45 protein-coding genes and 1 pseudogene (1 of these 46 cut by a window edge) are annotated in these 56,398 nt (G+C 72.0%); 24 read left to right on the top strand and 22 right to left on the bottom strand.

The features are described from left to right. Positions 1–87: 87 nt before the first annotated feature. The 12 genes from ACZ4VK_RS28595 to ACZ4VK_RS28540 all read right to left on the bottom strand — a co-directional run bounded on the left by ACZ4VK_RS28595 (position 88) and on the right by ACZ4VK_RS28540 (position 15,927). The gene (locus ACZ4VK_RS28595; protein ID WP_468358003.1) at positions 88–729 is read right to left on the bottom strand and encodes an NADH oxidase; all 642 of its coding nucleotides are present in this window, start codon (positions 727–729) and stop codon (positions 88–90) included. A 203-nt stretch (positions 730–932) separates the two neighbouring features. Next, positions 933–1,352 (bottom strand): hypothetical protein, encoded by a 420-nt coding sequence (locus tag ACZ4VK_RS28590; protein WP_468358000.1) that lies wholly within the window; start codon positions 1,350–1,352, stop codon positions 933–935. Beyond that, a complete protein-coding gene (locus ACZ4VK_RS28585) occupies positions 1,349–2,563 on the bottom strand; it encodes a cytochrome P450 (protein ID WP_468357997.1) in 1,215 nt (404 codons plus the stop codon). Before ACZ4VK_RS28585 ends, ACZ4VK_RS28590 begins: the two co-directional genes overlap by 4 nt. 39 nt (positions 2,564–2,602) lie before the next feature. Then, a complete protein-coding gene (locus ACZ4VK_RS28580; protein WP_468357994.1) occupies positions 2,603–3,568 on the bottom strand; it encodes a 3-oxoacyl-[acyl-carrier-protein] synthase III C-terminal domain-containing protein in 966 nt (321 codons plus the stop codon). Positions 3,569–3,570: 2 nt separating this feature from the next. Further along, a complete protein-coding gene (locus tag ACZ4VK_RS28575) occupies positions 3,571–4,506 on the bottom strand; it encodes a 3-oxoacyl-[acyl-carrier-protein] synthase III C-terminal domain-containing protein (RefSeq protein WP_468357991.1) in 936 nt (311 codons plus the stop codon). Continuing rightward, positions 4,503–6,197 carry an AMP-binding protein gene (locus tag ACZ4VK_RS28570; RefSeq protein WP_468357988.1) on the bottom strand — a complete coding sequence of 565 codons (1,695 nt, stop codon included), beginning with the start codon at positions 6,195–6,197 and terminating at the stop codon, positions 4,503–4,505. The genes ACZ4VK_RS28575 and ACZ4VK_RS28570 overlap by 4 nt, the downstream gene beginning before the upstream one ends. Beyond that, complete coding sequence (locus tag ACZ4VK_RS28565) at positions 6,194–7,402, bottom strand: OsmC family protein (protein ID WP_468357985.1); 1,209 nt, start codon at positions 7,400–7,402, stop codon at positions 6,194–6,196. Before ACZ4VK_RS28565 ends, ACZ4VK_RS28570 begins: the two co-directional genes overlap by 4 nt. Before the next feature lie 43 nt (positions 7,403–7,445). Beyond that, the gene (locus ACZ4VK_RS28560; protein WP_468357982.1) at positions 7,446–8,729 is read right to left on the bottom strand and encodes a trans-sulfuration enzyme family protein; all 1,284 of its coding nucleotides are present in this window, start codon (positions 8,727–8,729) and stop codon (positions 7,446–7,448) included. Further along, positions 8,714–9,961 (bottom strand): FAD/NAD(P)-binding protein, encoded by a 1,248-nt coding sequence (locus ACZ4VK_RS28555; protein ID WP_468357980.1) that lies wholly within the window; start codon positions 9,959–9,961, stop codon positions 8,714–8,716. Before ACZ4VK_RS28555 ends, ACZ4VK_RS28560 begins: the two co-directional genes overlap by 16 nt. After that, positions 9,958–14,478: a non-ribosomal peptide synthetase gene (locus ACZ4VK_RS28550; RefSeq protein ID WP_468357977.1), complete on the bottom strand. Its 4,521-nt coding sequence runs from the start codon at positions 14,476–14,478 to the stop codon at positions 9,958–9,960. The genes ACZ4VK_RS28555 and ACZ4VK_RS28550 overlap by 4 nt, the downstream gene beginning before the upstream one ends. Beyond that, a complete protein-coding gene (locus ACZ4VK_RS28545; protein ID WP_468357974.1) occupies positions 14,475–15,638 on the bottom strand; it encodes a cytochrome P450 in 1,164 nt (387 codons plus the stop codon). The genes ACZ4VK_RS28550 and ACZ4VK_RS28545 overlap by 4 nt, the downstream gene beginning before the upstream one ends. Positions 15,639–15,672: 34 nt before the next feature. Further along, positions 15,673–15,927, bottom strand: coding sequence for a hypothetical protein (locus tag ACZ4VK_RS28540; RefSeq protein ID WP_468357971.1), 255 nt, complete (start codon positions 15,925–15,927; stop codon positions 15,673–15,675). 623 nt (positions 15,928–16,550) lie between these two features. Here ACZ4VK_RS28540 and ACZ4VK_RS28535 point away from each other — a divergent pair. The 11 genes from ACZ4VK_RS28535 to ACZ4VK_RS28485 all read left to right on the top strand — a co-directional run bounded on the left by ACZ4VK_RS28535 (position 16,551) and on the right by ACZ4VK_RS28485 (position 26,708). Then, positions 16,551–17,270, top strand: a complete 720-nt coding sequence (locus ACZ4VK_RS28535; RefSeq protein ID WP_468357968.1) for a Phenylacetic acid catabolic protein — start codon at positions 16,551–16,553, stop codon at positions 17,268–17,270. Positions 17,271–17,308: 38 nt separating this feature from the next. Then, positions 17,309–18,430, top strand: a complete 1,122-nt coding sequence (locus tag ACZ4VK_RS28530; protein WP_468357965.1) for a radical SAM protein — start codon at positions 17,309–17,311, stop codon at positions 18,428–18,430. Positions 18,431–18,529: 99 nt separating this feature from the next. After that, the gene (locus ACZ4VK_RS28525) at positions 18,530–18,784 is read left to right on the top strand and encodes an acyl carrier protein (protein WP_468357962.1); all 255 of its coding nucleotides are present in this window, start codon (positions 18,530–18,532) and stop codon (positions 18,782–18,784) included. Next, positions 18,781–20,007 (top strand): beta-ketoacyl-[acyl-carrier-protein] synthase family protein, encoded by a 1,227-nt coding sequence (locus ACZ4VK_RS28520; RefSeq protein ID WP_468357959.1) that lies wholly within the window; start codon positions 18,781–18,783, stop codon positions 20,005–20,007. Before ACZ4VK_RS28525 ends, ACZ4VK_RS28520 begins: the two co-directional genes overlap by 4 nt. After that, positions 20,007–20,831: an enoyl-ACP reductase FabI gene (gene fabI, locus ACZ4VK_RS28515; protein WP_468357956.1), complete on the top strand. Its 825-nt coding sequence runs from the start codon at positions 20,007–20,009 to the stop codon at positions 20,829–20,831. The genes ACZ4VK_RS28520 and fabI overlap by 1 nt, the downstream gene beginning before the upstream one ends. Continuing rightward, the gene (locus tag ACZ4VK_RS28510) at positions 20,828–21,772 is read left to right on the top strand and encodes a beta-ketoacyl-ACP synthase III (protein WP_468357953.1); all 945 of its coding nucleotides are present in this window, start codon (positions 20,828–20,830) and stop codon (positions 21,770–21,772) included. The genes fabI and ACZ4VK_RS28510 overlap by 4 nt, the downstream gene beginning before the upstream one ends. Further along, positions 21,769–22,656, top strand: coding sequence for an alpha/beta hydrolase family protein (locus ACZ4VK_RS28505; protein ID WP_468357950.1), 888 nt, complete (start codon positions 21,769–21,771; stop codon positions 22,654–22,656). Before ACZ4VK_RS28510 ends, ACZ4VK_RS28505 begins: the two co-directional genes overlap by 4 nt. Beyond that, positions 22,614–24,014 carry an MFS transporter gene (locus tag ACZ4VK_RS28500; protein WP_468357947.1) on the top strand — a complete coding sequence of 467 codons (1,401 nt, stop codon included), beginning with the start codon at positions 22,614–22,616 and terminating at the stop codon, positions 24,012–24,014. Before ACZ4VK_RS28505 ends, ACZ4VK_RS28500 begins: the two co-directional genes overlap by 43 nt. Next, the gene (locus ACZ4VK_RS28495; protein WP_468357944.1) at positions 24,014–24,757 is read left to right on the top strand and encodes a 4'-phosphopantetheinyl transferase family protein; all 744 of its coding nucleotides are present in this window, start codon (positions 24,014–24,016) and stop codon (positions 24,755–24,757) included. The genes ACZ4VK_RS28500 and ACZ4VK_RS28495 overlap by 1 nt, the downstream gene beginning before the upstream one ends. After that, positions 24,754–25,143: a hotdog domain-containing protein gene (locus ACZ4VK_RS28490; protein WP_468357941.1), complete on the top strand. Its 390-nt coding sequence runs from the start codon at positions 24,754–24,756 to the stop codon at positions 25,141–25,143. The genes ACZ4VK_RS28495 and ACZ4VK_RS28490 overlap by 4 nt, the downstream gene beginning before the upstream one ends. 38 nt (positions 25,144–25,181) lie before the next feature. Beyond that, positions 25,182–26,708 carry a long-chain-fatty-acid--CoA ligase gene (locus ACZ4VK_RS28485; RefSeq protein ID WP_468357938.1) on the top strand — a complete coding sequence of 509 codons (1,527 nt, stop codon included), beginning with the start codon at positions 25,182–25,184 and terminating at the stop codon, positions 26,706–26,708. Positions 26,709–26,783: 75 nt separating this feature from the next. Here ACZ4VK_RS28485 and ACZ4VK_RS28480 read toward each other — a convergent pair whose 3' ends face one another. The 5 genes and pseudogenes from ACZ4VK_RS28480 to ACZ4VK_RS28460 all read right to left on the bottom strand — a co-directional run bounded on the left by ACZ4VK_RS28480 (position 26,784) and on the right by ACZ4VK_RS28460 (position 30,197). Further along, positions 26,784–27,095 (bottom strand): SCO5918 family protein, encoded by a 312-nt coding sequence (locus ACZ4VK_RS28480; RefSeq protein ID WP_468357935.1) that lies wholly within the window; start codon positions 27,093–27,095, stop codon positions 26,784–26,786. A gap of 82 nt (positions 27,096–27,177) precedes the next feature. Then, positions 27,178–27,468, bottom strand: a pseudogene (locus ACZ4VK_RS28475) (CBS domain-containing protein); the annotation flags it as partial. Positions 27,469–27,515: 47 nt separating this feature from the next. Next, positions 27,516–29,048 (bottom strand): DEAD/DEAH box helicase, encoded by a 1,533-nt coding sequence (locus tag ACZ4VK_RS28470; RefSeq protein ID WP_468357932.1) that lies wholly within the window; start codon positions 29,046–29,048, stop codon positions 27,516–27,518. A 236-nt stretch (positions 29,049–29,284) separates the two neighbouring features. Then, positions 29,285–29,488: a cold-shock protein gene (locus ACZ4VK_RS28465; protein ID WP_468357929.1), complete on the bottom strand. Its 204-nt coding sequence runs from the start codon at positions 29,486–29,488 to the stop codon at positions 29,285–29,287. A gap of 370 nt (positions 29,489–29,858) precedes the next feature. After that, entirely contained in the window at positions 29,859–30,197 is a 339-nt protein-coding gene (locus ACZ4VK_RS28460; RefSeq protein WP_468357926.1) for a MerR family transcriptional regulator, read from the bottom strand. Positions 30,198–30,919: 722 nt separating this feature from the next. Here ACZ4VK_RS28460 and ACZ4VK_RS28455 point away from each other — a divergent pair. Beyond that, positions 30,920–32,068 carry a diaminopropionate ammonia-lyase gene (locus tag ACZ4VK_RS28455; protein ID WP_468357923.1) on the top strand — a complete coding sequence of 383 codons (1,149 nt, stop codon included), beginning with the start codon at positions 30,920–30,922 and terminating at the stop codon, positions 32,066–32,068. Positions 32,069–32,258: 190 nt separating this feature from the next. Further along, the gene (locus tag ACZ4VK_RS28450; RefSeq protein ID WP_468357920.1) at positions 32,259–33,950 is read left to right on the top strand and encodes a hypothetical protein; all 1,692 of its coding nucleotides are present in this window, start codon (positions 32,259–32,261) and stop codon (positions 33,948–33,950) included. 1 nt (position 33,951) lies between these two features. Here the strand turns inward: ACZ4VK_RS28450 and ACZ4VK_RS28445 are convergent, their stop codons facing one another. After that, a complete protein-coding gene (locus ACZ4VK_RS28445; RefSeq protein WP_468357917.1) occupies positions 33,952–36,084 on the bottom strand; it encodes an ATP-binding protein in 2,133 nt (710 codons plus the stop codon). 217 nt (positions 36,085–36,301) lie between these two features. Between ACZ4VK_RS28445 and ACZ4VK_RS28440 the strand changes: the two genes are divergently transcribed. The 3 genes from ACZ4VK_RS28440 (at position 36,302) to ACZ4VK_RS28430 (ending at position 38,221) form a co-directional block, all read left to right on the top strand. Continuing rightward, positions 36,302–37,183, top strand: a complete 882-nt coding sequence (locus ACZ4VK_RS28440) for a sigma-70 family RNA polymerase sigma factor (protein ID WP_468357914.1) — start codon at positions 36,302–36,304, stop codon at positions 37,181–37,183. 83 nt (positions 37,184–37,266) lie between these two features. Next, positions 37,267–37,737 (top strand): carboxymuconolactone decarboxylase family protein, encoded by a 471-nt coding sequence (locus ACZ4VK_RS28435; RefSeq protein WP_468357911.1) that lies wholly within the window; start codon positions 37,267–37,269, stop codon positions 37,735–37,737. A gap of 97 nt (positions 37,738–37,834) precedes the next feature. Then, positions 37,835–38,221 carry a DoxX family protein gene (locus ACZ4VK_RS28430; protein ID WP_468357908.1) on the top strand — a complete coding sequence of 129 codons (387 nt, stop codon included), beginning with the start codon at positions 37,835–37,837 and terminating at the stop codon, positions 38,219–38,221. A 100-nt stretch (positions 38,222–38,321) separates the two neighbouring features. Here ACZ4VK_RS28430 and ACZ4VK_RS28425 read toward each other — a convergent pair whose 3' ends face one another. Both ACZ4VK_RS28425 and ACZ4VK_RS28420 read right to left on the bottom strand, forming a co-directional pair. Beyond that, positions 38,322–41,150, bottom strand: coding sequence for a S8 family serine peptidase (locus ACZ4VK_RS28425; RefSeq protein WP_468357905.1), 2,829 nt, complete (start codon positions 41,148–41,150; stop codon positions 38,322–38,324). Between the two features lie 185 nt (positions 41,151–41,335). Further along, positions 41,336–42,997, bottom strand: a complete 1,662-nt coding sequence (locus ACZ4VK_RS28420) for a phospholipase A2 (RefSeq protein ID WP_468357902.1) — start codon at positions 42,995–42,997, stop codon at positions 41,336–41,338. A 194-nt stretch (positions 42,998–43,191) separates the two neighbouring features. On the opposite strand from ACZ4VK_RS28420, the gene ACZ4VK_RS28415 reads away from it, so the two are divergent. The 7 genes from ACZ4VK_RS28415 (at position 43,192) to ACZ4VK_RS28385 (ending at position 50,910) form a co-directional block, all read left to right on the top strand. Continuing rightward, positions 43,192–43,863, top strand: a complete 672-nt coding sequence (locus ACZ4VK_RS28415) for a hypothetical protein (RefSeq protein ID WP_468357899.1) — start codon at positions 43,192–43,194, stop codon at positions 43,861–43,863. Positions 43,864–44,201: 338 nt separating this feature from the next. Next, positions 44,202–44,600, top strand: a complete 399-nt coding sequence (locus ACZ4VK_RS28410; protein ID WP_468357896.1) for a PIN domain-containing protein — start codon at positions 44,202–44,204, stop codon at positions 44,598–44,600. 167 nt (positions 44,601–44,767) lie between these two features. After that, positions 44,768–46,267, top strand: a complete 1,500-nt coding sequence (locus ACZ4VK_RS28405) for an MFS transporter (RefSeq protein WP_468357893.1) — start codon at positions 44,768–44,770, stop codon at positions 46,265–46,267. 164 nt (positions 46,268–46,431) lie between these two features. After that, positions 46,432–47,001, top strand: coding sequence for a TetR/AcrR family transcriptional regulator (locus ACZ4VK_RS28400; RefSeq protein WP_468357890.1), 570 nt, complete (start codon positions 46,432–46,434; stop codon positions 46,999–47,001). Between the two features lie 1,041 nt (positions 47,002–48,042). Further along, complete coding sequence (locus ACZ4VK_RS28395; RefSeq protein ID WP_468357887.1) at positions 48,043–48,420, top strand: alpha/beta fold hydrolase; 378 nt, start codon at positions 48,043–48,045, stop codon at positions 48,418–48,420. A gap of 118 nt (positions 48,421–48,538) precedes the next feature. After that, positions 48,539–49,888, top strand: a complete 1,350-nt coding sequence (locus tag ACZ4VK_RS28390; protein WP_468357884.1) for an SCP2 sterol-binding domain-containing protein — start codon at positions 48,539–48,541, stop codon at positions 49,886–49,888. A gap of 59 nt (positions 49,889–49,947) precedes the next feature. Continuing rightward, positions 49,948–50,910, top strand: a complete 963-nt coding sequence (locus ACZ4VK_RS28385) for a PDR/VanB family oxidoreductase (protein WP_468357881.1) — start codon at positions 49,948–49,950, stop codon at positions 50,908–50,910. A 150-nt stretch (positions 50,911–51,060) separates the two neighbouring features. On the opposite strand, the gene ACZ4VK_RS28380 is transcribed toward ACZ4VK_RS28385, so the two are convergent. After that, on the bottom strand, positions 51,061–52,026 hold the full coding sequence (locus ACZ4VK_RS28380) for an alpha/beta hydrolase (protein WP_468357878.1): 966 nt from the start codon (positions 52,024–52,026) through the stop codon (positions 51,061–51,063). Between the two features lie 47 nt (positions 52,027–52,073). After that, the gene (locus ACZ4VK_RS28375) at positions 52,074–54,839 is read right to left on the bottom strand and encodes a helix-turn-helix transcriptional regulator (RefSeq protein ID WP_468357875.1); all 2,766 of its coding nucleotides are present in this window, start codon (positions 54,837–54,839) and stop codon (positions 52,074–52,076) included. A gap of 162 nt (positions 54,840–55,001) precedes the next feature. On the opposite strand from ACZ4VK_RS28375, the gene ACZ4VK_RS28370 reads away from it, so the two are divergent. Next, positions 55,002–56,398, top strand: partial view of an AAA family ATPase gene (locus ACZ4VK_RS28370; RefSeq protein ID WP_468357872.1) — the 5' portion only. The gene runs 1,357 nt beyond the window's last position; 1,397 of the gene's 2,754 nt are visible here — the first part of the coding sequence; its start codon is at positions 55,002–55,004; its stop codon lies off the right edge, out of view.

The following is a 56,398-nucleotide window of genomic DNA, read 5'->3' as shown; positions in this document are numbered from 1 at the left end:
CGCTACGACAAACGAGCCCGGCACTACCAAGCCATGGTCACCCTCGCCTGCCTTCGCCTCTGGCTGCCATGACTTTCCGGACACCCCCTAGGGGGCGTCGGGCCCGCCGTTCCCGCTCCCCCGTACGAGCATGCCCGCCGCCGCCAGGTACTCCAGGATCTCCCTGGTCACCGTCCGCGGCAGCGGCAGGGCCCGCGCCACCGCCTCCGGTGTGACGGCGACGGCGAGCATCGCGACCACCCACATCGGCTCGGGGCGGTGCAGCAGCACCCGGTGCTGCGCGCCGCCCCGCTCCATACGGAAGCCCTTGGCCTCCAGGAGCAGGGTCACGCCCCGGTGGAGGCGGACCGGTTCCGTCTCCCCGAGCCGGGGCAGCACGAAGACGGCGGGCCTGGTGAGCGGGAGGACCGAGAGGAGCGGGCCGCGCAGGTCGGCGAGTCCCAGCGTGCGCACGGTCAGATGGGACAGGCGCCGGAGAGCGGGGAGGAGCACCAGATAGAGGCCGGCGCCGAGCAGCGGACCGCCGGGAGCGGGCTCGATGTTGCTCAGCAGGACGGGCCCGAGCTCCATCCGGTACAGGGCCTCGCGCAGCACCGGATGCGCGTCACCGATGCGCTCGTCGCCCCAGGGGCCGACGAGCAGGAGGCCGCCGTCCACCTCCCGCTCGATGGCGACGTCTTCTCGAAGGGACCACAGGTGCACGGTCCCGGGTTCGCCCACACTCCGCACGCCTAGTCCTCGACTTGACACCACGATCGCATCGAGTATCCGGCCGGAGGGGTGAGGCGCGGTAGCCAAGCATTCACGTATCCGTCATGAATTTCTCATACCCCCGCCCCCGGGGAATCAGCCCGGCCAAGGGATGGCGCCCGCGGCCTCGCACACACCGGCAAGCCTCGCGGAAGTGCCCCTGCTCACCGGCGATGTGACGCTCAGTCCGGTCCGTGGACGACGACCCGCGCGTGCGGGGTGTCCGGGCCGAGGACGGTGACGACGAGCGCGGTCCGGCGGGACTCCGCGACGAGCAGCGCCTCGGCCCAGCGGACGGGGGTGTCGGCGGGGGCGCCGGGGGCCAGGGTGAGGCCGATCGGCACGGCCCGTGTGAGGCCCGTCCGCTCGTCGAACTCCCGGATGACGGAGGCGTTGAAGACCCCGTCCAGGAGGACGTTCCCGCCGGACGGCTCCTCGTCGTACGCGGGAAAGGCGTCGGTGGCCACGAGCAGGAGATCGACGTCGGCCGGTGCCACCCCGGCGCGGGCGAGGGCCTCGGCCGCCGTCGAGGCGGCCCGTGCGAAGCGGCCGTCGTCCGGTGTGCCGGGGTCCGCCCGCGCGGTGGTGTCGGCGGCGCTCATCCGGGCTGTTCCTCGAAGCCCAGGTCCAGGGTGGCGAAGCCCCTCAGCATCGGGTTGGGGATGCGCTCGGGCTCCGGCCCCCGCAGCTGGAGGCCGGGGAGGCGGTCGAGGAGGGTCCGGAACGACACCTGGCCCTCGAGTTCGGCCAGGGCGGCGCCGACGCACACGTGCGGGCCCCAGCCGAAGGCCAGGTGCCCCGTCGGGTTACGGGTGAGGTCGAAGGTGTCGGGGTCGTCGAAGGCCTCGGGGTCGCGGTTCGCCGAGCCGAGCATCAGCACGAGCCCGTCCCCCTCCCGGACCTCGGCGCCGCCGAACTCGAAGTCCTCCCGGGCCACGCGCCGGATGAACTGGAGCGGGCTCTCGTAGCGCATGATCTCCCGCACCGCGCTGGGCATCAGCTCCGGCCGCGCGTCGAGGAGGGCTCGCTGCTCCGGGAAGCGGAGCAGCAGCTCGATGCCGTTGGCGACGAGGTTCCGGGTCGTCTCGTGCCCGGCGACGATGATCTGCGTGCAGTTCGCAAGGACCTGCTCGGCCGTCATCCACTCGCCCTCGCTCTCGGCGCTGAGCAGCAGGCTGACCAGGTCGTCGCCGGGGTTCGCCCGCCGCTCGGGGAGCAGCTCGGCGAAGTACTCCATCATCGACAGGAGTCCGTCCTGGGCGGCACGGAACATGTCGAGGGTGGGGCGCAGGGAGCCGGCGAAGTTGAGCAGGTCCTCCGACCAGCGGACGAAGGCCGGGTAGTCCTCGGGGTTCACGCCGAGCATCTCGGCGATCACCTTGGCGGGGAAGGGGTGAGCGTACTCGGTCATGAACTCGGTGCCGCCGCGCTTGACGAAGGCGTCGATCAGGTCGTCGCAGACCCGCTGGATCTTCGGCTCCATGGTGGTGATGAGCCGGCGGGTGAACCCCTGCTGCATCAGCTGGCGCAGCTGGCGGTGCTCGGGCTGGTCGTGCAGCACGATCCACCGGCTGATGGCGTCGTTGAACCGCGCGAACTCGGGCCGTACCTCGGCCGGGAACTGGTTGACGAATCCGCCGGCCTTGCGGGCGGCGGAGAACCTCTCGTCGCGCAGCGCGGTGCGGATGTCGGCGTGGTGCGGAAGGAACCAGGTGCGCCCGGTGTTGGCGGAACTCAGATGCATCCGGCCGGTCTCCCGCATCCGCTGGTACACGGGGTAGGGGTCACGGAGGAACTCCGGCGTGATCTCCATCAGGTGTGAACTCCTGTCGGTGCGGGGGGGGGAATCGGTTCAGCGGGCGTGCACGGTGGTCATGCCCCAGGTGGACGGGCCGGTGGTGAGCATCAAGAGGGACTCCCCCGGTGCGATCCGCCCGTCGCGGTGCAGATCGGAGAGGTCGATGAGGGTGTCGGCGGCGAAGCAGTGCCCGAGGCGGGCGATGTTGGCGGTGTAGAGGCGCTCCGCCGGTACGTCGGCCAGCGCGGCGAACTCCTGCAGGACCGGGGACGAGTAGTGGTTGGAGAGCATCCGGGCGAAGCCGTCCCGGGGTGTGTCGAGCGCGGCGCGGCAGACGCGGATCCCCTTGACGATCTCCAGGTGCTTGCGCAGCCCCTGCCCCTTGGCGAGGGCGCGCATGGGGGCGCTGGAGTGCTGGACGGTGGGGCCGAGGCGGAAGTCGCCGGGCACCTCCGTGGAGACCAGGCAGGAGGCGGCACCGTCGCCGTTGATCGTGACGGCGTTGGGCATCGCCCGGTACTCATCGGGGAGCGGCGGAACGGCGTCGGCGCTCACGCACAGCACCGTGCGGTGGACTCCGGCGGCGACCAGGGCCCGCGCGAGCCGCAGGACGGAGCCGGTGTTGCCGGACTCGGCGAGCCACACGAGGGAGAGCGCGGCGTGCCCGAGCCCATGGGGTTCGAGGACGACGCGGGCGATGGTGTCGGTCAGCTTCGCCGGGTCGCCCGGCGGGGGGTGTCCCTCGCCCCAGTAGCTGCACGTGCCGTAGAGCACGGCGTCGACGCTCCGGGGGTCGGTCCCGGCGACGGCGAGCGTCTCGGCGACGGACCGGGCGGCGAGCTCGGCGGGTGTCTCCCGGGCGACCGAGCAGTTGACGAAGCCATGGGCGCGCAGCCGGTCGAGGAGTTCGCCGGAGGTGTCGGGCGGCACGGCCCGCTCGATCGGGAGGGACGCGCCGACGGCGTACCCGAGCCCGCCGAGCCCGACGTCCGGCTCGGCGCGGTGGGGGGAGCTGGTCATCGTCAGGCCTCGCAGCGGATGAGGGAGGTGGCGCTGTAGAGGTAGTTGGCGCCCACGCCGATGGCGAGGAGGGCGTCGCCGGGCGCCGCTTCGCCGCGCTCGGCCAGCTCGCTCAGGGTGATCAGCTGGTCGTAGGCGAAGCAGTGCCCGAGGGTGCCGATGCCCTCGGTCGGCACCCGGTCGAACGGGATGCCGAGGGTCGCGGCGAAGTTGCGGAGCACCGGGCGCGCGTGGTTGGCGAGAACCAGCTTGGTGTACGTCTCGGGGGCGCGTCCTGTGGACTTGGTGAGCCCGCCGACCACGTCCCCGAGGGCGCCGGTGAAGCCGTCGATGTACCTCAGCAGGTCGCGCTGCGGGTGGAGGGCGTGCAGTTCGGGCCGGTAGCGGTGCTCGACGCGCTCGACCAGGTAGCCGTCGGTCCTGGGGCGGGACAGCAGACAGGTGACGACCGTGTCGCTGAAGACGGACACGTCGCCGGGCAGCACCCGTGCGGCGCGCCGGTCGTCGAGCGCGTCGACGCCGAGCAGCAGCACGTGGTCCAGGCCCTGGGTGGCGGCGAGGCCCTGCGCGACGGTGAGCGCCGACGAGAAGTTCGTGCACTGGCCGAGGAACATGCCGAGGGGGAAGGCGTCACGGATCCCGAACCGGGCGCAGAGCGCGGCGAGATCGGCGTGGTCGTCGTACGCGGAGAACGTGGAGGAGAAGAACAGCACCGCGTCGACGTCGGCGGCCCGAAGGCCGGTGCGGTCGAGCGTCTCGGCGAGGCAGTCGTCGTACTGGGCGCGGGGCGGCTCGTCGAAGACCGCGTACCGGGTCAGGCCTCCTCGGCGCAGGGCGGTGACGGACGCGGCGGACACCGCGCCGTCGCCGAGGAGGTCCTCCAGGTCGTGCCAGCGTCCGTGGCGGCGGCTGAGTCCGCTCAGATGGACGTCCGTCATCTGCCCTCCCAACGTCGTGCCATCTCGTGCCGGTCGGTCTTGCCGTTGCTGGTGAGGGGGATGTCGTCGACGACGCGGAACCGGCTGGGCACCATGTACCGGGGAAGGTGCCGGACGGCGTGCCGGCGCAGCTCGTCGGCCAGTGCGGCGGATACGGAATCCTCCCGACCGGAACCGCCGGAACCGGAACCACTGGAACCCGGACCGCCGGAACCCGAACCCCCGGGACCGGAACCCCCAGGACCGAAACCACCGGGACCGGAGTCGCCCGGAGCGGAGTCGCCGGCGCGGACGAAGGCCACGATCGCGCCGCCGCCGCTCACGATGGTCGCGGAGAGGTCCACGGCGGGGTGCGCGAGCAGGCAGGCGTCGATCTCCTCCAGCTCGACCCGGTTGCCGCGGATCTTGACCTGGCTGTCCCTGCGGGCGTGGAAGTAGAACTCCCCCTGCTCGTCCCTCGACGCGAGGTCCCCCGAGCGGAAGGCGCGTCGCCCCGTCCCCAGCGGGCTCGGCACCAGGGCCGCCGCGGTGGTCTCCGGGTCCTGCCAGTACCCGTCGAAGAGCGCGTCGCCCTCGACGTAGAGCTCGGCGACCTCACCGGGCCGGTCCGTCGGGGTGCCGTCCTCGCGCACCAGGTACATGTGCATGCCGTCGATGGCGCGGGTGCCGAACGGCACGCGGCCGTCGCGGTGGGGCACCTCGTCCCCGGGAAGCACCTTCCACGCGCAGGCGATCGACTCCGAGTGGCCGAAGCCGTTGATGAGCCGGGCGTGGGGCAGCGCGCGTCGCAGTTCCCTGAGGCCGCGCAGGGGAAAGCCCTCACCGGCGTACAGCACCGTGTCGAGCGCGGTCCCGGCGAGCAGGTCCGTCGCCCCCGCGTCCAGGACACCGCGCCAGATCGACGGCACCCCGTTCATCTGGGTCACCCCGTGGCGCTCCAGGTGGCGGACGAGTCCCTCCGGCTGCTGGAGGAGCAGGGCCGGTACCTGCACCAGACAGCCGCCGGCGCCGAGCGCCAGACCGAGGTCGAGGAGGGAGAAGTCGAACTGGAGCGGCGAGGTGCTGCCGAGCCGGACCCCCGGCCGTACGCCGAACCCGCTGAAGCCCTCGTAGAACGAGACGACGGCGCCGTGGCTCATCACGATGCCCTTGGGCTCGCCGGTGGAGCCCGAGGTGAAGATGACGTACAGCGGGTCGGAGGGTCGCGGCTCGTGGCGCTCCCCCGGTGTCCGCCGGGCGCCGGTCAGCTCCAGGTGCCCGTCCGGCGTGAGCGTGCCCGTGGCCGTCCCCGGGCGGTCCGCGGGGGTGCGGCCCGGCGGGGTGATGTGGGCGCGGGGCGCGGTCCTGCGCAGGATGTTGGCCTTGCGCTCCGCGGGCAGGTCGGGGCCGAGCGGGACGAAGACGAGCCCGAGGGAGGCCGCGGCGATCTCCAGGGCCACGGCCTCGGGGCAGGGCGCGAACTCCAGGGCGATCCGCTCCCCGGCGCGCAGCCCGTGGGCGTGGAGCGCGCCGGCCAGGGACTCCACCCGGTCGGCAAGGAGGCCGTGGCTCCACTCCTGGTCCCGGCAGATCAGCGCGGGCGCGTCCGGCGTGCGCCGGGCGGCACGCAGGACATAGGTGTGGAAGAGCCGGGGAGCGACGTCGCCCTCGCCTCCGTCGCCGGGCCCCTTGAGCAGGGAGCCGCCGCTCACGCCGCGCCGGAGGCCGCGGCCTCCGCCGCGCGGGCGGCCTCCTGCTGCTGGCGGGACAGTTCGTCGCGGAAGGCCTCGGCGGCGGTGGTGCTGCTGAGGTACTCGGTGTCCGGCGCGCCCGGGCGGCCCAGTTCGATCGCGATGGTCTGGGGGCGGGCGAGCGTGGCGAGGAGCACGGAGCGGCCGAGGGCCGCGGTGAGCACCGAGGAGAGCGCGTCGAGGTCGGCGTCGCTCGTGAGCACCAGGTCGAACGCGAGGTTGTGGAAGCGGCTCGGGACCTCGCGGAGCACGTTCTGCATGCCGCGGATGTCGAGCCGGCCGCCGCTGGCGACGTGCAGCCCGTCGACGGGTGTCCCCGTGCGGTCGGTCTCCTCACGGACCAGGCCGACGAGTTCGCCGCAGACGGCGGAGAGGAGCAGCTCCTGGGGGTTGGGGCCCTTGCCGATGCCGAGCATCTGCTTGGACTGGTCGACCACGAGGACGGAGGCGCCCTCACGGCGGGTGCCGCCGTGCTCCAGGGTGGTGCGGGCGTGGACCTCCGTGCCGTACTCCCAGCGCAGCCGCACCTCGAGCCGGGCCCGGTCCGCGCCGGTGTCCGGGGCGGCCGCCGGCACGTAGGGCAGGGTCAGCGTCTCCTGGCGGCCGTCGCCGCGGGTGACAAGCGCCCTGAGGGTGAGCTCGGCCTCGTCGAGGAAGACCCGGTGGTTGGGGCTGAACGCCGTGACGAGGCGGTTGACGCCCTGGACCACGTCGTCGGAGGCGCCGCACGCCACCGTGCAGCGCCAGGCGAGCCCCTGCAGGCCCGCGCCGGCCGCGGCGTGGCCCGAGGCGTCCACGGGCAGTTCGGCGCGCGCGGTGAGGTCGATCTCGTCGAGTGCCACGCCCCGCCCGGTGAAGCCGTTGACGTGGGTGATCAGCGCGCAGGCGCCGAGCGCGGCGAGGGCCGACTCGTACGGGCTGGTGAGCGGGTCGAGGCGGCCGGCGGCCGACACGGCGTCCTCGGACCGTGTGCGGTGGGACAGCTGGTCGACGCGGAAGCCACGGGCCATTCGGACGGTGCCGTGCCGGGCGGTCCGCACATGGGTGGCGACGCCGTCCCTGGCCGGGTGTCCGGTGACCCTGAAGTCGATGAGGGCCTCCTCGGGCTTCTCCCGGATCTCGTGGATCAGTTCCGAGACACCGCTGATGTTCAGTCCGTTGCGCATGCTGCTCTCCTGCTCGCTGTCTCTGCGGGGGTGGTGGGGGTGCTCACAGGCCGGTGAGCGCCTGGTCCAGGTCGGCGATCAGGTCCTCGGCGTCCTCGATGCCGACGGAGAACCGCACGAGTCCGGGCTCGATGCCGACCTCCCTACGCTGACGCTCGGTCAGGACGCTGTGGGAGGTGTTGAACGGCAGGCTGACCAGGGATTCCACTCCGCCGAGGCTGGTGGCCACCACGGGGACGCGCAGCCGGTCGAGGAGCCGCAGCGCGCCCTCGTCGCCGGACTCGACCTCGAAGCTCACCATGCCGCCCCAGGCGTCGGGGCTGTAGGCGAACAGGTCCTTGTAGGGGTAGTCGGGCAGCGAGGGGTGGTGGACGCGGCGCACCGCGGGGTGCTGGGCGAGGAAGGCGGCGACGGCGGCGGCGTTCTCCGCGTGCGCCCGCATCCTCGGGACCAGGGTCTTCAGGCCGCGCTCCAGGAGGAAGCACATCATCGCGTCGAGCGAGCCGCCGAACTTCAGCATCTGGCTCCACAGGCGGTCCACGTACTTGCGGGGGCCGGTGGCCACGCCGGCGGTCACGTCGCTGTGTCCGTTGAGGTACTTCGTACAGCTGTGGATGACGATGTGCGCGCCGTGCTCCAGGGGGCGCGCGTACAGCGGGGTGAGGAAGGTGTTGTCGATGACGAGCAGCAGGTCGAACTCCTCGGCGAGGCGGCCGAGTTCGACCAGCGGGATCGCCTTGAGCAGCGGGTTCGTCAGGGTCTCGAAGAAGAGGACCTGTGTCTCGTCCCGTACCGCCGCGCGGATCTCCTCGATGTCGGTGGGGTCGACGAAGGTCACGGTGCGGCCGAGCTGGTGCATGTCCTCGCGCAGCAGGTTGTAGGTGCCGCCGTACACGTCACGGGAGCTGACGATGTGCCCGCCGTGGTTGGTCAGGGCGAGGAGCGCGGTGGTGATGGCCGCCATGCCGGAGGAGAAGAGCAGGGAGCTCTCGCCGTTCTCCAGGGCCGCGATCTTCTCCTGGACCGCCCACTGGTTCGGGGAGCCGTACCGCCCGTAGATCGCCACGTCGCGGATGTGACCCTGGTCGAAGGCCTTGTACGTGTCCTCGGAGAAGACGAAGGTGCTGCTCTGGAAGATCGGGGTGCCGACGGCGCCGGTCACCGGGTCGACGTAGGTCCCGGCGTGGACGCTGCGGGTGCTCGGTCCCGTGCCGTCGACCACGGTCTGCTGGGGCAGCCGGGGGCCGGGGACGCGGCCGCGCTCCAGGCTGTTGGTCCACTGGTGCTCCTCGCTGGAGCCCGGAGTGTTGCCTATCGCCCTTGCCATGAGGGTGCCCTTTCGTTGCTCAGTGCTGAGGTCAGCGCCATGACGATCCGATCCGCGTCGGCGCCGTGGAAGAGGTTGATTCCGACCCGGCCGACGCCGTCGTCTCCGATGCGCGGGTAGCCCAGGCCCAGGGCGTGCACCCCGGGGACCGGTCCGCCGTGCCGCGTGAGGACGCGGCAGCCGTCGTCGACGGCCGTGGTGCCGCGCCGGGTGCGCACCGGGATCGGCTCGCCGGAGGCCGCGCGCAGCCGTACGTCGGACGTCCGGTAGCCGGAGGCGTGCACCAGGAGCCCGGAGTCGGCGGTGGCCCGTCGGGCCTCCGGACTGCCGGCGGCACAGAGCCGGACGCGTGGCTCGGTGCCGCTGATGACCCGCTCGCACACCTGCCGGCTGCGGCCGCGGAGCCCGCTGAACCGGTTGACCTTGCCGGTGTCGGGACAGACCGTCAGGGTCTGGCCGATGAGGGGTCCTTCGGCGCGGGCGCGCTTCATGCTGTCGTAGGACAGGGACAGGGTGCGGTGGACGACGGTGATGGCCCCGGCCGTGAGCCGGTGACCCAGCCGCTCCAGGAGCAGTTCCACCGTGGCGAATCCGCTGTGCGAAGCGCCGACGACGACGATCCGGCCACCGGCGCGCAGCACCGCGCCCGCGCGGTCGAGCGCGGCGCCGGTGAGGACGTCGGCGGAGGCGACCACCCGCTCGGCCGGTACGCCGAGATCGCTCGCCGTACGGGCGGTGTCCTCCCAGCCTCCGGTGGCCAGGACGACCCGGGCCGAGGTCGTCAGCTCCGCGCCGTCCCCGTCGAGGCTCGTCCATGTGCCGTCGTCGTTGCGGCGGAGCTCCGCGACGCGGGCGCCGAGGCGTACGGCCGCCGGGTCCGTGAGGACGTCCTGTTCGAGGACGTCGGAGACGTCGTCGAGGAACCGGCCCACAAGCCGCAGCGGCACCGCCTGTTCCCTGGCCAGGGAGAGTTCGCGGCCCGCCGGCATGCGCAGCGCGCGGCCGAGCGCCCCCGCCGGGTTCACGCCTTCGATGAAGTCACCGGCGCGGGAGTTGGAGTGGATGACGTACGGGAAGCGGGACCGCAGCAGCCGCTCGCGGTCCGGCGCCGCGTCCAGGAAGCGGAGTCCGGCCTCGGCGAGCCGGGACAGGAGTCCGGCCCGGTCCGCCGCGAGCGGGACGCCCAGGGCGGCGGCGCCGAATCCCACGATCTGACAGTGAGGTACGGTCACCGGCTCCTCACGCTCTCGAGGATCAGACCCGCCGTCAGATCGGCCTGTTCCTCGGTGACGAGGGAGAAGTGGTCGCCGGGTGTCCGGTGGAAGGAGACGGAGGCGGGCGGCGGGGTGCCGTGCGCGGTGAGCGTCCGGCTCAGCGGGCGCAGGTGGCGGCCCGCCGGTCCGCCGAGGCCGCGTTCCGTCTCCAGGACGTGGGCGCGTACCGCGTCCTCGGGGGTGAACCGGTGCGCCGCGAGGGCCTCGCTGTGCGCCCGGTAGAGGGCGAACAGGGTACGCAGGCTCCCGGAGGTCAGGGAGCCGAGCGCCGGGTGTACGGCGATGGCGAGCTCGAGCGCCCGGGCGAGGGCCGCCTCGCCGGTGAGCCCGGCGAGGGGTTCGGCCGGGACGACGGCCCTGCCTCCGGAGAGGTTGAAGAAGAACGACCCGATCAGCTCCCGCTCCCCGGCGGTGGTGTCCCCCGCGGCGACCCACGGGTCCAGCATCACCACGTCGGCGCCGGTCTCCCGGTGGCCGTCGGCGGCGAGCAGGCGGGCGGTCTCATGGGCGACGAGCGCCCCGAAGGACCAGCCGGCGAGGCGCACCGGGGCGCCGTCGGCGAACAGGGGGCGGAGCTCGGCGGCGTACTCCCGGGCGAGTTCCCGTACCGAGCGCAGGGGTGCGCGGTCGCCGAGCGTGCCCGGTGCGCGGACTCCCCAGACGGTGTGGGTGGGGGCGAGCCGGGAGAGCAGGGGGCGGTAGCACAGGATGTCGCCGCCCACCGGGTGGATCAGGACGAGCGGCGGTCCGCCGGCGGCCGAGAGCCGGCTGAGGCAGGGGGCGGTGGCCCGGGTGCCGGTGGTGCCGGGCCCGGCGGCGGCCGCGGCCGCCTCGGTGAGGAGCGCGGCGAGACCGGCGGGCGTCGCCGCCTCGTACAGGGCGGTGAGCGGGAGGCGGGTGCCGAGTTCGGCCTCGAGGCGGTTCATCATGCGGGCGGCCGTCAGGGAGTCACCGCCCTGGTCGAAGAAGTCGGAGTCGGGCGTGGCGGGGCCGAGCAGCTCCGTCCAGAGCCGGAGGACGACGGCACCGGCCGGGAAGCCGATGGTGCTGGTGGTGTTGCTGGTGGCGCTGGTGCCAGGGACGGTCGCAGAAGCGGTGGCGCCGGTGCGGGGGCCCTTGCCGGAGGCGGCAGCGGGCGCGGAGCCCGCACCCGCACCCGCACCCGTGCCCGTACTCGTGCCCGTACTCGTGCTCGTACCTGTGCTCTCGGCCAGCGCGGCCCGGTCGACCTTGCCGTTGTCGGTCAGCGGGACGCGCCGGTGGAGCCGGTAGCCGCGCGGTACGAGCTGGGGCGGCAGGTTCTCCCGCAGGTGCCGTCCGGCGCGGGCGACGAGCTCCTCGCCGTCCGTGCCCGCCTGGGCGACCAGGTGGGCGACGAGCGCGCTGCCGCCCGCCGAGGCCTGGGCCAGGACGATCGCGTCGGCGACACCGGGGCAGGCGAGGAGGTGCGTCTCGATCTCGCCGAGCTCGACCCGGAAGCCGTTCACCTTGGTCTGCTGGTCCTGGCGTCCGAGGAACTCCAGTGTCCCGTCCGGCCAGTAGCGTCCCCAGTCGCCGGTGCGGTAGAGCCGCTCCCCGGTCGCGGGCCGGGTGACGAAGGCCCCGGACGTGGTCTCCGGCGCGTTCAGATAGCCGTCGGCCAGGCCTCTGCCGCCGATGTACAGCTCGCCGGGGACCCAGTCGGGCCGGTCGGCGAGTTCGTCGTCCAGGACGGCGTAGTACTGGTTCGTCAGGGGGCGTCCGTAGGGGACGGAGGTCCATCCGGCGGGGATCCCCTCGCGCGGAACCTCCTGGACGTTGGACCAGATGGACGCCTCGGTGGCGCCGCCGAGCGCCAGGCAGCGGGCCTCCGGCGCGACGGTGGCGAGGTCGTCGGCGACGTTCAGCGGCACCCAGTCACCGCTGAGGAGCACCTGTCGGAGGGAGCCGACGGGGGCGTGGCCGCCGCTGCGCGCATAGTCGGCGAGGAGGCCGAAGTAGGCGGGCACGCTGTTCCAGACGGTGGCCTCCAGACCGGTCGCCAGGCGGTACAGCTCGCCGATCTCGCCGCGGGGCACGTCGGCGGCGATGACGGCCGCGCCGGCCGCGAGCGCGCCGAAGACGTCGTACACGGAGAGGTCGAAGGTGTACTCGGAGACCATGAACAGGCGGTCCTCCGGGCCGACTTCACACCGCTCGTTGATGTCGAGGACGGTGTTCGCCGCGCTGTCGTGCCGGATCATCACCCCCTTCGGTACGCCGGTGGTGCCCGAGGTGAACAGGACGTACGCCAGGGCCTCCGGGTCCTCGGGCACGGGGAGGGGCTCGTCGGCCCGGTCGGCGGCGGGCCGGTCGAGCGCCGCCGACAGGTCGACCACCGCGGGCCGTTCCGGGTGCCCGGCGAGGAACCCGGGGCCGGCGAGCACGGTCCTGAGCCCGGCCCGTTCGATCACCTGGCGGTGGCGTTGTGCCGGCCAGTCGGGGGCGAGGGGGACGTAGGCGCCCCCGTGGTAGAGCACCCCGAGGAGCGCGGCCACCTGCTGCCATCCCCTGGTCGCCACGACGCCGACCGGTTCGCCCGCCCGGTGACCGGCCTCGGCGAGCGCGTCGGCCACGGCGCGGGCGTGCGCGTCGAGCCGCGCGTAGGTCACCGTGTGCTCCCCGGTGAGCACGGCGGGCCGCTCGGGGTGCTCGGCGAGGCGTTCGCGGAAGAGGCCGTGCAGGGTGGTGGCGCCGCGGGGTCTGCGGGTGTCGTTGGCGGCACGCCGGGCGGCCGGGCCGCCGGGCGGGGTGAGGTCGAAGGAGGAGCGCTTCCACGCCTCGGGGGACGAGGCGAGCTCGGTCAGCAGCTCGCGGTAGGCGCCGAACATCTCGTCCACCAGGCCCTCGGGGAAAAGGCCGTCGAGGGTGTCCCAGTTGACGAGCAGGCCGGTGGCCAGCTCGAAGGCCTGATGGTCGAAGGCCACCTGGGGCGTGTGCACCCCGCCCCGGAGGCGGTGCCAGCCGAGCCGCTCAAGGAAGACGCCGCCCTGGGTGCCGGGGCCGAGGACGGGCGCGAAGACGACCGCCGCCACCCCGTCGAGGCGGCGGGAGCTGCGGTTGGCCGCGCGGAGGACCTCGACCCCGCCGACCACACCGTGCTCCAGGCCCTCGTGCAGCCGGTCGCGCAGCTCGGCGGCCCGCTCGGCGAACGTACCGCCCGGGGTGCGCGGCCCGCGTTCGAGGAGCAGGGTGCTGGAGAAGTTGCCCACCACCCGGTCCACGTGCGGGTGGTACGGGCGCCGCTCGCCGTACATGACGTTCAGGACGAAGTGCTGGTCCTTGGACCAGTGTCCGAGGATCTCGCAGAAGACCGCGCCGAGCGCGGTCGCCGGCGTCAGGCCGTGCGCGCGCACGCGTGCGCCGAAGCGCTCCCAGACCTCCGTCGGCAGGAGGAACGAGCGGCGGGTGACCGGGCCCTCGTCCGTGGAGCGGCCCGCCTGGCGCGGGGGCAGCACGGGAGAGGCCGGCAGCCGGCCGGCGCGCCGGGTCCAGTACGTCCTGGCGGCCGCGTAGGCCTCGGTGTCCCGCTCGGCCTCCGCGGCACGGCGGTAGGCGGCGTAGTCGTACTCCAGCGGTTCCAGGGTCCCGCCGTCGAGAAGAGTGCGCAGCTCGTCGGCGAAGACGGTCCCCGACCGGCCGTCGAAGACGAGGAGACGGCCCCAGACCTGGACGCGGTAGAGCGGACCGAGGTCGAGGACCCGCAGCCGGAGGTTGATCCCGGACTCCAGCGGCGGCTGCTCGGCGCGCAGCTCCGCCAGGCTGTCCCGCAGGGCCTGTTCGGCCTCGTCGGGGGCGACCCCCGTCAGGTCACGGAACTCCACGGGGCAGGCGCCGGCCACCGGGCCGAGGCTCTGGGTGCCGTCGTCGTGGAAGCGGGCGCGGAGCATGCCGTGGCGCTCGGCGAGGACCGTCAGCGAGGACCGCAGCTCCGCCACGTCGAAGGGGGCGCAGTCGTACTCCTCGTGGAAGACGGCGGGGCAGGAGAGGGGCAGCCCGCTGTGCTCACCGACGAGGTATGCCTGCTGCAGCTCGCTGAGGGGGAAGCGTTCCGCCCCGAGGGGCGCGCCTTCGCCCGGTACGGAACCCGCGCCCCCGGCCGGTACGGAAGCCTCAGCCTCGCCCAGCACGGAACCCGCGCCCCCTGCCTGTACGAAACCCGCGCCCCCGCCCTGCCCGGAAACCGCCTCCTCGCCCGGTGTCCCGGCCGCCGTCTCCAGCCAGTCGCGCAGCCGGTCCAGGGAGTCGTACTCGAAGACCAGGGTGCGCGGGGCGGTGACGCCGAACTCCCGGCCGATCCGCTCGGCGAGGGAGAGCGCGAGCAGCGAGTAGCCGCCGAGTTCGAAGAAGGATCCCGTGGTGTCGTCGTCCGAGCCGATCTCAAGGGCGTCGCACCACAGTTCGGCCAGTCGCCGCGCACGGTCGACGGCGGCCTCGGGTGCTCCGAGAACAGTCATGACTCTCCTTTGGGTCCCAGCCACATCCGCAGGGCCTGCGGCCTGCGGAAGGTCGAGCCGGTGATCGGCGGCAGCGGGTCGTCGACCGCGCGGAGCCCGGGGAAGCGGGTGAGGAGGGCTCCGACGAAGGCCTCGGCCACGTCGAGCGCGATGTGCGTCCCGAGGCAGGAGTGGGGTCCGTGGCCGAAGGTCAGCGAGCCGTGGGTGGACCGGTCGGGCCGGAACTCCTCGGCGTGGTCGAACACGTCGGCGTCCCGGTTGCCGCTGGCGAGGACGAGTTTGAGGGCGCTCCCCGCCGGTACGGGCACCCCGGCGAGTGTGGTGTCCCGGCGGGCGAAGCGGACGGTGTCGTGCTGGGGCGGCTCCCAGCGGAGCGTCTCCTTGAGGAAGTTCCGCAACCGGCCCGTGTCGGCGGCGGCCACGGCCGCGTATCCGGGGTGGCGGGACAGGCAGTGCAGGGCGTTGGAGATGAGGCCCGTCGAGGTCTCGAAGCCGGCCGCGAGGGTGAGGGTGGCGAGCCCGACGGCCTCCGCCGCCGTGATCCGACCGTCGCGGACCCAGGAGTGGACCTCGCCGAGCATGGACCGGTCGGGCGCCCCCGTGGAGACGAGCCCGAGCAGGTACTCCTCGAGCTCGGCCCGCAGCGCTGACGCGCGGGCGAAGTCCCCGCTGCTGCCGTCGAGATGGCTCACCAGGTACTCCACGGTGTGAAGGAGCCAGTCGTGCCGTTCGGGAGGGATGCCGAGGAAGGTGGCGGTGGCGGTGAGCGGCACGGAGCGCGCCGGGCCGCCGACCATGTCGAGCTCGGTGCCCGGGCGCAGCGCCGCCACCGCCGTGCGTGCCCTGTCCTCGGCGGCGGCACGGAATCCGATGTTGTCGCGCTGGCCGAGGAGGAGCCCGGCGAGGGGGCGGCGCAGCCGCTGGTGGCGGGGTCCGTCGAGGTCGAGCAGGGTCTCGCCGAAGACCTGCCGGCTGACCCGGAAGGGGTATTCGACGGTGTAGTCGGTGCTGGTCAGGCAGGTGCGGATGTCCTTGTGCCGGAAGACGCAGAACATCCGGATCTCGTCGGCCCACCAGACCGGCCGCTCGGCGCGGAAGCGGGCGTACTCCGGCCAGGGGTTCGCGAGGAAGTCGGCGGAGAGAAAGGCGATGCTCCTCATGCCGCCCCCTCGCGGGCGGCCCGGTGACAGCACATCAGGCGACGATGAAGCTCTCGTAGATGGTCGAGATCGAGGCGAAGGACTCGATCCCGGCATGCTCCAGATCGACGGGCTCGCCGCGCAGGCGCTCCACCAGGGCGATCACCCTCAGGACGCTGAAGGAGTCGAGCACCCCCTGGTCGAAGAGGTTGTCCTCGGCCGTGACGGTGGCCAGGTCGACATCGAGCTCGAAGGTCGAGAGGAAGCTGCGGAACTCCGTGTCGAAGGCGTCTCGGGTGATCGCGTTCATGGCACTCCAAACCGGTCCACGGGCGCCGGCCCGCCGTTTTGCCAGCGAATTTTCGGACGAATCGACTGGCTGAAATGACTGCGTTTGGCTCAGTTCCAGCGTCCGAACCGGGCTTCACCCTGGCCAGGAGACGACTATCAGTCAAGATCGTTGTCAGCCGGGGCGATATTTTCGGCTGAACCACGACGACTTTTGCCCACATGGTTCCGCTGTGCGGAATATTTCGGTCCAACGCCGATTGGATCTACGGAATTCAACGCTCCGCCCCGGAGGGCAGGACATCTCGCGTCGGCCCGACGGTTACCCTTCCGTAATATCCAATCCATGGACATGATCTCCCTCTGTCCCGAAAGAGTGTCTGGTCCGGATCTGCACCCCCGCTAGGTCCCGATATGACCGCTTCCGCGACCGGCGCGCACTCGTTGTTCGTTACAGCTGAATTGCGACGCCGCCTTTGAGACACCACTTGCCAGCCAGTCGTTCGCGGCCGAAGGTTTGCTGCGTCCTGGCCGCGGGCCGGCCCCACCGGCGGGCCTCCCAGGACCGTCAGTCCTCCAAGTCGCGGCCACCGCATGACGCTTCCGTCATGCCCGGCCATCTATTCCGGACGAGGTGCAATCACCATGGGCATATCCCTGCTGGACGGCGAGGCGGTAGTCGTCAGAACTCCGGACGAGTTCCTCGCCATGCCGGAGGAGTACCGCGAGATCGCCCTGCGGCAGATCATGGTCAACACGGAGGGAGAGCTCTCCGGCGGCGACGACTACATCCAGGTCTTCCTGCCCCTGGCCCCCAACGCCGAGGAGCGCCAGGTCTGCGCCGAGCGCGCGGTCGAGGAGTACGACCACTACAAGCTGGGCAAGGCGGTGCTCGCCAACATCGGCGTGGACACCGCCTACATGGAGACCCAGACGCTCGCCGAGCGCACCATGTTCGCCGACCAGACGCTCCACACCTGTACGACCTGGGCCGAGCGCGGCATCTTCTCGTACATCGGCGAGGAGACCGCGATGGTCATGATCTCCGAGTTCGCGGAGAGCAGCTACAAGCCGTGGGCCGAGGCCGTCCGCACCATCATCCTGGACGAGAAGGTGCACATCGCCCACGGCGCCCGCGTCTGCCGCAACCTCGCGCAGACCGAGGAGGGCCGCGAGGAGCTCCAGCGGGCCCTCGACCGGCTCTGGCCGACGTTCGTGAAGATCTTCGGCAGCCCCCGCTCCGAACGGGCCCGGCTCGCCGTGAAGTTCGGGCTGCGCAAGACGACCAACGGCGAGGCCTGCGACCTGTGGCGGGAGAAGGTCACCCCGCGCGTCCAGAAGCTCGGTCTGACCCTCCCCGAGTGACTGCCCATCAGGTCCATCCCGACAGAGGAGCCCACCTCATGGCTACACCCGTGACGATCACGGAGCGCCCGCCGAGCCGCAGAGAGGCCAAGGAGCGCACCGCCGCCCTCCTCGCGGACCGCCCGGACCTGGCCGCGCGCCTCCACCGCGTCCGCCGGCTCGGCCGCACCGTCCGCTCCTGCGAGGTCCACCTCACCAACGCGTGCAACATCCGCTGCAAGGGCTGCTGGTACTTCGAGGGTGGCTTCGACACCGCCGTGAGCGAACTGTCGGACGTCGACAAGATCCGCGCCTTCGCGTCCCGGCTCCGCGAGGAGGGCGTCAACCAGGCGACGCTGATCGGCGGCGAGCCCACCCTCGTACCGCGCAGGGTCGAGGCCTTCGTCGAGCAGCTCCCCTACATCACCATCTCGACCAACGGCCTCCGTCCCATGCCGAAGCAGGGCTTCGAGGAGATCGCCATCGCCGTCAGCATCTTCGGCGGCGGACCGCTCGACGACGACCTGCGGGCGATCCGGGTCAACGGCTCCAAGTTCAGCGGGCTCTTCGACACGGCGCTGTCCCACTACAAGGACGACCCGCGGGTCATGTTCATCTTCGCGCTCTCCGAGGCCGGCGTCGCCCACATCGAGCCGACCGTGCGCCGGATCGCCGAGAACGGCAACATCGTCACCTTCAACTTCTACAGCGAGCACGGCACCGAGAACCCGATCCAGATCGAGAACGAGCGGCGGATCCTGGACGAGGCGCTGCGCGTACGGGACCTCTACCCGCACGCGGTGATCAGCCATCCGTACTTCATCCGAACGCTGATCACCGGCACCACCCACTGGGGAGGCCGCTTCGGGTACGACGTCTGCCCCAGCATCAGCGTGGACCTCCCGGCGCACGCCGAGCGGCTGGCCAACGGCAACCCGGTGATCCCCGGCTTCGCCGCTTGGGGCGCCGACTACGAGACGCTGCAGTTCTGCTGCACCTCCGGAGACTGCAACGGCTGCCGCGACAGCCAGGCCGTCTACAGCTGGCTGATGGTGAACGCCTCCCGCTTCCTCGGGAGCGAACAGCGCCTGGAGGAGTGGCTCGACATCTCCGAGAGCTACTGGCGGCAGTGGCACTGGTCCCCGTTCCACGCGAGCAAGGCGGGCGCGGTCACGCCCTGACCGGCCACCCCGCAGCCCGGTCACGCCCCGACCCGGTCACGCCCCGACCCGGCCGCCCCACCGCGCGCCCCGCAGCGCCCGTTCCCGACGAGGAGACACATGTCCGACGTGATCGACCGCACCGCCATAGCGACCTTCGTCACCGACGCCCTGATCGAGCTCGGTGTCGACCGCTCCGACATCGTCCCCGACGCCGCGCTCGACGACCTGGAGATCGACTCGCTCGACATGGTCGAGCTCAGCCAGTCCATCAAGCGGGAGCTCGGCGTCCCCGTGAAGCCCAAGGACTTCGACGACGTGGAGACCTTCGGGCAGCTGCTGACCGTCTGCTGTACCCGAGCCGGCATCGCATGACCACAGCAGTGATCACCGGCGTCGGTGCGGTCACGCCCCTCGGCGTCGGCGCCGACGTGCTGCACCGACGGTCGGTCGCCGGACACAGCGGGGTGTCCGGCGGCACGGGGTACTGCGAGGACTTCCACCCCGGCGATCACCTCTCCCGCCAGCAGCTGCGCCGCACGGACCGGTTCACCCAACTCGCCCTCGTCGCCGCCGATGAGGCCCTGACGCAGGCCGGCTGGAAGACCGGGGCACTCCCGTACGCGGCCGAGCGCATCGCCACCGTCATCGGCTGCGGTCTCGGCGGCACGGCGAGCTTCGAGGCGCAGCAGGGCGTGTACACCACGCAGGGCGACGAGTACGTCTCCCCGTTCATGGTGCCGACGATGATGGGCAACGCGGCCTCCGCGCACCTGTCGATGGTCCACGGCTTCACCGGCGAGTCCCTGTGCGTCACGTCGGCGTGCAGCAGCGGCGCCCAGGCCGTCGGCACCGGGATGCGGCTCCTTGCCGCGGGCGCGGCGGACGCCGTGGTCGTCGGGGGCGCGGAGGCCTCCACCTCCCCGCTCGTCGCCGCCGCCTTCCGCAACGCCGGGGCGCTTTCGCCCACCGGCACGTCCGTGCCCTTCGACCGCAAGCGTGACGGATTCCTCCTCGGGGAGGGAGCCGGTGTGCTGGTCCTCGAGACCGCCGAGGGCGCCGCCCGGCGCGGCGCGGAGGTGCTCGGCTCGGTCCTCGGCTACGGCGCGACCTCGGACGCCCACCACCTCACCGCCCCCGAGCCGGGCGGCCGGCACGCCGCGGCGGCCGTCGTCCGGGCCCTGGCGGAGGCGGGGGCCGCTCCGGAGGACCTCGCCTACATCAACGCCCACGGCACGGGCACCGTCCTGAACGACCGGCTGGAGAGCGACGCCCTGCGGCTGGCGCTCGGCGCGGCGCTCCCCGCCATCCCGGTCTCGTCGAGCAAGGGCGCGCTCGGTCATCTCCTCGGCGCCGCGGGCGCGGTGGAGGCCGTCGTCACGCTCCAGGCGCTCCGCCACGCGACCGCTCCGCCCACGGCGGGACTTGCCGATCCGGACGAGCGGCTCGGCCCGCTGGACCTGATCCGTACGGCGAGGCGGCTGTCCCCGCCCCGGCCGGGAGGGGCGCTGCTCGGCCTCTCCACCTCGTTCGGATTCGGCGGTCACAACGCAGCACTCGTGCTCGCCTCCCCGGGCGCGCTGAAAGGCCAGGACTGATGCTCGACTTCGAAGGACGCCGCTATCTGATCACCGGGGTGCTCAACGAGGACTCCATCGCCTGGCACACCGCCGCGGCGCTGCAGAAGGCCGGAGCGGAGGTCGTCCTCACCGGCTTCGGCCGCTCCCGCCGGATCACCGAGTCGGCCGCCGCGTCCCTGGGCACGCCGCCCGACGTGCTGGAACTCGACGTCACCCGGCCCGAGGACTTCGCGCGCCTCGCCGAGGACCTCGACGGCCGCTGGGGCGCCCTCGACGGTGTCCTGCACGCCGTGGCGGCGGCTCCGCAGAGCGCGATCAGCGGCAACTTCCTCACCGCCGACGCCGACAGCGCGGCCTTCGCCTTCCACACGAGCGCCTACTCGCTGCACGCGCTGACCACGTCCCTCGCCCCGCTCCTCGGCAAGGGAAGGGGAAGCGTCGTCGGACTCGACTTCGACTCGACGGCCGCGTGGCCCGGTTACGACTGGATGGGCGTCAGCAAGGCGGCGCTCGGCGCGGTCTGCCGCTACCTCGCGCTCTATCTGGGCCCGGCCGGGATCCGCGTCAACCTCGTGGCCGCCGGCCCGGTGGAGACCGTCGCCGGGCGTGGCATCAGCACCTTCGACCGGATCGCGGACCACTGGGAGGCGGAGGCGCCGCTCGGCTGGGACCGGGCCGACGTGTCCCGGCTGACCGGGCCCGTGCTCTTCCTGCTCTCGAATCTCTCGGCCACCATCACCGGGGAGATCGTGCACGCCGACGGCGGCATGCACGCCGTCCACATGGGGAACTCCCGAGCGGTCCCGCCGGCCGCCGGGGCGATACAGGAGGCCGAGCGATGACCGTCGCGATCGTCGGCATCGGCGCCGCGCTGCCCGAGCGGACCGTGCCCAACAGCCACTTCACCCATCTCGACACCTCGGACGCGTGGATCACCCGGCGCACCGGCATCAAGGAGCGCCGCTTCCTGCCCGAGGACGGGCACCTCGCCGACCTCGCGCTCGCCGCCTGCCGCGACGCGCTGCGCTCCGCCCGGCGGGAGCCCGGCGACATCCGTCATGTGGTCGTCGCCACCACCACCCCGGACCGGGTCACGCCGGGGCTCGCCGTCGAGGTGGCCGCCCGGCTCGGACTGCCCCACCCGGCCGCCTTCGACCTGCACGCCGCCTGCGCCGGATTCGTGTACGCCCTCGACCACGCCACCGCGCTGATCGAGTCGGGCCGCGCCGGTTCCGTACTGGTCTGCGGGGCCGAGGCGCTGACCCGGATCACCGACCGCGACGACCGCTCGACGGCGGTCCTCCTCGGCGACGGCGCCGGCGCGGTGCTCCTTGCCGACGTGCCGGGCGCACCGGCTCCCCGGTTCGTGCTCGGCTCCGACGGGGAGCAGATCCCCTCGCTGTACGCGGACCGCCACGACCGGGTGCTGCGGATGGACGGCCGGGAGATCTTCGTCCACGCGGTCGCGCGGATGAGCGAGGCCACCCGCGAGGTGCTCGCACGCCAGGGCCTGACCAGCGACGACCTCGACCTCTTCGTGCCGCACCAGGCGAACGCCCGGATCATCCACGCCGTCGCCAAGGAGATCGGGTTCCCCGAGGAGCGGCTGTTCCTCAATGTGCACCGGGTGGCCAACACGTCCTCGGCGTCCATCCCGATCGCGCTCGCGCACGCCCGCGAGGCCGGCCGGATGAACGGCTCCGGTCTCCTCGGGGTGGCCGCCTTCGGCGCCGGGATCACCTGGGGCGCCGGAGTCGTCGGCTGGCACCTGGAGGACGCGTGAGGCAACCCCGTATCCCGGTACTCGCGCACGTCACCGCCCGGGACGCCACGACGTCGACCCTGCGGGCGCTGACCCAGGCCGACCCCAGGGCACCCGTGGTGGTGGTGCTGCCCGCGATGGGGATGTCCGCGCGGAACTACACCCCGCTCGCCCGCGCGCTGCACCGGCGCGGGATGACCGTGGTCACCACCGACCTCCGGGGGCACGGGGAGAGCCTGCCCGTACCCGCGCGCGGGGTCCGGTTCGGCTACCGGGAGATCGTCGAGGAGGACATCGGCGCCGTCCTGCGGGAGACGTTCGCCGCCTTTCCCGAGGCGCCCGTGCTGCTGCTCGGCCACAGCCTCGGCGGCCAGCTCGGTCTCATCCACTGCGGCCTCCGCCGGCCGCGCCTCGCCGGTGTGGTGCTCGTCGCGTCCGGCTCCGCCTGGTACCGCTGCTTCGGTCCCCTCGCGGGACCCCGCCGGCTCCTGCTCAGCCAGCTGTACGCGGTGACGGCGGCGCTGCTCGGCCACTGGCCGGGCGAACGCCTCGGCTTCGCGGGACGGGAGTCCGCCCGGCTGATCCGGGACTGGGCACGGCAGGTGCGTACGGGCCGCTACACGGTTCCCGGCGGGGCCGCCGACTACGAACAGGCGCTGCGTCAGGTGACGTTGCCAGTCCTCGCGGTGGACGTCGCGCACGACGACCTCGCGCCGCCCGAGGCCGTCGACCATCTGTGCGGCAAGATGCCGCGCGCCGCCCTCACTCGTTGGCACTATGGCCGCGATGACGCCTCGGGGCGTCCGCTGGACCACTTCCGCTGGATCCGGCACCACCACGGACTGATCGAGAGGATCACCGCATGGGCGTCCCAGGTCGCGGCGGCGCAGCCCTCCGCACGGTAGGAACGGCGGACGGCGGGCGGGTGCCGGGGGCGACCCTCGGCGTCGCCGTCGCCTGTCTGGGTTTCTTCCTCATCATGCTGGACAGCACCGTCGTGAACGTCGCGGCGCCGGTGATCGGCGCTCAGGTCGGCGGCGGCATCAGCGGCATGCAGTGGGTCGTCAACGCGTACGTGCTGGTCTTCGCCGCCTCCCTGTTGTCCTCGGGAGCGGTCTCCGACCGGATCGGGGCCGTACGGGCGCTCGGCGGCGGACTCGCGCTGTTCGGCGCCGCCTCCGTGGCCTGCGCGCTCGCGCCCTCCCTCTCCTGGCTCGTCGCGGCCCGAGCGGTCCAGGGCCTGGGGGCCGCGCTGATCCTGCCGTCCTCGCTGGCCCTGATCCGGCAGTCGGCCGACGACGCGGCGGCCCGCGCCCGCCGGATCACCCTCTGGGCGATGAGCGGCGGTGTCGCCGTCTCCGCCGGGCCGGTCGTCGGCGGCGTCCTGACCAGCGGCCTCGGCTGGCAGGCGATCTTCTGGCTCAACGTGCCCCTGTGCGCGCTCGGTCTGGCCCTGCGCCGGGCACCCTCGTCCGAGCCCCGGCCCGCCCCGCTCGACCTCGCCGGGCAGGTCACCGCCGTCATCGGTCTGGCCTCGCTCACCTACGCGATCGTGGAGGACGGACCGCTCAGCCGCTGGGCGCTGGTGGTCCTCGGCCTCGCGGCCGCCGGTTTCGTCCTCGCCGAGACCCGCGCGCCGCACCCGGTGGTGCCGGCGGCGCTCGTACGGTCACCGGCGGCGCTGACGGCGGTGGGCACCGGCTTCGTGATGAACGCGTCCTTCTTCGGCATCGTCTTCGTCTTCACCCTGTACTTCCAGCAGCTCAAGGCGCACGGGCCGCTGGTCACCGGCCTCATGTTCGTCCCGCTGACCGCCCTCACCCTGGTCGGCAACCTGGTCGCGGGACGGCTGATGGCCCGCCTCGGCACCTGGCGGATCCTGACCTTCTCCCAGGCGCTCGAAGCCCTGGGCTGCCTGGCGTTGCTCCTCGCTGGACCCGGGGCGCCGCCGGCCCTGGTCCTGCTGTGCTTCCTGCCGATCGGCCTTGGAGCCGGAGCGACCTCGCCGCCGATGACCAACGCCCTCCTCGACGCGGTCGACCCGGCCCACGCGGGCGCCGCCGGCGGGCTCCTCGGCGTCATGCGCCAGGTCGGCGGGCTCCTCGGCGTGGCGGTGTTCGGCACGGTGGTCTCGGCCCTCGGCGTCACCTCGGGGACACGGCTCGCCCTCGCGCTGTGTCTGACGATGCTCGCCGTGTCGGCCGCGCTCGCCCTCGTCCAGGCACGGCGGCACCCCGTACGTCCCGAGGGGGAGGCCGCCTGATGCTGAAGAGCCTGCTGCCGGACGGGGTCGCCTGCGCCGAGGCCTTCGACGACCTGGAACCGGCGCCGCTGTTCCCCGAGGAGGAGGCACTCGTCGCCGCGGCCCGGCAGGGACGCCGCCAGGAGTTCGGCACGGCCCGGCTCTGCGCCCGGCGCGCCCTCACCTCCCTGGGGCTGCCGGCCGGTCCGCTGCTCAGGGGGCGGCGCAGGGAACCGCTGTGGCCGACCGGGGCGGTCGGCAGCATCACCCACTGCGCCGGCTACCGGGCGGCGGCCGTCGCCCACGACCGGGACGTGCTCGCCCTGGGCATCGACGCCGAACCGAACGGCCCGCTGCCCCCCGACGTCCTGCACGTGGTGGCCTTCGGCACCGAACGGCGGTGGCTGCGCGAGTACGCCGACCGCGACCCGCGCGTCCGCTGGGACCGGCTGCTGTTCAGCGCCAAGGAGTCCGTCTACAAGACGTGGTTCCCGCTGATGGGCTCGGGCCTCGGCTTCGACGACGTCGAGGTGACGATGGAGCCGCACGACGTCCGGGCGGCCACGGAGCCGCACGACATCCGCACGGGCGTCACCGAGCCGTCGGTGACCGCCACCACGGGCGGTTTCCGGGCCCGTATCGCGAAGTCCACCGCCGGGAGCGCGCTCCCCCGCGAGCTGCGCGGCCGGTGGCTGTCCCGGGGCGACCTGCTGGTCTCGGCGATCGTCGTGACGGCCCCGTACGACCATCGGGAGGCGGTGTGAACGCCGAGCAGTTGAACGCACTGATGTGGAGCCGGTTCCCCGAGCACGCGCCGCACCACACGGTCACCGAGGTCGACGCGGACTCCCTGACCATGACGGCCGACTCCGCGTTCCTGCGGAAGGGGCCCGGCGGCACCGTCTCAGGACCCGACCAGCTCCAGCTCGCCGACCTCGCCGGGTACGCGCTGCTCACCTCCCGCATGGGGCCGGAGAGCTCCGTCCGGCTCAGGTCCGCGAGCCTGAGCTGCCTGGAGGCTCCCCCGCCCGGCGTCCTCACCGCGCGGGCCTCCCTCCTCCGCCACGCCAAGCGCAACGCCGAGGTCCGGATCGACGTCTTCGGTGCCCGACTGGCCTTCACGGCCTCCCTGTTGTTCTCCGTCCGCTGAGCCCCGCCCGCCGCCCGTCCTCACCAGGAGAGATCGCCATGACCGCTGCCATCCCCGACTCCGCCCAGGGCAACCTCGCCGCGATCCTGCCCGTCACGGCCGCGCGGTACCCGGACAGGCCGGCCGTCCGGCTCGACGAGGAGGAGCTGACCTTCGCCGCCCTCGACGAGCTCAGCGCGCGCACCGTCGGCTATCTGCGCTCCCTCGGCGTGGCCCCGGGCGACCGGGTGGCCCTGCTCCTCCCGAACGTTCCGGTCTTCGCCGTCCTCTATTACGGCATCCTGCGCGCGGGCGGCATCGTCGTCCCCATGAACCCGATGCTCAGGGCCGGCGAGGTGGAGCACTGTCTGAAGGACGCCGAGGCGGCCCTCCTGTTCACCTGGCACGAGGGGTCGAGGGAGGCGGCGGAGGGAGCACGGCGGGCGGGCACCCGCCACCTCGGGGTGGACCCCGCTGTCTTCGTCGAGCTGCTCCAGGGCCACGAGCGGGGCGACTTCACCACGGACCGCTCGGCCGAGGACACGGCGGTGATCCTCTACACCTCGGGCACGACAGGACAGCCGAAGGGCGCCGAACTCACCCACACCAACGTGCGCCGCAACATCGACGAGGCCGTACGGGTCCTCGGCCTCGGCCCGGACGACGTCACCTTCGGCGGGCTGCCCCTCTTCCACTCGTTCGGCCAGGTGGTCGGGCTCAACTGCGCGGTGTCCGTCGGCGCCTGCCTCACCCTGCTGCCCCGCTTCGACCCGGCCCGCGCCCTGTCGCTGATCGAGCACGACCGGGTGACGGTCTTCCTCGGCGTACCGACGATGTACACCCTGATGCTCGGCGTGGAGGACAGGACCCGGCATGACGTGTCGTCGCTGCGGGTGTGCGTCAGCGGAGGCTCACCGCTGCCGGTGGAGGTCCTGAACGGCTTCGAGTCGGAGTTCGGCTGCGCCGTCCTCGAGGGCTACGGCCTCTCCGAGTCGTCGCCGCTCGCCTGCATCAACCGCATCGACCGCGTCCGCGTGCCGGGCACCATCGGCCGTCCCATCGACGGGGTGGAGATGCGGGTGGTCGACAAGGAGGGCACCGAGCTGCCGGACGGCGAGATCGGCGAGATCGTCATCCGCGGGCACAACGTGATGAAGGGCTACTGGCGACGCCCCGAGGCCACCACGGCGACGATCCGCGAGGGCTGGCTGTACACCGGGGACCTGGGGACCAGGGACGCGGCGGGTGACTTCCGCATCGTCGACCGCAGCAAGGACGTCATCATCCGGGGCGGCTTCAACGTCTACCCCCGCGAGGTCGAGGAGGTCCTCTACCGGCACCCGGCCGTCGCGGAGGCCGCCGTGATCGGGATACCGCACCCGATCCACGGCGAGGAGGTGGCCGCCGCCGTCGTCCTCCGCCCGCACGCCGAGACCACCCCCGAGGAACTGCGCGCGTACGTACGCGACCAGGTCGCCGCGTTCAAGTACCCCCGCGTCATCTGGACCGCCGACGCGCTCCCGAAGGGCGCGACCGGGAAGATCCTCAAGCGGGAGATCGCGGCCCCGGCGGACGCGCTCCACTGACGGGAACGCCACAGGCGCCCCCCGCTGTCCGGCCGGACCGGACAGCGGGGGGCGCCTCGCGAAGCGAACGTCCCGTCAGGCGACGGCGGGGGCGCCGAGCATCGCGGACGCGTGCTGGAGCGGGTCGACGGCACGCGCGGGCATGGGGTTCGGGGGAAGGTCACGGCAGGTGAACCCGAGCTTGGCCATGGCCCGCATGACCTCGTCCGCGCTGAAGTCGCGGCGGTCCTGGCGGGTGATGACCTGGCCGACCTGCTTGGCCGGGTAGGTGCGGCGGCCGATGATCACGGACGCTCCGGTGACCGCCTCGGGCGTGACGCCCTTCATGGAATCCAGGACGCCGCTCTTGGTGAGGTCGAAGGGGAAGCGGGCGATGACACAGCGCATGATGCCTCACAGGGAGAAGGAGAGAGGGACGGTTCCGCCGCGGTGAGGCGGTTCAGCGGGCGAGGGCGAGTCCGCCCCGGGCGGGCAGGGTGAACGGCCCGCGGTCGCCGTGGAGGTCACGCAGTCGCACCCGGTCCGTGTAGGCGGGGCTGTCGCGGACGGCGGTGAGCTGCGCCCGGGTGACGAGGCCGGTGCGGAGGCCGTCGTCGTCGCAGACCAGCAGGTGTCCGGTGAGCGCACCGGCCATGACGGACAGGGCCACCTCGACGGTCATGTCGTCGGAGACCCACGGCCCGTCCGTGTCCGGGACCTCGGTCTCCCTCCCCTGCCCGGGGACGGCGTACGCCGAAACGTCCATCTGAACCAGCGTCACAAAGCGCCTCCTGTGGAGATGGGTCGACTTCCGGAACACGTGGCCGCTCAGGCCGCGGCGCCCGCGGTGGACTGGCGGGTGCTCGCGCGCCGGGCGGCCGCGGCGGGACCGCGCCGGCCGCGGCCGGTCGGACGCTTGCGCCGCTCGGCCGGCGGCGCGGTGATCGTCACGGGGACGCCCGAGGGGGTCCGGGCGCCGGTGATCCGGTTGAGCGCCTCCTCGCCGGAGCGCACCTGGGTGATCTGGGGCACGACGCCGGCGGCCGCCATGAGGCGGCTCATGTCGCGGCGCTGCTGGGGGGTGACGAGGGTGACGACGCTGCCGGACTCGCCGGCCCGCGCGGTGCGGCCGCCGCGGTGGAGGTAGTCCTTGGGGTCGGTCGGCGGGTCGACGTTGACGACGAGGTCGAGCTGGTCGACGTGGATGCCGCGCGCGGCCACGTTCGTCGCGACGAGGACGGTGACGTGCCCGGTCTTGAACTGGGCGAGGGTCCGCGTGCGCTGCGGCTGCGACCGCCCGCCGTGCAGGGCGGCGGCGCGGACGCCGCTGTCGAGGAGGTCCTGGGTGAGCCGGTCCACGGCGTGCTTGGTGTCCAGGAACATGATCACCCGGCCCTCGCGCGCCGCGATCTCCGTCGTCATCCGGTGCTTGTCGGCGCCCTGCACGTGCAGGACGTGGTGCTCCATCGTGGTGACCGCGCCCTGGGAGGGGTCCACGGAGTGGACGACGGGGTCGGCGAGGTAGCGGCGGACCAGGAGGTCGACGTTCCGGTCCAGCGTCGCGGAGAACAGCATGCGCTGGCCCTCGGGGCGGACGAGGTCGAGGAGCGCGGTCACCTGGGGCATGAAGCCCATGTCCGCCATCTGGTCGGCCTCGTCGAGGACGGTGATCGCGACCTGGTCCAGGCGGCAGTCACCGCGGTCGATGAGGTCCTTGAGACGGCCGGGGGTGGCCACGACGACCTCGGCTCCGCCCCGCAGCGCGCTCGCCTGCCTGCCGATCGGCATCCCGCCGACGACGGTGGCCAGGCGCAGCTTCACGGCGCGGGAGTACGGGGTGAGGGCGTCGGTGACCTGCTGGGCGAGCTCCCGGGTGGGGACCAGGACCAGGGCGAGGGGCCGGCGCGGCTCGGCGCGCTGTCCCGCGGTGCGGGCGAGGAGGGCAAGACCGAAGGCGAGGGTCTTGCCGGAGCCGGTGCGGCCGCGGCCGAGGACGTCGCGGCCCGCGAGGGAGTTCGGCAGCGTCGCGCCCTGGATGGGGAACGGCACGGTCACGCCCTGCGCGGTGAGCGCGGCAAGCAGCTCCGCGGGCATGTCGAGGTCGGCGAAGGCCTCGACGGCGGGCAGCGCGGGGGTGATCGTCTGCGGCGGGGCGAACTCGCCCTGCACCGCGACGGGCCGCCTGCCACGGCCGCCGGAGCGGTTCGGGCCGCCGGAGCGGTTCGAGGCTCCGGAGCGGTTGGAGGCGGACGTGCCGAAGCGGCTGCCGCGACCCGAGCCGCCGGCGGAGTTACCGCCGGAGCCGAATACGGGGGCGCCGGCTCCGCGGCGGGAGCGGCTGTTCGTGCGAGTGGGGTTCATACAGAACCTTCCTTGATACGGCGCTATCAAGGAATTCCCGCAGCGGAGGTGCAGCGCGCGGAATCACAAGAACGGCCGATGGAATACATGGAATAGGAATACGGGGTGGAGCGCGATCTGCGGTGCGTTCTCCCCGGAATGCGGGAGACGAAATCGGTGAGATCGTGTCGTGAGTACTGCAGCTGGGGCCCGCACCCCGAGGGATGCGGGCCCCAGCTACGAATTGCGCGTCAACGTCAGGCGGGAACGATGTTCTCGGCCATCGGACCCTTCTGGCCGTGCGCGATGTCGAAGAGGACCTTCTGGCCTTCGAGCAGCTCGAGGACGCCGGGGGCGGAGATGCCCGAGAAGTGGGCGAACACGTCGGCGCCGTCGCCGTCCTGCTCGATGAAGCCGAAACCCCTGGCCGCGTTGAACCACTTCACAGTGCCGGACGCCATGTCACATCTCCTCTTGCGGGGGCAGCACACCCGGATGTGCGACGCACGGATACCGAATGGCCGCGAGGCCGACCCGACCGGAAGGGATCGTTGGAGAGAGAAATGCTTCCAGCGGCCGAAAGCACCGAAAAAAAGATGCTTGAAGTATGGGGAGCCAAGATGGCAACTTGAGATCGACAGTAGCATGCCGCGTCGATCTGAGTACGTGGATAACTCCGCCGGAGTTCAGGGCGACAGGAACTCTGGCCGCGCCGCGCCCCAAATTCTCACTTGGCGGAGACAGATGATCGGGCCCGCGCCTTGTCGCCGCGCGGGCCCGATCACGTACACCGGAGGTCTTGAGGGCGCCCGGGCGGACGCGGCACCCGCCTCAGTCCGCGGTCGGCGGCTTCGCCGATTCGGCGGCGCGGCGGTACTCGGCGTTGATGCGCTGGGCTTCTTCGAGCTGGTCTTCCAGGACGATGATGCGGCACGCGGCCTCGATCGGGGTGCCCTGGTCGACGAGCTCCCGGGCGCGGGCGGCGATGCGCAACTGGTAGCGGGAGTAGCGGCGGTGGCCGCCCTCCGAGCGCAGGGGGGTGATCAGGCGGGCTTCGCCGATGGCGCGGAGGAAGCCCTGGGTGGTGCCGAGCATCTCGGCGGCCCTGCCCATCGTGTAGGCGGGGTAGTCGTCGTCGTCGAGACGGCCGTACGAGTCGTCTGCTGCCATTTGCACCTCTCTGTGAAACGCCTAGAGGGGTCCTGGTGCCATAAGGCACCAGGACCCCGAAGGAACTGCTACACCATCTGCCGACCCTGATACTGCGTCGGCTTCCTGTTTCCGCAGACCCGGCTGGGACGCCGCCGGGCGTACGGGGATCGCGGTTGCTTGACCGGAGACCACCTCACTATCGATGTCCTGCGGTACCCGGACCCACATGCTCCGGTCCGGGCGATCCTGATGGCGCTCGGCTCCTCCGTTCTTCCTCGATGAACTGCTTACCACGGGTACTGCGTACTGCTGGTGATGCGTACTTCACTCACGGGCACCGCCACTGCCATGACAGCGGTCCCGCCGGCGGCGGCCCCTGATCACCGCGGGCCACCCGGTCCGGCCGTCAGTCCCGTCGCCGTCCTGCGTACTCCTGGCTTCGAAACTCCACCGCCGCACCGTCCTGCGTACTGCACCTACAGGTACTGCTGGTACTGCTTCCGGCCGGCAGTTCGTCTCTGCCAGGCCTTGCTTGTCCTTCTGGCTACGAGAGAAACCATAGCCAGACGCCAGCCGAATGTCTACTGCGGCGAGCATAGATTTTCGCGCGCCTCGGAACGAGACAATCGTTCGCCCGCTCGACACGAGGGCTGACCGGCTCACGACCGGCCGGATCGGAGGGTGACCGCGCGGTGGCGATTCGCTGGACCGATCATCAAAACGGTCGGATCCTTGGCGCTGTGCCCGACAACGACTCCTCCCCTCGCCCCCTGCCGTGGTTCGCGCGCCCCGATGCCCGCGCCTGGCGCTGTGAGCCCGCACCCGCGAAGGTGCGGGCCTTCCACGCGTCACTCCCCGACTACGGGCCCACTCCACTGACCGGACTCCCGGAACTCGCGGCGGAATGGGGAGTCGGCCGGGTCCTCGTCAAGGACGAGTCATGCCGTCTGGGGCTGCCCGCGTTCAAGGCGCTGGGCGCGTCCTGGGCCATCCACCGCACTCTCGCGGAGCGGGCGGCGCACGGCGACGAGCAGGGCCCGGTCACCCTGGTGACCGCCACCGACGGCAACCACGGCCGCGCGGTGGCCCGCATGGCACACCGCCTCGGGCAGCGCGCCCACGTGTTCGTCCCCCAGGGCGTCCATCCACGGGCCGTGGCGGCCATCGCCGCCGAACGGGCGAAGGTCACCGAGGTCCCGGGGCCGTACGACGAGGCCGTACGTCTGGCGGCCGAGGCGGCCGCCGCACCGGTAGCGGTCCTGATCCAGGACACCGCCTGGCCCGGCTATGAACAGATCCCCGGGTGGATCGTCGAGGGCTACTCCACCCTCTGCGCCGAGATCGACGAGCAACTGTGGACCGCGGGGCTCGCCGAGGGCCCCGACCTCGTCTCCGTACCCGTGGGCGTGGGGTCCCTGGCCCAGGCCGTGGTCACCCACTACCGCAGTCGCCCCTCCGGGCACGCCCCGGCGCTGCTGTCGGTGGAGCCGGAGGCCGCGCCGTGCGTCCTGGAGAGCCTCACGTCCGGCGCACGCGTGAGCGTCACCACGACGGAGACCACCATGGCCGGGCTCAACTGCGGCACACCTTCCAGCATCGCCTGGCCGTACCTGCGCGACGGGCTCGACGCCGCGGTCGCCGTGACGGACGCCGACAGTGCCCGCGCGGCCGGTGAACTGGCCGCCGCCGGTGTCTCCTCGGGACCCTGCGGGGCCGCGTCGCTCGCCGGCCTGCGCGCGGCACTCACCGGCGCGGGCGCCGAGGAACGCCGTACGGCTCTGGGCCTGGGCCCGGCCTCGGTGGTCGTTCTCCTGAGCACCGAGGGCACGGCCGCCAACCCGCACTCCGGCTCGACCCACGCGAACGACAGGGATACGGCGGCGCGCTGACGTGCCGGACACCACTCGCCCCCTGGGCGGAATCACCCATGCGCTCGACGGCGGATAGGGTGTGCGCGCGACGACACCACGCTCGTTCAGGAGGTCACGAGTGGGGCCAGAACCCCCGGCGATTCGCGTCCCGGTCGGGGAGGGATCCGGTCGATGGACGAGCCGCACCGCCCAGCGCCGAGTCCTGCTGGTGGTCCACAACGTCACCTCGGCCGGCCGCCTGATGGATCTGGTGCCGCTGTTCCACGACGACTACCGCATCCAACTCCTGGTCACTTCAACGGGATCTTCCGCCTTTCAGGACGGCATACGCGAGGTCTTCCGCGAACTGCAACTGCCCGAGCTGCCATGGGAACAGGCGCTTTCCACTCCGGTGGACCTGGCGATCTCAGCCAGCTTCGGCGGCCAACTCGACCTGATTCAGGGCAATTTGTCAGTACTTTCGCACGGCGTCGGTTACACTAAGAAGCTGGGCAAGCCGGGAGCCGGGAGCCGGGAGCCGGGAGCCGGGAGCCGGGAGCCGGGAGCCGGGAGCCGGGAGCCGGGAGCCGGGAGCCGGGAGCCGGGAGCCGGAACTCCGACGTTCGGGCTGTCGCCCGAGTGGCTTCTGTCCGAGGGACGGCCCTTCGTCGACGGGCTCGTCCTCTCCCACCCCGAACAGCTGGAACGCCTGGCCAGGGTCTGCGCGGGGGCGGTGCCCTCGGCCGTACTCGCCGGCGACCCCTGCTTCGACCGCATGCTCGCGGCACGTCCGTACCGGAACAGGTTCCGACGCGCGCTGGGCGTCCGCCGCGGACAGCGGCTCGTCGTCCTGAACTCGACCTGGAACCCTGAGGGACTCTTCGGCAGCGGCGGCGGACAGGACCTCCTGCCCGGGCTCCTCCCCCGGCTCGCCGCCGAACTGCCGGCCGACGACTACCGTCTGGCCGCCGTTCTCCACCCGAACATCTGGTACGGGCACGGCCCCGGCCAGGTCCGGGCCTGGCTGGACCGGGCCCGGCGCAACGGGCTGACGCTGATCGACCCCGTCCACGCGTGGCGGCAGGCCCTGCTCGCCGCCGACCTCGTCCTCGGGGACTTCGGCGCGGTGTCGTACTACGCCGCCGCCCTCGGCACCCCCGTCCTGCTGGCCGCCGACGGGACGGGCGTACTCGACACCGAGGCACCGCTCGCGGAGTTCGTCCGGCGGGCGCCCCGGCTCGACCCGTACGCCCGGCTGCTCCCCCAAGTGGAGCGGGGGATCAGCGCGCATCGTCCGGACCCTGCTCCCGCCGGTTTCGTCACCTCGGATCCGGCCCGGTCGGCCGGGCTCCTTCGCCGGCACTTCTACGCGCTCATGGACCTCCCCGAGCCTCCTGACCCCGCGTCCCTCGAGCCGCTCCCCCTCCCCCCGTACAGCCCGGGCAGGGTGACGGCTCCGCTGCGCGTACGGACCCGTGCGGAGGGGACGGACATCGCGGTCGAACGGTCCGCCGGGCACTCCCCCGGTGCCGCGGGCGACGCTCACCTCGCCGTGCACGAGGAGACGCGGCACCCCGGCGACCTCGACGTGGCCGACGTGATCACGCGCGACGGGCAGGCCGACGATCCCCGGCTCGGCGGTCCCGGCCCGTGGACCGACGAGGTGCTGCGTCTGCACCCGCACTGCTCGACGGCGGCGTACGTGACGGGCCCGCACACCTGCGTCGTCCGCAGTCGAGAGCACGGCGCGTTCCGGCTGTCCGCCGACACCGGCACCGGGGCGGACGCGGACCCGGCCGCGTACGCCTCCGCCCTGCACGCCTGGCTGGCGTACGGCGGAACGTTCGCCGCGCCGGGGGTCGTGCTCCGGATGCACACGGCCGGCGGTGTGCATCCGTTCCGCGTGGACGCGGCCGGCTGAGTCACCGGGTGGCGGCCGCCTCGCACCGCCGCCGCAGACCGGCGAGGTGGGCCAGGTGCGGGGTGGCGGAAGAGGGCAGCAGTGTCTCGGCCTCGGCGATCCTGGCCAGTGCCGCCGTGTCGTCACCGCCGTCGTGCAGTGTCTCCGCCAGGTCCGTGAGGGCGCGGGCCTGGTTGTACGCCTCCGGTGGCGCCCCGGTACGTCCCGCGAAGAAGTCCACGGCGTTCTCGAGGCACCGACGGGATTCGTCCAGCCTGCCCATGCCGCGCAGGGCACGGCCCTGATGGCGCTCGGCAAGCGCGAGGGCTCTCGGGAGGTCGGCCGCGCCTTCCTGACCGGCCTCGATCCTCCGGTAGACGGACTCGGCCTCGACGAACCTCTCGTACGCCTCCTCGTACGACCAGCGGTTCAGGCTCAGCAGGCCGAGCAGCTCCACCGCCGACGCCTCGCCCCGCAGATGGCCGGCCGCCCGCTCGTACGTGACGGCTGCCCTGGCCGCCCGGTTCGCCTGCTCCCACCGCCCCATCTCCCCCAGGCAGTGGGCCAGCTGGAAGTGGAGCGCCGCCGCCATCCGCTCGTCCGCGCGGCTCTCCTCGGCGCACCGCGCCGCATCCCGAATCGCCGGAAGCACCTCGTCCCAGTACCCCGCCTTCAGCTGCAAGGGCCACAGGGCACGGCCCAGCCACAGGGCGGTGCCGGTCCGCCGATGTTCCTCGGCGACGACGACCGCCCGTGCCACGTTGGCGACCTCGGCGGCCAGTACCGCGATTCCGTCCGGTACGGCCCCGGCCCGGTACTCCCCCGGCACCTCGGTCCGCCAGCTCTCCGGCAGGGCCGCACGCGCCGCGGGCAGCACCAGCGTGAGCAGCGCTTCGAGCATCCGGTCCACGGCGTCCGCACACGCTCCGATGCCGTACTCGCCGACAGCGGTCTCGGCCAACTGCCTCCTGATCTCGGGCCGGAAGCGGTACCGCAGGTCGGGAAGGGGTTCAAGGAGTCCGACGCCCACCGCCTCGTCGAGCAGCCGAGCGGCCGACACCTCGTCGACGTCGGCAGCGGCCGCCGCGAGCGCGGCGCTGAGGGACGGCCAGCCGCCGACCGCCGTGAGCCGGCACAGGCGCAGCGCCTCGGGGCCGAGCTGGAGCGAGGCGAGGTGCGCGGCGGTACGCACGGGATGGTCCTGGGACGCCCCGGCCGGAAGCACGGCCGCGTGCTCGTGCTCGCCCCGGGTCAGCAGCCGTGCCTCCGCGTGGAGGGCGAACGCGTTGCCCCTGCAGCGGTCGAGGACTTCCGGCAACCGCGCCTTGACCCGCGCAGCGTGTTCCGGTCCGGCCACCTTCCGTACGAGCTGCTTCGCGTACCGGTCGGTCAGCGGCGGCACGGCGACGCGCTCGGCCTCCAGCAACAGCGGCGGGCCGGACACGACCACCACCAGCAGAACACCGGGCGTCGACGGCACGAGAGCACGGACCTGGGCGAGCGAGGTCGTGTGGTCGATCACGACGAGCGCCTGCCGCCCGGCGGTGAGCTGCCGGTAGAGCCGCTCACGGCCCGACTCGGTGGACGGAATCCGATCGGGATCCACGTCCATCTCGCGCAGCAGCCGCAACAGAACACCGGCCGGCTCCGGCCCGGTCTCCCCGGAGGTGTCACGCAGATCGACGTAGTACTGCCCGTCGGGGAACCGATCACGGCCCTCCGCCCCGAGCCGGAGCGCCACCGAAGTGGAGCCACTGCCGGCGGGGCCCGAAAGGAGTGCGACCCTGGGGCGCCCTTCCCAGGGCCGGTCGGCCTCCCGCAACAGCTGCTTGAGTACTTTCTGCCGGTCGGTGAACGCCCACGGCGCCGGAGGCATCGCGCCCCGGGACGGTTCCAGGGACTCGTCCGGAACGCTCTCCAGCATCAGCGCCCACTCACCGGCGCGCTGCGGATCGCGCCCGAGCCGCGCGTGCACCTGCCCCGCCAACGCCCGACGGTCCTCCACACCGGCCGGCAAGGGCGTCGCCCGCCCGAGGGTCCGTCGCACCAGAGCCCCCGCCGACAAGGTCAGGTTCTTGCCGATCTCCCCGGCGGCCCCGTTCCCCACCCCCAGCAGAAACGTGGTCAGCGCACTGAGCGCCACAACCTCCAACACGTCGTCCCCTCCCCCTGGTCGCCGCCCCAGCTACCGCCGGACTGTATCGCCGCGCCTCCGGACCACGGAAACGCTCATGACCCTGTAACTCCCCCACTGGGCAGGAGACATGTAACGCCGTGCTACATGATCACTTCTATCAGGCCGCACGCGGAACGGTTACCTCGGCGCCTGCGGGACCGTCATATGACGGGATGCGCGAACGGAAGGTGACGACATGACCGGATCAGGTGCGAACGACGTACTGGCAAGCGCCTTCGAGCAGCAGCGTGAGCGCCTGGTGGCGGTCGCCCACCGGATGCTCGGGTCTCGGGTGGACGCCGAGGACGCGGTGCAGGAGGCGTGGATCCGGCTGGCGCGGCAGGACGCGGCGGCGATCGACAACCTGGCCGGCTGGCTGACCACCGTGGTCGGCCGGGTCTGCCTCGATGTGCTGCGTTCGCGCAGGACCCGGGCCGTGCTGTCGTACGAGGACCGGCTGCCCGAGCTGGTGGTGACCGTGGACGGCGGGGCGGCGCCCGAGGACGACGCGATGCTCGCCGAGTCGGTCGGGATGGCACTGCTTGTGGTGCTCGACACCCTCACGCCCACCGAGCGGCTGGCGTTCGTCCTGCATGACATGTTCGCGGTGCCCTTCGCCGAGATCGGCGAGATCATCGGCCGGTCCACCGACGCGACCAAGATGCTCGCCAGCCGGGCCCGCCGGAAGGTGCGGGGCACATCGCTGCCGGAGCAGGAGCCGCGGCGGCAGCGAGCGGTGGTCGACGCGTTTCTCGCCGCCGCGCGCAGCGGGGACTTCGAAGGGCTCGTACGGCTGCTCGATCCGCAGGTGACCTGGCGTACGTACCACCCGCAGGGCGTGATGACCACGGTCGGGGCGGCCGAGGTGGCCGGTCCGGTCCTGCGCGGCATCCGGTCGATGACCTCGGTGCTCCCGGTCCTGGTCAACGGCGAGCCCGGGTTCGTGGCCTGGGGTGCGAAGGGCAAGGTGCTCGGCGTGGTGGCGTGCACCGTGGCCGACGGCCGGATCGTCGAGCTCCTGACCGTGAGCGACCGCAAGCGCCTGGACGCCATGGGTCTGCCCGCGCGACCCGAGTAGCGCACGCCGAGCGCGTGGTTGTTACGTCGTGGCGGGGGTCTTCGTCGTAGGAGTGCAAGCATCCGAAGGCGAAGGAGACCGAGATGGAATCCCGGATCAACCCCATGGTCAACGAGGTCGGGTCGAAGTGGGCGAGGTACATCATCTCGTCGAACAAGGTCATCACCGACTCGGCGCTGCCGAAGGCGGTGCAGGAGCTGGTGAAGATCCGCGCCAGCCAGATCAACGGCTGCGGCGGCTGCCTCGACATGCACACCAAGGACGCCGCGGCCGCCGGCGAGAGCACGGTGCGGATCAACCTGGTCGGGGCGTGGCGGGAGACGACCGTCTACACCGAGGCGGAGCGGGCGGCGCTGGAACTCACCGAGCAGGGCACCCGGCTCGCCGACTCCAGCGGCGTCACCGATGAGGCGTGGGCGAACGCGGCGAAGCACTTCGACGAGGACCAGCTGATGGCCCTGGTGGCCCTGATCTGCGTGATCAACGCCTTCAACCGGCTGAACATGATCACCCGGACGCCCGGCGGCGAGTACCGGCCCGGACAGTTCGGCTGACGCGGACCCTCCCCCTCAGGCGCGCTCAGGCGCTCAGGCGGACCCGGGACGACCCCGGGCCCGCCACCCCAGCAGACATCGGCCAAGGACAACACTCATGAACACCGCACTGTGGATCGTCACCGGACTGCTGACCGCCGTCTTCCTGTTCTCCGGCTTCGGGAAGCTGTTCGTCCCCCAGGAGAAGATGGCCGCGATGACCGACGCCGCGCGCTGGGTCCTCGACTTCAAGCCCGGCACCCTCAAGGCCATCGGAGCACTCGAGATCCTCGGTGCCGCGGGCCTGATCCTGCCCGCCCTGCTCGGCATCGCGCCGATACTGGTACCGCTGGCGGCCGGCGGCCTGGCACTGATCATGACCGGCGCCCTGATCACGCGGATCCGCCGCGGCGAGACCAAAGCCGCACTGGGGGACGGGGGCTACCTCGCCCTGACCGCCTTCGTGGCGATCGGCCGCTTCGCACTGGAACCCCTCACCGGCTGACCGACAGCCGAAGACGCCGACACCCCATGCCGGGCTCTTCCGAGCGGACGACAGCCCCCGAAGGCCGGTGCCTTCGGGGGCTGCTCACCCAGGTCGACGTCTACCGTGCCGAGTAGCCGAAGGCCACGCCGTTGGCCGGGAGTCCGCCGGCGCCGGGCCTGTACGTGGTGGCGGGAGCGACCGTGCCGCCCTGTGTCACGTTGGACATCGGCAGCGCGTAGAGCGCGCCGGTGGCCAGGGGGCCGGAGGGCATGCCCACGTACAGCTTGGTCGCCGTGAAGTGGATGCTCCTGCCCAGGTACTGGTTGGCGCCGGGGGGGCCGGGGATGCCGTCGCCGTCGCCGGCCTCGATCCAGCGGTCGTTCGGACCGGCTGATCCGGCCAGCGAGAACGTGTGGACCGCGCCCGCGTTGGCTACGGAGACGATGTCCTCGCCGGGCGTTCCCACGGCGAGCCGCATGGACGCCACGGTGCTCACCGAGCCGGGGGCGGTGTTGACGGCGGTGAGGTACTCGCCCATGCGGTCACCGACCTCGGAGGTGCCGGACACGTCGTCCTCCGCGGTGCCCTGCTTGAGCTCGCGGAGGTAGCTCCAGGTGCCGTCGGGCTTGATGCGGATCTGCACCACGCGGCCCGCGTTGGCGCGGTCCTCGGTGCCGACGGTCACGCTCTCGCCGGGCGAACCGATCGCCAGGATCGACTCCGTGGCTGCCGGGGCGCCGCTCGCCCGGAACGGGGCCATGGCCACCGCGTACCCGAACTGGTCGCCCGCCTCGGAACCGCCGGAGATGGCCTCGTTGTTCTGGTCGAGTCCGGCGAGCGGCAGGGGGCGGCCGGTGGAGTCGAAGCGGTTGGCGTCGAAGATGGCGACGCCGCCGGCCTTCGCCGTGGTGCCGATGGCCTCGTTGGGGGCGCCGACGGCGATGTAGTTCTGGTCGGCGGCCACGGACCAGCCGTAGAGGTCTCCCGACTCGGGGTCACCGGGAACACCGGCCGACGACTGGTTCACCGCCAGGCTGGTGGTGCCGTGCACGTAGAAGAAGGCGCCCGCCTGAGTGGCCGTGCCGATGGTTTCGCCGGGCAGGCTGATGATCAGGTACGGTCGCCCGGCGTCGTTCACCGCGGCCGCGATGCGGTGGCCCATGCGGTCGCCCGCCTCGGAGACCGAAGCCGCGATCCCGCTGGTGCCGGCGCCCTGTTCGAGGTGCGTGGCCTTCAGGGTGCCGGTGCCCAGGCCGCCGGCCGCGCCGTACAGGATGTCGACGAAGCCCGCGTTGTCGGCGGTGCCGACGGTCTCGCTGGGGGTTCCGGCGACCAGGTCGGTGAAGCCGTCCTTGTTCCAGTCGATGGTGGCGAGCGTCTCACCGAAGTAGTCGTCCGCCTCGGAGCCGCCGGGCACCCAGTCCAGGTCCTGGCTGATCTCGGCGGTGCCCTTGCCGCCGCCGTACACGATGCGGATCAGACCGGCCTTGGCGTCCGTGCCGACGGTGGCCTGCGGGTCGGAGATCGCGATGTCCTCCGCGCCGTCACCGTTGAAGTCGGTCATCCCGGCCGGCTTCGGGGTGGTGCCCCCGCCGGTGACGGCGGCACCGAGGTCGATCCGCGGAGTGGTGGCACCGGTGTAGACGATGCCCCGGCCGCTGCTCTTCAGCAGGGCCGTCAGGTCGGCGACGCTCTTGGTGGGGAAGGCCTGCTTGAGCACCGCGTACGCACCGGCCACATGCGGCGTGGCCATGGAGGTGCCGTTCTTGGAGGCGTAGATGCCGCCGGGCACGGAGGAGACGATGCCCGTGCCGGGGGCGAACAGGTCGAGCAGCGGGCCCCGGTTGGTGAAGGCGGACAGCTCGTCGTCGTCGGTGGTCGAGCCGACCGTGACGGCGGAGGAGATGCAGCCGGGCATGCTCACCGCGTCGGTGTGGCCGTTGTTGCCGGCCGCGATCACGGTGGCCACGCCGGCGGTCAGCAGGCTGTCCACGACCGGCTTGCGCAGATCACTGTCACAGGCGGTGACGTAACGGCCGTTGCCGAGGCTCAGGTTGGCCGCGACGATCGGCGTACCGGCCCGCTTGAGCTTCAGCACGTGCTCAAGCCCCTTGAGCTGGGCGCTCTGGTAGCTGCCCACACAGGGAGCGACGCCACCGCAGAACTCCTCGGTGGTGAACTGGCTGAAGACCTGGATGGCGACGATGTTGGCGCCGGGCGCCACACCGTTCTTGGGAGCGCCCGTGATGCCGGTGCCGTTGCCCGCGGCGATGCCGGCCACGTGGGTGCCGTGGTCGCAGGCGGTCATGGTCGCGCAGGCGCCCGCCGCGGTGTTGGCGGCACCGGTGCCCTCCTGCGCGTCGGTGCCGTTCGGGCACAGGCTGACGATGCCGCTCTCGGCGTCGCTCGGCGAGAAGCAGGCCTCGGCCACGACCCGGTTCTTCAGGAACGGGTGGCCGGCCTCGACACCGGTGTCCAGGACGGCGATCGTCTGTCCCGTACCGGTCTTGCCCGCGGCGATGGCGTCGTCACCACCGATGAGCGGGATGCTCTGGTCGAGGGTCGGCGGCTCCACCTTGTCCTCGGTGACGCTGACCACGCCCGGCTTCGCGGCGAGTTGGTCGAGGCCGGTCCGGTCCACCTTGAGGGTGACGACCGGCACGGTCTCGAATTCCTGCTTCTTCTCGCCGGCGGTCGCCGCGTCGGCGACGTCCGCGAGAGTCTCCGTGACGACGTTGACGCGGACCTTGCCGCCGCCCGCGGTCTGGTCGTAGAGCGGCGGGTCGACCGGGTCGGTCACGGCTTCGACCGCTGTCGCGGTGTTCGGCGGTGTGACGGCGTGGGCCGGTATCGCGGCGGCGCCGAGGGTCACGGCCGTCATCGCGGTGACGACCGTCGCCCAGATCGTTCTCTTCACTATTGCCTCGGTGAGCAGGGGGCGCGTCATGACTACGCCTGTGGGGAAGCGGACATGGCACAGCCCGGGGAGATGTGGGGAGCGATGTGGCGAGAGGCCCTGGCGGAACGGGCCGGGTGGCAAAAGGTTTCCGCCACCCGGCCCGTTCACACCCGAGGAGCCTGCTCCGTCAGGAGGTCGTGCTGTGTGTCGTCAGAAGGTGCGCGGACCCGTGATCAGGTCTTGTTGGCACCGTTCTTCGGGTGGCCCTTCCAGGCCACGGCCTTGAGGTAGACGTACGCGTAGGAGTTGCACTTCCAGCGGACGAAGATGTTGTACGCCTTGCAGCTGTGCGTCTTCATCGTGGAGTAGAAGGCGTTGTCGACGTTCGACTTCTTGCTGCGGTCCAGGTAGTACCTGTAGCCCTTGTACGTGTTGCCGATCAGGCCGTAGCCGTAGTCGTGGGTGTCACACGCGGCCCGGAAGTTGAAGCCGCCCGGGCGGCTGATGTTCGGGCCGGGGGTGCTGCAGCCGTCGTAGACGATGCCCGCCACGCGGAAGCCGGTCGGCGTGTACCGGAACTTCGGCCAGTGCCAGCCGTAGTGCGCGGCCCACGCGACGCAGCCGCGGTTGAGGTACCACATCCACTCGGTGGCGCGGTTGCAGTAGCGCGGGTAGGCCTGGGGGTCGGTGATCTCACCGGTGGTGAAGTCCCCGGACGGAGGCGTGGTCGCGGTTCCGTCGCCGGCCGGCCCCTGCAGGGGCTCGGTGGAGGACGGCAGGTCGGTGCCGACGGGCGCGGCGTTCGGGGCGGCCGTGTCGGCCGAGTCGGCCGGGAACGTCAGGTCCCACTCACCGTTGGTCGGCGAGGCGACGTCGGAGACGCGCCCCGCCGAGTCGTAGGCGTACGACGAGACCGGGTCGGTGCCCTCGACCGGGTTGGTCACGTCGCGCAGCAGACCCGAGGCGTCGTAGGAGTAGCGCGCCAGCGTCTGCGTGGTGGCACCCGACGTGAGGGTGATCTCCTTCGCGCGGCCCGTGTACTCACCGAGCGCCGTGCCGGTGGCGGTCGTGGCGGTCGAGTACTTGACCGCCACCGACTGCGCCGGAGCGTCGGCGGTGGCGGGCTCGCTGACCGTGGCGACTCGGCCCTTGGTGTCGTAGGAGACCGTGGCGGTGGGGCCGTCGGCCAGGTTGCCCAGGCTGGTCACACGCCACTTGTCGGTGCCCGGAGCGACCTGCTTCCAGTTGTAGGTCGCCGTGAGGTTGGCGACCCCGATGGCCGCGCCGGCGTCCTCGTCGCCGGTCACGTCGGTGTCCGGGGTGCCGGTGGCCGGAGCGAGGGTCTCGACCGCGGTGGTCACCAGCGTGCCGGTCGCCTCGTTGTACGTGGTCGTCTCGGTGAGCTTGTCACCGGTGGCGGTCTCGTACTTCTTGACGCCGCCACCGCTCGGGTAGTCGACGCTGCTCTTCAGGGCGTACGAGACGGAGACCTTCGCGTCGAGGTCGGTGACCACGACGGCGTCGGCCTTCTGCTCCAGCTTGCGGTTGAGCTGACCACCCAGGAACCCGGCTTCCCAGCCGGGGCCGAAGACACCCTGGTCCGGACGGGTCGCGGGCGCCGACTCCGGCCTGGCGACTCCGTCCGCGCCTTCGGTCACCGTGTGGGTACGGCCCATGAGGCCCTCGGCCACATCGGTCTCGTACAGCTCGAAGGACTTCTCCGCGGTGGAGTACAGGCCGGGACCGACCTGCTGGATCTCCCCGTCGGCCAGCGGCGGTTCGACTGTGGCGGCCGCGGCCTGCGGCTGCTCGATGACGGCGGCTCCGGCGGGCTGCTGCGGGAGCATCAGCGCCATGGAGAGTGCGGCCATGACAGGCAGAGCTGTCTTGCGCACGAGTTCCCCCTCGTTCGTAGGTGTGCTGCTTGATCGCTGCGGACCGTAGACCGGCGCTGATCACGACCACAAGTGCCTCATAAACAGAGGCAGTTGATTCCGCTTCCTTGCAGCAGTGAAGATCGCCCGGCCGCCGCCGGAGGTTGAGTACGCGTACTCATGTGGCGCGTTCGGCCCGGCCCAAGACTGGACACATGAAGCGAACCCACGCCCCGATCAGGGCAGTTGACACCGAAAAGCGCCCTCGTCGGCGCATCCTCGTGGTGACGGCTCTCGCCGCTCTGACCCTGGCCGCCTGCGGCTCCGAGCAGCCGGGCCCCCAGGGGGAGCGGGGCAAGTCCGCCGATGCCGTCTCAGCCAGGAACGACGCGGCCTTCGTCAAGATGCTGGACGAGGTGGCACGGGAGTGCCCCCCGCCGGGCACGAAGAGGGAGTCGCCGGCCACCCCGGAGGGCCAGGCTCCGACCGCTCCGGTGGAGCCGCCGCCCGGCACCACGGTGGAGCCGCCGCCGGGTGGCGCGGTCGAACCAGCCGCCCCCACGGCAGGCCCGGAAGTGGAGCTGGACGCCCACGACTGGTGCGCCGGCGTCCAGCACGCACAGCGCGTGGCCGAGGCGGTCCTGCAGATCGAGCGACCCGATCCCGCCCAGGTCAGGAAGGCACTGAACGGCCTCGGCTACATCGACGAGCGCATCCACGACCTGAAGCAGTCCGCCACCGTCACGAAGTTCGTCATCGACCTCCGCGACAAGGGAGGGCGACTGTGCCTGGACGGCACCGCCAACGGCGAACTGACGGAGGTCGACGCTTGTGTCGCCCCCAAGGACGGACCGTTCGATAGTGCAAATCTCCATCGCGGCTCGTGAGCTTGATGTGAGCGAGGTCACATACCCTGTCTCATTTTGGGTGACCGCTCAACAACGCCACGTCACCCTGAATGGGAGATAGTGTCCTAAATCGGCGCTATAGCGGCGAGTTAGGGGGCGCCGGGCCATTGGGGACAGTTGTCCACGAGACGCGCGATCAAGGTTGCGTAAGCAACCAGTCATGCTCACGGAGGGCTGGGTTCCATGGAAGAAGCCCGTATCCAGTACGCCGAGGCTTGAGGCGCCAGGCACTTCGAGGCGCGGGAAGCGGCATGGCGCCACGCCACTCGATTGACGGACCTCACTGACGGATGCACATCCGATGCCGGGGCGGTGGCGTGAGTGGCGCGCTCATCCTGGATAGCGAGGGCCTGGCCAAGGCCGTTCAGCGCGACCGCGAGGTCCACGAGCGGCTCACCGCCGCTCGTGAGGCCGACCTTCCGGTGATCACCTCGGCTGCGGTGCTCGTCGAGGTGATCCACCCCAGGATCAACGACGCCGCGCCGAAGCGGACGTTGCCCCGACTACGAGCCGAACCGGTCACTCAGACCCTGGCTCAGTCCGCCGCCACCCTGCTCCGGGCAGCCGGGCTCCACGGCCACAAGTACGCCATCGACGCCATGCTCTGCGCCACCGCCCTCGTCCACCCGGGCCGAATCACCATCCTGACGTCCGACGTCGAGGGCATCACCATGCTCACCGCCGAGCATGCGCGCGTCGCCGCCGAGAAGGTCTGACGCGAGCCGAGGCAGAGCCACCTCACCCACCACCCGACCAGCACTCGAATGACATCGAGAGGCAACCACCCCTCACTTGCGATCGAGGAAACCGATCTGTTTACCTAGATGGAAACCGATCGGTTTCCAATCGACGGTCGGCCCACGATCAGCAACCAAGGGGAAAAATGAGCACCACCATCGACCGCGGGGCACCCGCCTCCGGAAAGACAGACTCGGGCCGCCGCGGCTCGCATGCCATGCGCTGGTGGGTGCTTGTCGTGCTGGGCACGGCACAGCTCATGGTCACGCTCGATGCGACCGTCGTGAACATCGCGCTGCCCGCAGCCCAGCACGACCTCGGTTTCAGTGACGGCAGCCGGCAGTGGGTGATCACGGGTTACGCCCTGGCGTTCGGCAGCCTGCTGCTGCTCGGTGGCCGACTCGGTGACCTGTTCGGCCGGCGTACCACCTTCGTCACCGGTCTGGTCGGTTTCGCGGGCGCGTCCGTGGTCGGCGGCGCGGCCGGCAGCTTCGAAATCCTGGTCGGGGCGCGTGTGGCTCAGGGTCTCTTCGCCGCGCTGCTGGCACCCGCGGCTCTCTCACTGCTCAGCGTGACCTTCACCCAGCCGTCCGAGAGGCCGAAGGCGTTCGGCATCTTCAGTGCACTGTCCGGTGCGGGCGCCGCGGTCGGGCTGCTGCTCGGCGGCATGCTGACCGAATGGACGTCGTGGCGCTGGGTGATGTACGTGAACGTCATCTTCGCGGGCGTCGCGCTCCTCGGTGCGCTGCTGCTGCTGGCCAAGCCCGCGGTCACCGAGCGGCCCCGAATCGACATCCCGGGCACCATCACGGTCAGCGCCGCGCTGTTCGCCATCGTCTACGGATTCGCGCACGTCGAATCAACCAGTTGGACCGACCCGGTCAGCCTCGGCTCCCTGGCGGGCGGCGTGGTGCTGCTCGCGGTGTTCGTGTGGCTGGAGTCCCGGGTCGCGCATCCGCTGCTGCCGCTGCGACTGATACTGGACCGGACCCGCGGTGGTGCGTTCCTGGCGGTGTTCGTCCTGGGCATGGGGATGTTCTCGATCTTCCTGTTCCTGACCTACTACCTGGAGGCCAGCATCGGCTACTCGCCGATCGAGGCCGGTCTGGCGTTCCTGCCGATGGTCGTGGGTATCGTCGCTTCGTCGACCACGGCGCCGTCGCTGCTGCTGCCCAGGGTCGGACCGAAGGTCGTGATCACCGCCGGGTTCCTGGTCTCCGCTTCCGGCATGGCCCTGCTGGCCCGGCTCGCCCTGGACAGCACCTACGTCGCCCACATCATGCCCGGGATGATTCTGCTGGGTCTCGGCATCGGCGCGGTGATGACCACCGCGTTCCAGGGGGCGACCGCAGGCGTGCACCACGAGGACACGGGGGTCGCCTCAGCGCTGATCAACACCAGCCAGCAAGTGGGAGGCTCGATCAGCACGGCGCTGCTGACCACCATCGCCTCATCGGCCACGGCCGACTACCTGTCCTCGCACAAGCCCGGCGCGCTGACCGCGGCGCAGGCCGGGGTCGAGGGCTACACGGCCACCCTGGCATGGGGAGCCGGGATCTTCGTGATCGGCGCAGCGCTTTCGGCGTTCCTGATTCCGAACCGCGCTCTGGCGCCGTCGGAGGGTGAGCCCGTGATCGCCCACTGAGCCCGGATGCACCGAGGCGTCGCGGGGCGGGGCCGAGCCCGCCCCGCCCACCACGCCCACACGCCCACACGCCCGCTCGACTCCGGGCGACTCCGAAGATCACTCCGCCCACACGCGTAAACCGATCGGTTTTCTTTTGGTCGGAATCGAGCTAACCTCCCTACATGAGCACCGAAGCGAAGCCAAGTCCCCGGGATCGGCTGCTGGAGGCGGCGGCCACGCTCACCTACCGAGACGGCGTCGGCATCGGCATCGAGGCGCTGTGCAAGGCGGCGGGCGTGTCGAAGCGCTCCATGTATCAGCTGTTCGAGAGCAAGGACGAACTGCTGGCGGCGAGCCTGGAGGAGCGCGCTTCCGCCTTCGTGGCGACCCTCCTGCCCGCGGCGGACGACGACCGTTCGCCGCGCGAGAGGATCCTGCACGTCTTCGAGCAGGTGGAAGCACAGGCGGGCGCACCCGAGTTCCGGGGCTGCCGGTACCTGTCTGCGCAGATCGAACTCAAGGACCAAGGTCATCCCGCGAGCCAAGTGGCCCACCGGGTCAAGGGAGGGCTGGCTTCCTTCTTCCGTGCCGAGGCCGAGCAGGGCGGTGCCGGCGACCCCGACCTGCTGGCCCGGCAGCTCATCCTCGTCTTCGACGGCGCCAGCGCCCGCGCGGGGATCGGAGCCGACAACCTCAAGGGGCTCATCGCCCCCACGGTGGCCACCCTCCTCGACGCGGCAGGCGTGCGCTGACGCGCCGCATCCCCCGAGCCGCGACACCTCCCGCGTGACCCCGCTCGACGGCGTCGCGCGGGGTCACGCCTTCCACCGCTTGATGGTGGACGCGGTCAAGGACGGCGACGACGCGTGCGCGACCGGCCCTGGGGCCGACCGCTCCTGATGTGACGTCACCGCACCGACCCCGACGGGCTCGCGGGCAGCGTCACCGGGTTTGCGCCGGATCCGGCCGGCCTGATGAACGACAGTTGCGGGGAGCTGCGCGCCGAGCGGATTCCCACGTTCGCCCACGATGACATCCCGGGCTCGGCTGCGAGCGTTCCCGGCGGGAGCCCGACAGGGCGCGGTCCTGCCGCGTTGCCGGACTGCGCCACCAGGTCGACCTGTCCGTCTTCCAGGTCGACGGCTGGTACGCCATCTTCAACCAAGGCACGTTCGGCAACTTCGCCGCTGTACGTCGGGCCGACTGGCCGGCGTGCTCACCACGGGTCCGTGAACCCGCACCAACGGGCGGCGCGTGCCGAATAGCACCTGTGCCTGCTCGGCGACGGCGACGGGCGACGGCGAGGCGCCCGGTGCGGGACGCGACCACGGTCTGCGTGGCCCGGGCAGTGGATCCTCCACTGCCGCCCAGCCCCCACATCGTCCTGGCGTTGGTTCCGACCCGGCAGGAAGCGCCGGGGATCGCCTGGGCGACATGGCCGACGCCATTCACCTGGGCAACCCCCACCGGACACCCGGCCACCTCGCGTCCCGAGGGCTGCTTTGCCCGTCGGCGCACTGGAGCGGCCCTTGCGCCGCCGCCGGACGACGGCGGGTGCTGAGCGTCGCCCCTGGGAGGCCCGCGAGGTGTCGGCCGGGCACCCGTGCGACGCCGAGCCGCACAGAGCCGACCTGGCTTGCATCATGAAACCGATCGGTTTACGGTGATGAAACCGATCGGTTTCCTGCTTCTTGGAGCCCCGCCGGGTCACGTCACAGCTGTCCGCCGACCTGGAAGCCCTGTACCCGCAGGTGAAGAACTGAGCGCGCACTCATACGTAAAAGGGAACCCTTGTGAAAAGTTCGCTGACCCACCGCTTCGTCGACGTGATCGCCCTGATCGAGGAAGTCGGCGAGGAGCAGGCGGTCGTCGTGGGTCACGACTGGGGCACACCCGTCGCCTGGGCCGCGGCGATGCTGCGCCCCGACAAGGTCCGCGCGGTGGCCGGGCTCAGTATTCCGCCGATCCTGCCCGGCGGGATGGTCCCGCCCTCCCTCACCCGCACCCAGGCTGGCGGCCGCCGCCTGAGCCGCCGAGGGCTTCGGAGGGAAATCCGGTCCTCCACTCCACCGCTCCACGCCGGACGCGAGGACGAGTGCGCGGTGCGGAGCAAAGCCGTGGGCAAGGTCCGCACCGCCTGTGCCCTGCCCGGCGTCCGGACGATCCACTGACCGAAGTGGCCACCGCGACGCGGTCTGCAGACCCCACCCACACCGAGGTGTGCGACGCGGTCTCACGAGCGGCCACCGCACACCTGACACGACATGAGAGAACAGGAAAGGAAGCACGATGGCCGGCAAGAACAAGCTCGACGACCATCCCACCGTCCTCAAAGTCCGCCAGCAGCCCGACCGTGGCGCCGCCCGGCCCACCGAGGCGCTGGACGCGTCCTGGCTGCGGGAGCTGTGTCTCGACGCGGGCGCGGACGACGTCGGCTTCGTCGAGATCGACCGGCCGGAAATCGCCGACCAGCGAGCGGACCTGGAAGCCGCCCTGCCGGGTGTCCGCGTACTGATCAGCTTCGTGACCCGGATGAACCGGGAGAACATCCGCACCCCGGCACGCTCGGTGGCCAACCTGGAATTCCATCACACCGGAGACCACACCAACGAGGTCGGCCGGCACATGGTGGCCAAGCTGGAAGCGATGGGCGTGCGCGCCATCAACCCCGCGATGGGGTTTCCGATGGAGATGGACAAGTTCCCCAGAAAGACATGGGTCGTCGGACACAAGCCAGTCGCCGTGGCGGCCGGACTCGGCAAGGTGGGAATCCACCGCAACGTCATCCACCCCAAGTTCGGCAACTTCGTCCTGCTGGGCACCATCCTCATCGACGCCGAGGTCAGCGACCTCTCCCAGCCCATCGAGTACAACCCCTGCCTGGAATGCAAGCTGTGCGTGACCGCCTGCCCGACCGGGGCGATCGCATCCGACGGCCACTTCGACTTCTCCGCCTGCTACACACACAACTACCGCGAGTTCATGGGCGGCTTCGGAGACTGGGCCGAACAGGTCGCCGAAAGCCGTGACGCCCACGACTACCGATCGCGCGTGAGCGACAGCGAGAGCGCGTCCATGTGGCAGAGCCTCTCCTTCGGCGCCAATTACAAAGCGGCCTACTGCATGTCGGTGTGCCCGGCCGGCGAAGACGTCATCGGACCCTGGCTGGAAAATCGCAAATCACACCTCACCCAGATCGTGCGCCCACTGGTGGACAAGGAAGAGACCGTCTACGTCGTCCCCGGTTCCGATGCCGAGCAACACGTGGCCAAACGTTTCCCGAACAAGCGGACCAAACATGTCGCGATGAGCTTGCGCGCGAACAGCATCGACGGTCTGGTGGAAGGCATGCCGCTGATCTTTCAGCGCGAACAGGCCAAGGACATGTCCGCCACCTACCACTTCACCTTCACCGGCGACGAGTCCCGGCAGATCACCGTGACCATCCGCGACCGCGAACTCGATGTCTCCGACGGACATCACGGTGAGCCGGACCTCAAGGTCACCGCCGATACGGCCACCTGGCTGCGTTTCCTCACCCGACCGACGCTCCTGGCGTGGGCACTGGTGCGGCGCCAGATCAAGTTGCAAGGCCCCCCTCGGCTGCTGCGCGACTTCGGCCGCTGCTTCCCGTCCTGATCGGACAGGAAAGAACGTGGACCACCAATTCATCACCCGTGAAAGATGAAAGGCCGACCATGAGCACTCTCGGAACCGAGGTCGAACTCGACCTCATGCTGGAACGCAAGGAGACGATAGCCGAAGATGTGGTGCTGCTGACGCTGCGCGACCCGGAAGGCCGTCCGCTGCCGGAATGGCAGCCGGGAGCACACATCGATCTGATGCTGCGAGCCGACCTCGTCAGGCAGTACTCACTGTGCGGAGACCCGGCGGAGCGGTCCCGCCTTCAGGTCGCTGTGCTGCGCGAACCGGAAAGCCGGGGCGGGTCGAGCCATGTGCACGACGTGCTCACGGAAGGCGAGACGGTGCGCGTACGCGGGCCCCGCAACCATTTTCCGCTCGTGAAGGCCAAAACCTACCTGTTCATCGCAGGCGGAATCGGAATCACCCCGATCCTCCCCATGATCGCGGCCGTCAACGCGACCCGCGCCGACTGGCGCCTCGTCTACGGCGGCCGTACCCGGGCTTCGATGGCGTACGGAGAGACGTTGCAGCGGGCGTACGGAGAGCGGGTGAGCCTGCGCCCCCAGGACGAGTACGGACTGCTGGACCTGGCTTCGCTGCTCGGCAAACCGCGAAGGAAGACAGCCGTCTACAGCTGCGGCCCGGAACCGCTGCTCGCGGCGGTCGAAGCCGGCTGCGAGGAGTGGCCGAGCGGATCTCTGCACCTGGAGCGCTTCGCCCCGAAGAAGGACGTCACCGCCGGACCGCTGACGACCTTCGAGGTCGAACTCGCCCAGGCCGGCAAGACGCTGAAGGTCTCTGAGGACATGTCCATTCTCGAGGCAGTCGGGAATGCCGGCGTGTCGGTGATGACGTCGTGCGAGGAAGGAATCTGCGGAACCTGCGAAACCACCGTACTGTCCGGGGAGATCGACCACCGCGACTCGGTCCTGACCGACCAGGAACGCGCCGCAGGCACCTCCATGATGATCTGCGTCTCCCGAGCCGGAGGCGACCGCCTGGTCCTCGACCTCTGATCCACCACAGAAGCCTCCGGATGCCGCGGGCTCCGCCCGGCGGCCGCCCATCGCGCATGACGACCCATCAGAAACTGCGCGCTTCGTAGGAGCCGATCGCGGTGGTCATGCCGGAAGACCTCGTCATGGGGCCAGGTCGTTGTGTGCCCGTCACCCCAGACGGGCACGCAGAAAGGCGCAACCGGTCAGAATGGCCGCCCGGGTGGGTGCGCTGTCGGCGAGGGCGTGCAGCGCCACAAAGTCGTGGATGGTGCCGAGGAACCGCACGGACAGTGCGTCGACCCCCGCCTCGACCAGCCTCCGCGCGTACTCCTCGCCCTCGTCGCGGGCCACGTCGGCCTCGGCGGTGACGACCAGAGCGGGCGGCAGCCCCGCCAGCTCCTCCGGGCACGCCCACAGGGGTGCCGCCGTGGCTTCGGTCCGCCGGGCCGGGTCGGGGAGGTACCGCGCCCAGTAGGTGCGCAGCGCCCGGCGCGTCAGCAGGTAGCCGGTGTCGAACTGCCGTTGCGAGGGGCTGTCGCAGCGGGCGTCGGTGAGCGGGTAGTAGAGCAGCTGCGCGTCGATCCGCGGCCCGTGGCGCTTCTTCGCCAGCATCGTCACGGCCGCCGCCAGCGTGGCCCCGGCGCAGTCCCCCGCCACCGACAACCTGTCAGGGGCCAGCATGAGTTCGTCAGCGCGCGAGACCGCCCAGGTCAGCAGGGCGTAGCACTCTTCCAGGGCCACGGGGTAGCGGGCCTCCGGGGCGCGGCTGTACTCGGGGACCACGGCGCACACCCCCGCCCCGGTGACGAGTTCGCTGATGAGACGGGCGTGGGTCTGGGCGTCGCCGAGCGCCCACCGGCCGCCGTGCAGGTACAGGAGGGCCGGGAGCGGGCCGGCCGCCCCGGCCGGGCGGACGGTCCAGAAGCCGAGCAGCCGCGACGGGCCGACCGGTGCCACGTGGAAGACCGCGTCCACGTCGAAGTCCTCGAACCGGTCGGCCTGGGTCTCCCGCAGCGCCCGCCGCGCCGCGGCCGGCCCGAGGTCGTCGAGAGCGGGCGGTGCGGCGGAGGCGCTGACCAGGCGCTGCACCACGTGGTCGAGGGTCACGGCCGTACCCGGTGGCCCGTGCCTCATGGACTCTCCTCCGCCCGGTACGCCTCCGCCCGGCACACCGGCCCCCCTCACCGGTCCCGTACCAGGGCACGGAGCTGATGGCGGCTGCTCACACCGAGCTTGGGGTACACGTTGTACAGGTGCGAGCCAATGGTACGAGGCGAGAGGAAGAGCCGCTCGCCGATCTCGCGGTTCGACAGACCGCGTGCGGCGAGCTGGACGATCTGCCGCTGCTGGGCCGTCAGTTGCTCCAGCAAGCCGTCGTCCTCGGGGGCGGGCGCGGCGCCGCTGGCGCGCAGTTCGCGGTGGGCGGCGGCCGCGAGGGCGCCGGCGCCCAGCCGTTCGGCGGTCTCCACGACCGTGGTCAGCTGCCGGCGCGCCTCCAGGGTGCGGCGGCAACGGCGCAGCCAGATGGCGTAGTTGAGCCGGAGGTGGGCGGTCTCCCACGGCCACCGGTTCGCCCCGTGGTTGACGAGCGCGAGCTGGAAGTGCTCCTCGGCCTCGCTCTCCGGGCCGACCATGGCGCCGGCGTGGTGCAGGAGCAGGGTCATCCTGGTGCTCGGGCGCTCGCCCTGCTCCGCCAGGACCCGCTCCAGGATCGGCAGGGCTTCCGCCGATCGTCCGGTCCTCCGGGCGGTGATCGCGAGTTCGGCGATGCTCCGGGCCGACAGGAAGGGGTGCAGGGGCGCTCCGTCGGCCCTGAACAGGTCGCGCAGCTGCCGCCAGGCGCCTTCCATGTCTCCGTGCGCGAGGGCGGCGAGTCCGCGGCCGCGCAACAGCCGGGCGTGGGTGGCACGGTTCTCGTCCAGACAGACGGCACGCCAGACGGCGGGGGTGAGCGGGGGCGCGGCGGAAAGGGTTCCGCGCAGTGCGCGCACAGTGAGGGCCTGCGCCTCCAGATCGGCCTGGAGGCGGGGAAGGCGCAGCACCGCGGCCTCCTCCAGGGCGCCCTGGATCACGGTCTCGGCCTCCGGGAACCGCCCGATGGCGACGAGCGTGTCCACGAGGGCGACGACCGACCAGCCGCGCAGGCCGAAGGCGCGGGCGGTCCGCAGCCGGTCGTCAGCCGTGCGCGACTGCCCCAGTTCCACGTCCGCCTCGTCCGCGTGGTGGGCCACCGCGGCGAGGACCGCCCGGGCGGCCGGCGTGTCCGCGCCGGCGGGCTGGGCGCCGTGCCGCCGGCCGAGGCCGGACAGCGAGCCGGTGGCGGACCGGGGCCGGGCCACCATGGTGACCAGCGCCTCCAGCGCTCGCCGGGTGTGCGGTGTGTCCAGGTGGACCAGGGGTCCGGCCGCTGCGGAGGGCCGGCGCTCGGGCCCCTCGGCCTGCCGGGCCCGGTCGAGCAGCGTGGCCAGGGCCGCTGTGTGTTCCGGCAGCCCGGACTGGTGGGCGATGCCCGCCGCCAGACCCACGAGCGCGAGCGCGAGGGTCCGGTCGATCACGGGAAGGAGCTCCGAGACGCCGGTGAGCAGCTCGAATGCCTCGCGCTGGGCGGACTCCTGGGAGAGCGTGGAGGCCAGCGCGGCGGCCGCGGCGCAGGTGAGCTCCGGATCGGCGGGTTCCCGGACGACCTGGCCGTACAGCTCCCGCACCCAGCCGGGGTCGCCCACCGTGTGCGCCGCCGTCAGGGCCTCGGCCAGTCGGCGGGCGCGTTCCGGGCGCCCGGCGCTGAGGCGGGCCGCCTGCTCCAGCGCGTGCGCGGCCTCCACCGCGTCCCCGTGCCGCCAGGCGGAGGCCTCCAGCTCGGCGGCGACGGACGCGTCGGTGCCGACGGTGGTGGCGGCCAGATGCCGGGCCCTGACCTCGGGCAGCGGGGCGGCCTCGGCCAGGGCACGGTGTGCCTGCTGGCGCTCGCCCGCCGGGCGCCCGAGATACGCGGCCGAACGCGCCAGCGGGTGCCGGAAGACGAGCCGGTCCTCGACCAGGGTGACGAGTCCGGCCGCCTCCGCCGGCGCCCACACCGCCAGGTCGCCGGTGCTCAGGGCGGCCATGACCGCGGCCACGGGTTCGCCGGGCCCGGCGGCCGCCGCGTACAGCAGGGCCCGGCGCGTCGCGGCGGGCAGCGCGTCGAGTCGTACGCCGAAGCGGTGCTCCGCGGACGGGTGCCGCCTCCCCCGCACGCTCCGGCTCAGTTCCCTGAGGGCCAGGGGGTTGCCCTCGGCCCGCGCCAGGATCTCCAGCCGGTGCCGGCCCACGGGCGGCGCCGGCTGCCGGTCGAGGAGCGCGGCGGCGGCGGTGCCGCTCAGCGGGCCAAGGCGCACGGTCTCGGTGCCGGGCGGCGGGCCGGGGAGGGCCGCCTCGTGGCGGGCGGCGAGGAGCATCGTCACCGCGCGGCCGGTCAGCAGCCGGGCCGCGGCGAACAGCGACTCCAGGAAGACGCGGTCGCACAGGTCGGCGTCGTCCACGCACACCAGCAGCGGCCGGGCCGCGGCGAGCCGGTCAAGGATCGCCGTCACCGCCGCGTGCAGCTCCGCCTCGTCCGAGCTGTCGTCTCCTCGCGACACGGCCGTCAGCACCCGGTGGAGCGCGGCGGGCAGAGCGGCCAGCTCTCCCCGCACCGGCGCCAGCAGTTGCTGCAGACAGGCGGGCGCGTGCCGTGGGTCCTCGGCCCAGCCCTGCGCGGACAGCACCAGCACGCCGTCGGCGGCGGCCCGTTCCCTGATGTGCCGGAGCACGGTCGTACGTCCGATCCCCTCCTCGCCGAGGAGCAGCAGAGTCTGGGGACTGCCGGGCTCGCGCGTCACGCACCGCAGGATCCGCTCGATCTCGCCGTCCCGGTCCAGGACGGTGTCCTCGTCGCCGATCTCGGGCTGCCGGGATGGGTGGACCGTCATGCGCCTCCTCCTCTGGCCGTGGGTGTTTTCCCTGGTCAGGTACATCATCGCGGAGGTCGGAGCGGGTCGCTTCTGTCACATGACCAGTCGTCCCCGGTTCCGGTCCCGCCGGTCGCCCCTGGCAGGATTGCCGTATCAACGGCCCGACGCCAAGGACGGTTCATGTACGCCGGCACCAACCACACCTCCGATCCGGGCATCCTGGGCCGGGCCGCCGAACTGACCCGCCTCGACCGTCTGCTCGCAGCCGTGGACGGCAGCGGTCCGCAGGTGCTGGTGCTGACCGGGGAGCCGGGAGCGGGGAAGACGACCCTCGTCGACTGGACGGCCGAGCGCGGCCGGGCCCGGGGCCTGGGGATCCTGCGGGTGCGCGGCAGCGAGGGCGAGACGGGCCTCGGCCTCTCGGGCGTGCACCAGCTGCTGCATCCGCTGCTGCCCGGAGACGGTCTGCCCGCCGGGCAACAGGCCGCGCTTGACCGTGCCTTCGGGCCGGACGCGGCGCCGTACGAGCGGGAACTCGACCAGCTGTCCCTGTGCGCCGGCGTGCTCGGGCTCATCAGCGAGGCCGCCGCACGGCGGCCGCTGCTCCTGCTCGTGGACGACGCCCAGTGGCTCGACCTCGGCTCGGTGGACGTGCTGGCCTTTCTCTCCCGGCGTCTGGAGGGCAGGCCGGTGGTGCTGCTCCTTGCCGCCCGTGAGGAGGGTGTGCCGGGCCGCTTCGACCGGGACTTCCCGCAGGTGACCGTGGGCCCGTTGAGCCGTACCGCGGCCGGGCAGCTCCTGGGCGCACAGCCTGATCCGCCCCGGGGCAAGGCGCGGGCCGAGATCCTCCAGCAGGCGGCCGGCAATCCGCTGGCCCTGATCGAGCTGCCGCGTGCCCTGGCCCGGGGCCGGACCGGCGGTGCCGCCCTGCCGCTCACCGCACGCCTGGAGACCCTGTTCGCCGCCGACCTCCCCGGCCTGCCCGCACCCACGCGTGAGGCGCTGCTCCTGGTGGCCGCGGCGGGCACGGCACACCTGGCCGACCTGCTGCGCGCCGCCCCGTCGCTGGACATCGTCCGGGCACTCGACCCCGCCGAACGCGTCGGCCTGATACGGGTGGAGAACGGCCAGGCGCTGCCGCGCCACCCCCTGGTCCGCTCGGCCGTCTACCACGCGGCCTCCTTCCACGAGCGTCGGCAGGCGCATCTCGCCCTGGCCGCCGCGCTCACCGAGGAACCGGACCGCCGCGCCTGGCATCTGGCCGCCGCGGCGACCGGCCAGGACGCGGAGGTCGCCGACGCCCTGGCGGCGAGCGCCGAGCGTGCCCGCGGCCGGGGCGGCTACGCGGCGGCCGCGGCGGCACTGGAACGCGCGGCGGAACTGACCCCGGCACCGGAGCTGCGCACGCGCCGCCTGTTGACGGCCGCACAGGCGGCCATGTTCGCCGGCCACCCGCAGTGGGTCGGCGACATGAGCGAGCGCGCCGGCGACCTGGCCGAGGATCCCCGGCTGCGTGCCGAAGCCTCGCTGCTTGGCGGCTGGGCCCTGGGGGTCACGCTCCGCCACGAGGACGCGCT

The sequence above is a fragment of the Streptomyces sp. NPDC028711 genome, from assembly GCF_055565415.1.
The sequence above is the reverse complement of the archived record's forward strand: the minus strand, read 5'-3'. Positions and strand labels throughout refer to the sequence as shown.

What these genes read in the sequence shown, in the direction of transcription:
- ACZ4VK_RS28485 (WP_468357938.1), top strand. Translation starts at nt 25,182, where the DNA reads ATGACCGCTGCCATCCCCGACTCCGCCCAGGGCAACCTCGCCGCGATC.
- ACZ4VK_RS28415 (WP_468357899.1), top strand. Translation starts at nt 43,192, where the DNA reads ATGAAGCGAACCCACGCCCCGATCAGGGCAGTTGACACCGAAAAGCGC.
- ACZ4VK_RS28590 (WP_468358000.1), bottom strand. Translation starts at nt 1,352, where the DNA reads ATGAGCGCCGCCGACACCACCGCGCGGGCGGACCCCGGCACACCGGAC.
- ACZ4VK_RS28525 (WP_468357962.1), top strand. Translation starts at nt 18,530, where the DNA reads ATGTCCGACGTGATCGACCGCACCGCCATAGCGACCTTCGTCACCGAC.
- ACZ4VK_RS28495 (WP_468357944.1), top strand. Translation starts at nt 24,014, where the DNA reads ATGCTGAAGAGCCTGCTGCCGGACGGGGTCGCCTGCGCCGAGGCCTTC.
- ACZ4VK_RS28380 (WP_468357878.1), bottom strand. Translation starts at nt 52,026, where the DNA reads ATGAGGCACGGGCCACCGGGTACGGCCGTGACCCTCGACCACGTGGTG.
- ACZ4VK_RS28510 (WP_468357953.1), top strand. Translation starts at nt 20,828, where the DNA reads ATGACCGTCGCGATCGTCGGCATCGGCGCCGCGCTGCCCGAGCGGACC.
- ACZ4VK_RS28540 (WP_468357971.1), bottom strand. Translation starts at nt 15,927, where the DNA reads ATGAACGCGATCACCCGAGACGCCTTCGACACGGAGTTCCGCAGCTTC.
- ACZ4VK_RS28500 (WP_468357947.1), top strand. Translation starts at nt 22,614, where the DNA reads ATGGGCGTCCCAGGTCGCGGCGGCGCAGCCCTCCGCACGGTAGGAACG.
- ACZ4VK_RS28400 (WP_468357890.1), top strand. Translation starts at nt 46,432, where the DNA reads ATGAGCACCGAAGCGAAGCCAAGTCCCCGGGATCGGCTGCTGGAGGCG.
- ACZ4VK_RS28405 (WP_468357893.1), top strand. Translation starts at nt 44,768, where the DNA reads ATGAGCACCACCATCGACCGCGGGGCACCCGCCTCCGGAAAGACAGAC.
- ACZ4VK_RS28385 (WP_468357881.1), top strand. Translation starts at nt 49,948, where the DNA reads ATGAGCACTCTCGGAACCGAGGTCGAACTCGACCTCATGCTGGAACGC.
- ACZ4VK_RS28560 (WP_468357982.1), bottom strand. Translation starts at nt 8,729, where the DNA reads ATGGCAAGGGCGATAGGCAACACTCCGGGCTCCAGCGAGGAGCACCAG.
- ACZ4VK_RS28545 (WP_468357974.1), bottom strand. Translation starts at nt 15,638, where the DNA reads ATGAGGAGCATCGCCTTTCTCTCCGCCGACTTCCTCGCGAACCCCTGG.
- ACZ4VK_RS28440 (WP_468357914.1), top strand. Translation starts at nt 36,302, where the DNA reads ATGACCGGATCAGGTGCGAACGACGTACTGGCAAGCGCCTTCGAGCAG.
- ACZ4VK_RS28550 (WP_468357977.1), bottom strand. Translation starts at nt 14,478, where the DNA reads ATGACTGTTCTCGGAGCACCCGAGGCCGCCGTCGACCGTGCGCGGCGA.
- ACZ4VK_RS28375 (WP_468357875.1), bottom strand. Translation starts at nt 54,839, where the DNA reads ATGACGGTCCACCCATCCCGGCAGCCCGAGATCGGCGACGAGGACACC.
- ACZ4VK_RS28565 (WP_468357985.1), bottom strand. Translation starts at nt 7,402, where the DNA reads ATGCGCAACGGACTGAACATCAGCGGTGTCTCGGAACTGATCCACGAG.
- ACZ4VK_RS28575 (WP_468357991.1), bottom strand. Translation starts at nt 4,506, where the DNA reads ATGACGGACGTCCATCTGAGCGGACTCAGCCGCCGCCACGGACGCTGG.
- ACZ4VK_RS28480 (WP_468357935.1), bottom strand. Translation starts at nt 27,095, where the DNA reads ATGCGCTGTGTCATCGCCCGCTTCCCCTTCGACCTCACCAAGAGCGGC.
- ACZ4VK_RS28580 (WP_468357994.1), bottom strand. Translation starts at nt 3,568, where the DNA reads ATGACCAGCTCCCCCCACCGCGCCGAGCCGGACGTCGGGCTCGGCGGG.
- ACZ4VK_RS28470 (WP_468357932.1), bottom strand. Translation starts at nt 29,048, where the DNA reads ATGAACCCCACTCGCACGAACAGCCGCTCCCGCCGCGGAGCCGGCGCC.
- ACZ4VK_RS28460 (WP_468357926.1), bottom strand. Translation starts at nt 30,197, where the DNA reads ATGGCAGCAGACGACTCGTACGGCCGTCTCGACGACGACGACTACCCC.
- ACZ4VK_RS28530 (WP_468357965.1), top strand. Translation starts at nt 17,309, where the DNA reads ATGGCTACACCCGTGACGATCACGGAGCGCCCGCCGAGCCGCAGAGAG.
- ACZ4VK_RS28430 (WP_468357908.1), top strand. Translation starts at nt 37,835, where the DNA reads ATGAACACCGCACTGTGGATCGTCACCGGACTGCTGACCGCCGTCTTC.
- ACZ4VK_RS28520 (WP_468357959.1), top strand. Translation starts at nt 18,781, where the DNA reads ATGACCACAGCAGTGATCACCGGCGTCGGTGCGGTCACGCCCCTCGGC.
- ACZ4VK_RS28390 (WP_468357884.1), top strand. Translation starts at nt 48,539, where the DNA reads ATGGCCGGCAAGAACAAGCTCGACGACCATCCCACCGTCCTCAAAGTC.
- ACZ4VK_RS28425 (WP_468357905.1), bottom strand. Translation starts at nt 41,150, where the DNA reads ATGACGCGCCCCCTGCTCACCGAGGCAATAGTGAAGAGAACGATCTGG.
- ACZ4VK_RS28435 (WP_468357911.1), top strand. Translation starts at nt 37,267, where the DNA reads ATGGAATCCCGGATCAACCCCATGGTCAACGAGGTCGGGTCGAAGTGG.
- ACZ4VK_RS28585 (WP_468357997.1), bottom strand. Translation starts at nt 2,563, where the DNA reads ATGGAGATCACGCCGGAGTTCCTCCGTGACCCCTACCCCGTGTACCAG.
- fabI (WP_468357956.1), top strand. Translation starts at nt 20,007, where the DNA reads ATGCTCGACTTCGAAGGACGCCGCTATCTGATCACCGGGGTGCTCAAC.
- ACZ4VK_RS28465 (WP_468357929.1), bottom strand. Translation starts at nt 29,488, where the DNA reads ATGGCGTCCGGCACTGTGAAGTGGTTCAACGCGGCCAGGGGTTTCGGC.
- ACZ4VK_RS28535 (WP_468357968.1), top strand. Translation starts at nt 16,551, where the DNA reads ATGGGCATATCCCTGCTGGACGGCGAGGCGGTAGTCGTCAGAACTCCG.